At 47.0% G+C, this 54,124-nt stretch carries 52 protein-coding genes, 1 rRNA gene and 1 pseudogene (1 of these 54 running past the window's edge); 27 read left to right on the top strand and 27 right to left on the bottom strand.

Annotated features, from left to right (window positions below):
• Positions 1-92, bottom strand: a 16S ribosomal RNA gene (locus tag KNQ15_RS07335); the annotation flags it as partial.
• A 347-nt stretch (positions 93-439) separates the two neighbouring features.
• A complete protein-coding gene (locus KNQ15_RS07330) occupies positions 440-1,309 on the bottom strand; it encodes a nucleotidyltransferase-like protein (RefSeq protein ID WP_214728560.1) in 870 nt (289 codons plus the stop codon).
• Between the two features lie 114 nt (positions 1,310-1,423).
• Between KNQ15_RS07330 and KNQ15_RS07325 the strand changes: the two genes are divergently transcribed.
• Positions 1,424-1,786 (top strand): DUF2614 family zinc ribbon-containing protein, encoded by a 363-nt coding sequence (locus KNQ15_RS07325; RefSeq protein WP_029340912.1) that lies wholly within the window; start codon positions 1,424-1,426, stop codon positions 1,784-1,786.
• 13 nt (positions 1,787-1,799) lie between these two features.
• Here the strand turns inward: KNQ15_RS07325 and perR are convergent, their stop codons facing one another.
• Positions 1,800-2,222 (bottom strand): peroxide-responsive transcriptional repressor PerR, encoded by a 423-nt coding sequence (gene perR / locus KNQ15_RS07320; RefSeq protein WP_369792039.1) that lies wholly within the window; start codon positions 2,220-2,222, stop codon positions 1,800-1,802.
• 175 nt (positions 2,223-2,397) lie between these two features.
• On the opposite strand from perR, the gene KNQ15_RS07315 reads away from it, so the two are divergent.
• The gene (locus KNQ15_RS07315; protein WP_214728558.1) at positions 2,398-3,696 is read left to right on the top strand and encodes a glutamate-1-semialdehyde 2,1-aminomutase; all 1,299 of its coding nucleotides are present in this window, start codon (positions 2,398-2,400) and stop codon (positions 3,694-3,696) included.
• A 50-nt stretch (positions 3,697-3,746) separates the two neighbouring features.
• Here the strand turns inward: KNQ15_RS07315 and KNQ15_RS07310 are convergent, their stop codons facing one another.
• From KNQ15_RS07310 to mutY, 4 genes are all read right to left on the bottom strand, one after another.
• A complete protein-coding gene (locus tag KNQ15_RS07310; protein ID WP_214728566.1) occupies positions 3,747-5,480 on the bottom strand; it encodes an ABC transporter ATP-binding protein in 1,734 nt (577 codons plus the stop codon).
• A gap of 91 nt (positions 5,481-5,571) precedes the next feature.
• Complete coding sequence (gene ntdP, locus KNQ15_RS07305) at positions 5,572-6,114, bottom strand: nucleoside tri-diphosphate phosphatase (protein ID WP_023467311.1); 543 nt, start codon at positions 6,112-6,114, stop codon at positions 5,572-5,574.
• Between the two features lie 116 nt (positions 6,115-6,230).
• Complete coding sequence (locus KNQ15_RS07300; protein WP_214728556.1) at positions 6,231-6,656, bottom strand: SRPBCC family protein; 426 nt, start codon at positions 6,654-6,656, stop codon at positions 6,231-6,233.
• A complete protein-coding gene (gene mutY, locus KNQ15_RS07295; protein WP_029340907.1) occupies positions 6,656-7,672 on the bottom strand; it encodes an A/G-specific adenine glycosylase in 1,017 nt (338 codons plus the stop codon). The genes KNQ15_RS07300 and mutY overlap by 1 nt, the downstream gene beginning before the upstream one ends.
• A 103-nt stretch (positions 7,673-7,775) precedes the next feature.
• Here mutY and KNQ15_RS07290 point away from each other — a divergent pair, with 103 nt between their 5' ends.
• On the top strand, positions 7,776-8,759 hold the full coding sequence (locus KNQ15_RS07290) for a metal-dependent hydrolase (protein WP_047395183.1): 984 nt from the start codon (positions 7,776-7,778) through the stop codon (positions 8,757-8,759).
• 45 nt (positions 8,760-8,804) lie between these two features.
• On the opposite strand, the gene KNQ15_RS07285 is transcribed toward KNQ15_RS07290, so the two are convergent.
• The 5 genes from KNQ15_RS07285 to KNQ15_RS07265 all read right to left on the bottom strand — a co-directional run bounded on the left by KNQ15_RS07285 (position 8,805) and on the right by KNQ15_RS07265 (position 14,394).
• Positions 8,805-9,077, bottom strand: coding sequence for a YfhJ family protein (locus KNQ15_RS07285; protein WP_029340905.1), 273 nt, complete (start codon positions 9,075-9,077; stop codon positions 8,805-8,807).
• On the bottom strand, positions 9,074-9,394 hold the full coding sequence (locus KNQ15_RS07280) for a DUF1811 family protein (RefSeq protein WP_023467306.1): 321 nt from the start codon (positions 9,392-9,394) through the stop codon (positions 9,074-9,076). The genes KNQ15_RS07285 and KNQ15_RS07280 overlap by 4 nt, the downstream gene beginning before the upstream one ends.
• A gap of 60 nt (positions 9,395-9,454) precedes the next feature.
• The gene (locus KNQ15_RS07275; RefSeq protein ID WP_214728554.1) at positions 9,455-11,515 is read right to left on the bottom strand and encodes an ABC transporter ATP-binding protein; all 2,061 of its coding nucleotides are present in this window, start codon (positions 11,513-11,515) and stop codon (positions 9,455-9,457) included.
• A gap of 14 nt (positions 11,516-11,529) precedes the next feature.
• The gene (locus tag KNQ15_RS07270; RefSeq protein ID WP_029340903.1) at positions 11,530-13,257 is read right to left on the bottom strand and encodes an ABC transporter ATP-binding protein; all 1,728 of its coding nucleotides are present in this window, start codon (positions 13,255-13,257) and stop codon (positions 11,530-11,532) included.
• 321 nt (positions 13,258-13,578) lie between these two features.
• A complete protein-coding gene (locus KNQ15_RS07265) occupies positions 13,579-14,394 on the bottom strand; it encodes a RecX family transcriptional regulator (RefSeq protein ID WP_069940348.1) in 816 nt (271 codons plus the stop codon).
• Between the two features lie 133 nt (positions 14,395-14,527).
• On the opposite strand from KNQ15_RS07265, the gene KNQ15_RS07260 reads away from it, so the two are divergent.
• From KNQ15_RS07260 to KNQ15_RS07230, 7 genes are all read left to right on the top strand, one after another.
• Positions 14,528-15,436: a TIGR01777 family oxidoreductase gene (locus KNQ15_RS07260; RefSeq protein WP_214728552.1), complete on the top strand. Its 909-nt coding sequence runs from the start codon at positions 14,528-14,530 to the stop codon at positions 15,434-15,436.
• Between the two features lie 18 nt (positions 15,437-15,454).
• Positions 15,455-16,594: an amidohydrolase gene (locus KNQ15_RS07255; protein WP_029340900.1), complete on the top strand. Its 1,140-nt coding sequence runs from the start codon at positions 15,455-15,457 to the stop codon at positions 16,592-16,594.
• Positions 16,595-16,824: 230 nt separating this feature from the next.
• Complete coding sequence (locus tag KNQ15_RS07250; protein WP_023467300.1) at positions 16,825-17,385, top strand: GNAT family N-acetyltransferase; 561 nt, start codon at positions 16,825-16,827, stop codon at positions 17,383-17,385.
• 127 nt (positions 17,386-17,512) lie between these two features.
• The gene (locus KNQ15_RS07245; RefSeq protein ID WP_023467299.1) at positions 17,513-18,196 is read left to right on the top strand and encodes a response regulator transcription factor; all 684 of its coding nucleotides are present in this window, start codon (positions 17,513-17,515) and stop codon (positions 18,194-18,196) included.
• Positions 18,193-19,587, top strand: coding sequence for a sensor histidine kinase (locus KNQ15_RS07240; protein WP_051656219.1), 1,395 nt, complete (start codon positions 18,193-18,195; stop codon positions 19,585-19,587). The genes KNQ15_RS07245 and KNQ15_RS07240 overlap by 4 nt, the downstream gene beginning before the upstream one ends.
• Positions 19,584-20,150 (top strand): TVP38/TMEM64 family protein, encoded by a 567-nt coding sequence (locus tag KNQ15_RS07235; protein WP_214728550.1) that lies wholly within the window; start codon positions 19,584-19,586, stop codon positions 20,148-20,150. The genes KNQ15_RS07240 and KNQ15_RS07235 overlap by 4 nt, the downstream gene beginning before the upstream one ends.
• Positions 20,151-20,181: 31 nt before the next feature.
• Entirely contained in the window at positions 20,182-21,060 is an 879-nt protein-coding gene (locus KNQ15_RS07230) for an aldo/keto reductase (protein ID WP_214728548.1), read from the top strand.
• A gap of 50 nt (positions 21,061-21,110) precedes the next feature.
• Here KNQ15_RS07230 and rlmD read toward each other — a convergent pair whose 3' ends face one another.
• Together rlmD and KNQ15_RS07220 are read right to left on the bottom strand one after the other, a co-directional pair.
• Positions 21,111-22,496 (bottom strand): 23S rRNA (uracil(1939)-C(5))-methyltransferase RlmD, encoded by a 1,386-nt coding sequence (gene rlmD, locus KNQ15_RS07225; RefSeq protein ID WP_029340896.1) that lies wholly within the window; start codon positions 22,494-22,496, stop codon positions 21,111-21,113.
• A 40-nt stretch (positions 22,497-22,536) separates the two neighbouring features.
• Positions 22,537-22,749: an SE1561 family protein gene (locus KNQ15_RS07220; protein ID WP_023467294.1), complete on the bottom strand. Its 213-nt coding sequence runs from the start codon at positions 22,747-22,749 to the stop codon at positions 22,537-22,539.
• 84 nt (positions 22,750-22,833) lie between these two features.
• On the opposite strand from KNQ15_RS07220, the gene yfkAB reads away from it, so the two are divergent.
• The 3 genes and pseudogenes from yfkAB to KNQ15_RS07205 form a co-directional block, all read left to right on the top strand.
• Positions 22,834-23,946, top strand: a complete 1,113-nt coding sequence (gene yfkAB, locus KNQ15_RS07215; protein WP_029340895.1) for a radical SAM/CxCxxxxC motif protein YfkAB — start codon at positions 22,834-22,836, stop codon at positions 23,944-23,946.
• Between the two features lie 89 nt (positions 23,947-24,035).
• Entirely contained in the window at positions 24,036-24,218 is a 183-nt protein-coding gene (locus tag KNQ15_RS07210) for a hypothetical protein (RefSeq protein ID WP_029340894.1), read from the top strand.
• 68 nt (positions 24,219-24,286) lie between these two features.
• Positions 24,287-25,441: pseudogene (locus KNQ15_RS07205) on the top strand (MFS transporter); the annotation flags it as partial.
• Between the two features lie 41 nt (positions 25,442-25,482).
• Here the strand turns inward: KNQ15_RS07205 and KNQ15_RS07200 are convergent.
• Positions 25,483-25,770: a hypothetical protein gene (locus KNQ15_RS07200; RefSeq protein ID WP_029340892.1), complete on the bottom strand. Its 288-nt coding sequence runs from the start codon at positions 25,768-25,770 to the stop codon at positions 25,483-25,485.
• A gap of 163 nt (positions 25,771-25,933) precedes the next feature.
• Entirely contained in the window at positions 25,934-26,863 is a 930-nt protein-coding gene (locus tag KNQ15_RS07195) for a DMT family transporter (RefSeq protein WP_029340891.1), read from the bottom strand.
• A gap of 185 nt (positions 26,864-27,048) precedes the next feature.
• Between KNQ15_RS07195 and KNQ15_RS07190 the strand changes: the two genes are divergently transcribed.
• Entirely contained in the window at positions 27,049-28,998 is a 1,950-nt protein-coding gene (locus KNQ15_RS07190) for a heavy metal translocating P-type ATPase (RefSeq protein ID WP_052169485.1), read from the top strand.
• Between the two features lie 51 nt (positions 28,999-29,049).
• On the opposite strand, the gene KNQ15_RS07185 is transcribed toward KNQ15_RS07190, so the two are convergent.
• The 4 genes from KNQ15_RS07185 to KNQ15_RS07170 all read right to left on the bottom strand — a co-directional run bounded on the left by KNQ15_RS07185 (position 29,050) and on the right by KNQ15_RS07170 (position 32,485).
• Complete coding sequence (locus KNQ15_RS07185) at positions 29,050-29,958, bottom strand: YihY/virulence factor BrkB family protein (protein WP_029340889.1); 909 nt, start codon at positions 29,956-29,958, stop codon at positions 29,050-29,052.
• 86 nt (positions 29,959-30,044) lie between these two features.
• Positions 30,045-30,473 carry an NUDIX hydrolase gene (locus KNQ15_RS07180; RefSeq protein WP_034785907.1) on the bottom strand — a complete coding sequence of 143 codons (429 nt, stop codon included), beginning with the start codon at positions 30,471-30,473 and terminating at the stop codon, positions 30,045-30,047.
• Positions 30,474-30,501: 28 nt separating this feature from the next.
• Positions 30,502-31,413 carry a guanosine-inosine kinase gene (locus tag KNQ15_RS07175; protein ID WP_029340887.1) on the bottom strand — a complete coding sequence of 304 codons (912 nt, stop codon included), beginning with the start codon at positions 31,411-31,413 and terminating at the stop codon, positions 30,502-30,504.
• Between the two features lie 178 nt (positions 31,414-31,591).
• Positions 31,592-32,485 carry a 1,4-dihydroxy-2-naphthoate polyprenyltransferase gene (locus KNQ15_RS07170; RefSeq protein WP_029340886.1) on the bottom strand — a complete coding sequence of 298 codons (894 nt, stop codon included), beginning with the start codon at positions 32,483-32,485 and terminating at the stop codon, positions 31,592-31,594.
• 159 nt (positions 32,486-32,644) lie between these two features.
• On the opposite strand from KNQ15_RS07170, the gene KNQ15_RS07165 reads away from it, so the two are divergent.
• The 6 genes from KNQ15_RS07165 (at position 32,645) to menC (ending at position 39,792) form a co-directional block, all read left to right on the top strand.
• Positions 32,645-34,030, top strand: coding sequence for an isochorismate synthase (locus KNQ15_RS07165; RefSeq protein ID WP_214728546.1), 1,386 nt, complete (start codon positions 32,645-32,647; stop codon positions 34,028-34,030).
• On the top strand, positions 34,020-35,663 hold the full coding sequence (gene menD / locus KNQ15_RS07160) for a 2-succinyl-5-enolpyruvyl-6-hydroxy-3-cyclohexene-1-carboxylic-acid synthase (RefSeq protein WP_214728544.1): 1,644 nt from the start codon (positions 34,020-34,022) through the stop codon (positions 35,661-35,663). The genes KNQ15_RS07165 and menD overlap by 11 nt, the downstream gene beginning before the upstream one ends.
• The gene (gene menH, locus KNQ15_RS07155; RefSeq protein ID WP_214728542.1) at positions 35,660-36,436 is read left to right on the top strand and encodes a 2-succinyl-6-hydroxy-2,4-cyclohexadiene-1-carboxylate synthase; all 777 of its coding nucleotides are present in this window, start codon (positions 35,660-35,662) and stop codon (positions 36,434-36,436) included. Before menD ends, menH begins: the two co-directional genes overlap by 4 nt.
• An 18-nt stretch (positions 36,437-36,454) precedes the next feature.
• Entirely contained in the window at positions 36,455-37,279 is an 825-nt protein-coding gene (gene menB, locus KNQ15_RS07150; protein WP_023469886.1) for a 1,4-dihydroxy-2-naphthoyl-CoA synthase, read from the top strand.
• Between the two features lie 72 nt (positions 37,280-37,351).
• Complete coding sequence (gene menE / locus KNQ15_RS07145; protein WP_029340881.1) at positions 37,352-38,725, top strand: o-succinylbenzoate--CoA ligase; 1,374 nt, start codon at positions 37,352-37,354, stop codon at positions 38,723-38,725.
• Positions 38,722-39,792: an o-succinylbenzoate synthase gene (gene menC, locus KNQ15_RS07140; RefSeq protein ID WP_214728539.1), complete on the top strand. Its 1,071-nt coding sequence runs from the start codon at positions 38,722-38,724 to the stop codon at positions 39,790-39,792. Before menE ends, menC begins: the two co-directional genes overlap by 4 nt.
• A 77-nt stretch (positions 39,793-39,869) precedes the next feature.
• Here menC and map read toward each other — a convergent pair whose 3' ends face one another.
• From map to KNQ15_RS07115, 5 genes are all read right to left on the bottom strand, one after another.
• Positions 39,870-40,631, bottom strand: a complete 762-nt coding sequence (map, locus tag KNQ15_RS07135; protein WP_353048891.1) for a type I methionyl aminopeptidase — start codon at positions 40,629-40,631, stop codon at positions 39,870-39,872.
• A gap of 13 nt (positions 40,632-40,644) precedes the next feature.
• The gene (locus tag KNQ15_RS07130; protein WP_069940343.1) at positions 40,645-41,835 is read right to left on the bottom strand and encodes an EAL-associated domain-containing protein; all 1,191 of its coding nucleotides are present in this window, start codon (positions 41,833-41,835) and stop codon (positions 40,645-40,647) included.
• A 72-nt stretch (positions 41,836-41,907) separates the two neighbouring features.
• A complete protein-coding gene (locus tag KNQ15_RS07125) occupies positions 41,908-42,174 on the bottom strand; it encodes a hypothetical protein (RefSeq protein ID WP_029340877.1) in 267 nt (88 codons plus the stop codon).
• A gap of 106 nt (positions 42,175-42,280) precedes the next feature.
• Complete coding sequence (gene cshA / locus KNQ15_RS07120) at positions 42,281-43,843, bottom strand: degradosome RNA helicase CshA (RefSeq protein WP_029340876.1); 1,563 nt, start codon at positions 43,841-43,843, stop codon at positions 42,281-42,283.
• 332 nt (positions 43,844-44,175) lie between these two features.
• Positions 44,176-45,030 (bottom strand): CvfB family protein, encoded by an 855-nt coding sequence (locus KNQ15_RS07115; protein WP_047395140.1) that lies wholly within the window; start codon positions 45,028-45,030, stop codon positions 44,176-44,178.
• A gap of 233 nt (positions 45,031-45,263) precedes the next feature.
• Between KNQ15_RS07115 and KNQ15_RS07110 the strand changes: the two genes are divergently transcribed.
• The 7 genes from KNQ15_RS07110 (at position 45,264) to KNQ15_RS07080 (ending at position 52,645) form a co-directional block, all read left to right on the top strand.
• The gene (locus KNQ15_RS07110; protein WP_023467274.1) at positions 45,264-45,431 is read left to right on the top strand and encodes a hypothetical protein; all 168 of its coding nucleotides are present in this window, start codon (positions 45,264-45,266) and stop codon (positions 45,429-45,431) included.
• Positions 45,432-45,556: 125 nt separating this feature from the next.
• Positions 45,557-45,862 carry a hypothetical protein gene (locus KNQ15_RS07105; RefSeq protein ID WP_029340874.1) on the top strand — a complete coding sequence of 102 codons (306 nt, stop codon included), beginning with the start codon at positions 45,557-45,559 and terminating at the stop codon, positions 45,860-45,862.
• A gap of 38 nt (positions 45,863-45,900) precedes the next feature.
• The gene (locus KNQ15_RS07100) at positions 45,901-46,158 is read left to right on the top strand and encodes a hypothetical protein (RefSeq protein WP_023467272.1); all 258 of its coding nucleotides are present in this window, start codon (positions 45,901-45,903) and stop codon (positions 46,156-46,158) included.
• A gap of 78 nt (positions 46,159-46,236) precedes the next feature.
• On the top strand, positions 46,237-46,935 hold the full coding sequence (locus KNQ15_RS07095; protein WP_029340873.1) for a lysophospholipid acyltransferase family protein: 699 nt from the start codon (positions 46,237-46,239) through the stop codon (positions 46,933-46,935).
• Position 46,936: 1 nt separating this feature from the next.
• Positions 46,937-48,835 carry an ABC-F family ATP-binding cassette domain-containing protein gene (locus KNQ15_RS07090; protein ID WP_214728534.1) on the top strand — a complete coding sequence of 633 codons (1,899 nt, stop codon included), beginning with the start codon at positions 46,937-46,939 and terminating at the stop codon, positions 48,833-48,835.
• A 170-nt stretch (positions 48,836-49,005) separates the two neighbouring features.
• Positions 49,006-50,847 carry a GGDEF domain-containing protein gene (locus KNQ15_RS07085; RefSeq protein ID WP_214728532.1) on the top strand — a complete coding sequence of 614 codons (1,842 nt, stop codon included), beginning with the start codon at positions 49,006-49,008 and terminating at the stop codon, positions 50,845-50,847.
• A 10-nt stretch (positions 50,848-50,857) separates the two neighbouring features.
• Positions 50,858-52,645 carry a GGDEF domain-containing protein gene (locus tag KNQ15_RS07080; protein WP_214728530.1) on the top strand — a complete coding sequence of 596 codons (1,788 nt, stop codon included), beginning with the start codon at positions 50,858-50,860 and terminating at the stop codon, positions 52,643-52,645.
• Positions 52,646-52,698: 53 nt separating this feature from the next.
• Here KNQ15_RS07080 and KNQ15_RS07075 read toward each other — a convergent pair whose 3' ends face one another.
• Together KNQ15_RS07075 and KNQ15_RS07070 are read right to left on the bottom strand one after the other, a co-directional pair.
• Positions 52,699-53,343, bottom strand: coding sequence for a hypothetical protein (locus tag KNQ15_RS07075; RefSeq protein ID WP_214728528.1), 645 nt, complete (start codon positions 53,341-53,343; stop codon positions 52,699-52,701).
• Positions 53,340-54,124: the 3' portion of a DEAD/DEAH box helicase gene (locus KNQ15_RS07070; RefSeq protein ID WP_214728526.1), read on the bottom strand. It continues 388 nt past the right edge of the window; the window shows 785 of its 1,173 coding nt (coding positions 389-1,173); its start codon lies off the right edge, out of view; the stop codon is at positions 53,340-53,342. Before KNQ15_RS07070 ends, KNQ15_RS07075 begins: the two co-directional genes overlap by 4 nt.

Below are 54,124 nucleotides of genomic sequence, written 5' to 3'. Positions count from 1 at the left end.
CCGAAGAGTTCCGTCAGTTTCCTGCGCTCGACTTGCATGTATTAGGCACGCCGCCAGCGTTCGTCCTGAGCCAGGATCAAACTCTCCATGAAGTGTTTGACTTGCTCGTTTTTGTGACCGAAGTCACGATTGACGAAGCTTGCGCTTCATTCGTTTTTGTATTCCGTAGAATACGTTTTTTGCCTCATCGTTCAGTTTTCAAAGTTCGTCGTGTCGTTTTCAGCGACTTTAATAAGATATCACGGAATAACTTAAGCGTCAATCCCTTTTTGAAATCTTTTTTCTTTCTTGTCACCGTCAAGTGCGTGTTGCCCTGTCGACATGTATTAATATACTATCTCGGTATAATACCGTCAACAGTTTTTCTAAAAAAACTTTTATAATCTTTTTCCTTCTATATATAGCCAAAACGATCATGAGAAAAAAATAAAGCCGATCGTCATACGACCGGCTCATACGTCACGAGTTCGACCCCTGCTCCTTTAGTCGTTTGATACGAAATACGAATCAAACCTTTTCGCATGAAGAAATCAATCAGACTACTTAAATCCACTTTGACTTCTTGCAATCGCTCTTCTTCCATCAATTCATACATCGTCCAAGGACCGGTCCGCTCACGCATGATTTCGAATAGATAACGCCCTCCCGATAAGACCTTAGACTGCAGAAGATGCTCAAGACCAATCAAGGCGAGATGAATACGTTGATCTAATGTCTCTTCACTCATCAACAATTGTTCATATAATTTATAAACATCCGGATCATCCAGTCGCGCTTGCTCCCAGACGACTGTCTCGGGATGTTTCCCTTTCTCGAGGACGGATAGTCGCGCGAGATGGTGCAATGCATGATGAACATGTGTATAGGCATCATAATGATGTCCGCGACTGAACAAGTTTCTTCCATCTTGGAAACGACGTAACAATTTAGCAAATGAAATCGTCATCTGTAAATGACGTTCCTCATCAGGAAAGTTGAGTAGTTGCCGTTTTAAATCAACTAAGTAATCATTTCGTTCGAACACGATTGTTCCCTCTGCAATCCAGTGGATCGCTCGTCGATTCGCATTTAACAAAATCCAGCGTGATAACACATCCTCGTGTACAAGATGTAAGGATACCTTCAGTGTGTTCAACCGGTAATGTTTGATCGTCCATTCGACTTCCGGATCTCTTGTGATGACAACAAGAAGCGTATCAAATTGATCCGTTAGGGAATCCCGTGGCTGTCGTTTCTCAACAGCAATGATTCCTTGCGTTTCACGATAAGCCGCGTACTCCGAATAAATCGTCCGTGTTGCTTGTTCCATTTACTTCTCACCCTTCTATACGAACTCGTCGTTACCATTTTCGACAAAAAAACAAGCTTTCCTTCTTCAGGCAGTCGCACATCTTATGCTAGACTGACAACAGGGGGAATTCACTTGAAAAAACAACGTAAAAATAAAATAAACCGCGCGCGAAACCTTGCTATGTTTCTTGTATTCGGTGGGATGCTCGTCATGTATGGCGGCCTATTACTCAAACAATTTGAAATCATCATGGTCTTACTCATGCTTCTCGGCTTCGTCATGGTCCTCGCTAGTACGGCACTCTATTTCTTGATTGGTCTAACATCAACAAAAGCAGCTGTCGTCACTTGTCCAAACTGTGGAAAAGAAACAAAAGTCCTTGGTCGCGTCGACTTATGTATGCATTGCGATGAACCACTGACGATGGATCCGTCTCTTGAAGGAAAAGAATTCGATGAAAAATATAATAAACACAATAAACGAGCTCCCCGCTAAGGCAGCTCGTTTTTCATTGGACATTCGATTGACAGTCCGGGCAAGTTCCGTATACTTCTAATCGGTGACGATCGACTTTGAAGCCTGTTAAGTGCGCCGCAACCGTTTCGACATCATCGAGCACAGGATAGTTGAAATCAACAATCTTTCCGCAGTTCTCACAGATCATGTGGTAATGGCGTGTCGTAACGAAATCGAAGCGACTTGAAGCATCTCCGTAATTCATTTCTTCAACGATTCCCTTTTCTCGAAAAACGCGTAAGTTATTATATACAGTCGCCACACTCATATTAGGAAAGCGATGTTCGAGTGCACGATAAATCTCATCCGCTGTCGGATGCGTGTGTCCCGTCGTCAGATATTCCAAAATCGCGTGACGTTGTGGTGTCATTCGAACGCCTGATTCCCGAAGTGATTTCACGGCATCATCTAGCATTTCGTTAGCCACGTCCATCCCCTCATTTCTATCTTTCATTGATTATCAGATTGTAATCTTTATAAATAGTCTACCTACAAATAGGCATTCCGTCAACGGCTCTGCATCGGATTTGACGTCCATGATACAATCATATCGTGATATTTTTCACGAATCATCGATTGGAGGAATCCTCATGTCTACCCACACTACACGTCCTACTTCAGAGGCGTTATATGAAATCGCACAAGAGTGTATCGTTGGTGGCGTCAACAGCCCATCCCGTTCATTCAAAGCCGTCGGTGGCGGCGCACCTGTTTATATGGAACGCGGAGAAGGTGCTTACTTTTATGATGTCGATGGCAATCGTTATATCGATTACTTAGCAGCCTATGGTCCGATCATCACGGGACACGGTCATCCTCACATTACGGAAGCGATCACCCATGCTGCCCAAAACGGTCTTCTTTACGGCACACCACATCGTCTAGAAATCGACTTTGCACATAAACTACAAAAAGCAATCCCATCGCTTGAAAAGGTTCGTTTCACGAACTCTGGAACAGAAGCCGTCATGACGACGATTCGCGTCGCTCGTGCGTATACAGGTCGTGAGCTTGTTGTGAAGTTCAGTGGTTGTTACCACGGTCACTCGGATCTGATGCTGATCGCAGCAGGAAGCGGACCAGCAACACTTGGTTCCCCAGATTCAGCCGGTGTCACGAAAGCGACGGCAAAAGAAGTCATTACGACACCGTTCAATGATATCGAATCGTATCGTCAAATCATGGAGCAATGGGGCGACCAAATCGCTTGTGTACTCGTCGAACCAATCGTCGGAAACTTCGGCATCGTCGAACCGCAACCTGGTTTCCTTGCTGCGGTCAACGAAATCACGCATGCACACGGCGCACTCGTCATCTATGATGAAGTCATCACAGCCTTCCGCTTCACATACGGCAGTGCACAAGAGTTACTCGATATCCGTCCCGATATGACGGCACTCGGCAAAATCATCGGTGGTGGTTTACCGATCGGCGCTTATGGCGGTCGCAAAGAAATCATGGAACACGTCGCGCCACTCGGTCCGGCTTACCAAGCAGGTACGATGGCAGGTAACCCAGCATCCATGGCTGCGGGTATCGCTTGTCTTGAATTACTTGAGCAGCCTGGTGTCTATGAACAACTCGATCACCTTGGCGCCTTACTCGAACAAGGTGTGCTAGAAGCAGCAAAACGTCATGACGTCACGATTACGATCAACCGTCTAAAAGGTGCCATGACGGTCTACTTCACGGATGAAACAGTTATCGATTACGATGGTGCAGAACGTGCAGATAGCGAGATGTTCGGACGTTTCTTCAAATTGATGCTAGAAGAAGGCGTCAACCTTGCCCCTTCGAAATACGAAGCGTGGTTCTTGACGACGGAACATACGGAAGCCGACATCACAGAGACGATCGCAGCAGTCGATCGTGCCTTTGCTCGACTCTAAGTCTTCTTCCTAAAAAAGCAGCGACCCTCACGAGGATCGCTGCTTTTGTGTTATTCGACGAGTTCCAGATTTTGAATGGCATACAGTTCGAAATACGCACCCCGTTTTTGCATGAGGACTTCGTGTGTACCGATTTCCGTAATTTGACCATTTTCGATGACGACAATCTTATCGGCATCGGTGATCGTTGATAAACGGTGCGCGACAGTAAACGTCGTCCGCCCTTTCGCGAGACGCGCTAACGAATCTTGAATCATCGCTTCACTCTCCAAATCAAGCGCACTCGTCGCTTCATCCAAAATCAGAATCGGTGGATTTTTCAAGAAGACCCGTGCAATCGCAAGACGTTGTTTTTGACCACCCGATAACTTGACGCCGCGTTCTCCGACCGGCGTATGATAACCGTTCGGTAATCGTTCGATGAATTCATGGGCATTTGCTGCTTTTGCTGCCGCGATGACTTCCTCGTCCGTCGCCTCCGGATTCCCCATCTTGATGTTCATCTGGACCGACTCACTGAAGAGAATCGACTCCTGCATGACCATCCCGATCTGATCGCGAAGACCTCGCAACTTCAAGTCACGAATGTCAACGCCGTCAAGCGTGATCCGACCGGCAGACACATCATAGAAACGCGGAATCAAACTGACGAGCGTTGATTTCCCGCCACCTGACATCCCGACGAAAGCAATCCGTTCGCCTGCCTGAACGTCAAGCGTCAACCGATCGATCGCTAGCTCGCCGCCTTCTTCATAAGCGAAACTGATGTTTTCGAATTGAACGTTTCCGCGGACATCTTTTGGATCGCGTGCATTTGGTTTTTCTGTGATATCATACGGCTCATCTAAAAACTCGAACATCCGGTCCATCGAAGCAATCGACTGTGTCAACGTCGTTGAGGAGTTGACGAGACGACCGAGCGGCGCATACAGACGGTCGATATACCCAATGAATGCGACCATCGTTCCAAGCGATACTTGATCGTTCAAGACGAAAAAGGCTGCCGTTCCGAAGATCAGGATCGGTGCGAAGTCCGTAATCGTCGAGACGACGACATACGTCCGTGCATTCCAGTTCGTTTGACGAAGCGCGGCTTTTAAGAATCCATCATTTTGATGTTTGAACGCTTTGTTCTCGTGTGGTTCGAGGGCAAAACTACGAATGACCGCCATCCCGTTGACCCGTTCTGTCAAATGACCTTGTAATTCTGCAAGTGCTGCCGAGCGTTCCCGTGTCAATCCACGTAAGCGACCGTAAAAGAACTTAACGGCAAGGGCATAGAATGGTAATGGGATGATCGCGACGAGCGTCAACTTCGGATCAATCGTCCACATGATCGCGATCGCAATGAAAATCGTGATCATATCAAGCCATAAATTCATTAATCCCGTGACGACGAAATCTTTCGTCTGCTCGACATCATTGATGATCCGCGAAATGACTTCTCCGGTTTTCGTATTCGAATAAAATCGAAGTGATAATTTCTGAACATGATCAAACAATCGATTCCGTACGTCAAATAAAATCTTCGCCGCGGACCATTGCGCGAGGTACTGACGAACATATTCGAGCGGCGGTTTGACGATCAAGAAGATGAAGACACCCGCTCCGATTAAGTATGCCAATTGTTTACTTTTTTCCGCCATCGGCATCGTGTTTCCGGTTAGGATATTATCGATGATGTACTTATACAACAACGGAAGTCCGAGTGGGATCGAGAACTTGATGATCCCGACGAAAACCGTCAGGAGAATCTGTTTTTGATACGGCTTGACGAACGCCATATAGCGGCGGATCGAGCCTTGTTTCTTACGTTTTGCTTGTGTTGCCACGTGTTTCACTTCCTTCAATTAAAAAAAAGACGATGGCGAACCATCATCTCCGATATCTTGTTTCATATTCACGATACCACATATCCACGAAAGCCGGGTTAAATGGGCCCTTCCGACTGCGGATCCATTGAATCAGGATTTGGACATTGTCTTTCAAAATACGATCGATCGCCTTCGGATAGTTCATCTCGCGGCGATGCTTCTCATACTCGTCCTCATCGAGGATCATGTAGGACATGTCCGGATATACTTTGATATCTAAATCGTAATCAATGTACTTGACTGCTCGATCTTTCTCATCGAACGTAGAAGGTGATCCAAGATTGCAGTAATAATAAATGCCGTCCTCCCGAATCATACAAATGACATTGAACCAGAGTTCTGTTGAAAAGTAACAGATTGCAGGCTCTCGTGTTCGCCACTGACGACCATCCGATTCACTGACCATAATGCGGTCATTGAACCCAATCAATTCTTCTTCCGTCGATTTCAGCACGAGCGTTTCTTCCCAAACTCTGTGTAAGCTCCCGTTATGTTTGAAACTTTGAATCTCAATCTTGCTACTTTCTTTTGGGAATCGACTCATGTGCTACTCCTTTCTAAAGCGTTTTTCTTCCATTCTGTTATACTCTCGTGCTTATTATACCCATTTTCAGAACGCATGAAAAACGAAAGGGTATTTTTTCAGAAAAATGACGGAATTCAGGCTTGAAAGTGATTCAAAATCGCATTTTTTCGTTGTTTGAACATCGGTTTCAAGATGAATGCTTCAATGATGAAAGCTGGCAAGAAGGATGCATACGTCACTTCATCCACGAAATAGACGCCAGATTCACGTTCTTCGACCCGATGCACATGGCACCATGCCCGGAATGGATACGGAACTTTTGTACCGACATCAACGAAGACATATTCTTCTACGAAAGGAATCCAAGACATCCACGAGACAAATAGTGGAGGAACACCAACGCGCAGACGAATCGTATTTCCCGCTCGTGTCCGCGTATCGCCTGACGTCTTCACTTGCGGAAATACCGTCAATCGACTTAAGGCCTTGGCGTCACTTAAAAAATCCCACGCTTGCTCCTTTGATGTATCGACACGTGTCTCAAAACGAAAAGTATGCATTAGATCTCCCCCTTTAATAGTCGATCAATCTTCATTTGCGCGACAGATACCGGATGCTTCGCATACGTTTCCTGATCAACCAGTACCGTCTGGTCCGGCTGTTCCGTCACGCGATAAACGGCAATTTCCCAGATCCGGTGTGAAAAGATATGTCGGACGTGCCCGACAAGCGTTCCATTACGATCTTCTTCTGCTTCTCGAAGTGGGTATTGCCACATACCAGCAAGCAAACCGGTCTCCGCCCGTTGTTCAATTGCGATTTTTCCGTCTGCTTCATAAACAAGAGCATCATAAGGAATAATTTGCGTCTTCCCTTTCTTCGTCTTCACAGGTAGTTCTTCCTGTGCATTTCGATCATATGCAAAACAAACGTCTTGAACAGGACAGAGTCCACACATCGGAGACTTCGGCGTACAGACCATCGCACCAAGTTCCATCAAGCCTTGATTGAAGCTTGACGGATCAGCCGGATCAATCAACTGATAAACCGCAGCTTCAAACAACTTTCTCGTCTTCGGTGCAGCAATATCTTCATAGATTCCAAGTACACGCGAGAGAACCCGCATCACGTTTCCGTCTACTGCTGGTTCTGCCTGTCCATAAGCAATCGACAGTACCGCTCCCGTCGTGTACGGACCGACACCCTTCAGCTGACTGAATAATTCCTTCTCATCCGGAACGATTCCGTCATATTTTTCAACAACTTCCTGAACCGCGATTTGAAGATTCTTGACACGGGAATAGTACCCTAAGCCTTCCCAGTGTTTCAGGACTTCACTCTGATCCGCTTCTGCTAAATCATGTGGAGTCGGAAAACGTTTCGTGAAGCGTTCATAATATGGAATGACCGTATCGACACGTGTTTGTTGGAGCATGATCTCACTAATCCAGATATGATACGGGTTTTTGGTTCTTCGCCACGGGAGATCCCGCTGTTCACGAAGGAACCAGGCAATCAGTTCTGTGGTAAATTGTGTTTTATTAAAGTTTGTGAAATATTCTTGAACGACAGTCAAAAGGTTACCTCTTTTCTCTTGGATACGATATATTTATTAAAAATTACTCGGCAGAACCTCGATGGATTCACCATCACGATTTTATAGAAGGAGCGAATTCGCATTGGATACTGGTACGCATATCGGCATGGGACTTTGTCTCGCCGCCATCTCGACGCTACACCCTGACGTCGCAGCGAGCACGACGATGTTTGCTGCCGTGACGACGACGGCGCTCGTCGGCTCACACGCACCGGACTTCGATACTGTTTTTAAATTTAAAGGAAACAGCGCCTACTTGCGTCAACACCGCGGAAAATCGCACGGGTTGATTGCCTTGCTCGCCTGGCCGTTATTACTTTCAATCGTCATCGGCACGTTGTTCGGTATACCTCCGACTTCATTATGGCTGATGGCGCAGATCGCTGTCGCTCTTCATGTCTTTGTCGATCTGTTTAATGCTTACGGTACACAAGCCTTACACCCGTTCAAACAATCCTGGATCGGTTGGGGTGTCATCAATACGTTTGATCCATATCTGTTCACGATGTATTATGCCGCGTTCGGGATTTGGCTACTAACGAGAGCGACGATCGTCATCTTCCCGATTTTGATCGCTATCGTCATCATCTATTACGCTGTGCAGTTCAAGTTGCGAAACGATGCACTCGCGACCGCTGCACGCTATTATCGCGGCGCCCATAAACTGTTCATCTCACCTGGCATGAAATGGGATGAGTGGCATGTCGCGGCACGATTACGCGATGAGTATTCCGTCGTTAAGATCAACAGTGGAACCGTCGTCGAATGTGGAAACTTCCGCATCAAGGACGAACCACACGGTGACGCCTTGTACGAAATCGTCAAACAAAATGCTGACTTGCAAGCGTTTCTTGAGTTCTCGAAGATTCATACGTATACGGTCTCACGAAAGGATGGCATTGTCGAATACCGCTTCACCAACTTGCGTTACTTCACGAAGGAAGTCTATCCATTCGTTGCCGTCGTCAGAATCGACGCCGCCACACAAGAAATCGTCAGCTCCTATACCGGCTGGGTCTTCAGCGAACGGACCTTGCAGAAAAAACTGTTCATCCCTGCATTATAAAGACAAAGCTCCGCGCAACGGAAATCCCGATGTGCGGAGCTTTTTTCATTCGACGTTTCGACCTGTCATCAAATGCTTGAATTTTTCGTTCGTCGTATTAAACCGGTGCAACATTGCCCCGTGCTGTTTGATCTGCTGCTCGACGAAATGAACCGCGACGGCTTCACCTTGATATTTCTCACCTGCGCGTGCGAGTGTCGCTTCGAAATCTTCCCAAAGCACTTCGACCCACGTCAGTGCTTCTTCCGGGATTAATACTTCATTTACTTGCAATAATTCTTCAGCCAGTTGCTGAAGGGCTTGTTCTCGATTCGTCATGTCTGTTCTCCCTCTCCTGTGAATAACGCGAGCGGAATCGCGACTTCCTGAGCGGTTCCTTCAAAATGTCCCCAGCCCATGACGCCATTGACGAAGTGTAACTCAAATCGTGCCTCTTCTCCTTCGATTCGGTAAAAGGCCCCCCGTTCGAATCGTGCCGGATCAATCAAATAACTTTTCGCAATAGCGATTTTCCGCGTCACGACCTCCACTTCACTGACGTTCCCGTGTTGCTCCGCTTTTCGTTTTTGTTCACTTAATTTCGTGATCAACATCTCAAGCTCGTATTTCGATAATTGACTCATCCGTGTCTCCATTACAAAAACTCCCCCTCTTCGTTTTTCAGTATAAACGAAAAGGAGGAGAAACTGGATGGATTAGCTTGATTTCAATTCAAGATTCCGCTTACTTTGTAACGCATACATTTTCGCATAAATACCGGACGTTGCAAGGAGCACATCATGGGACCCTCGCTCGACGATTTGACCACGATCGAGAACAAGAATCTCATCCGCATCTTTGATCGTCGACAAGCGGTGGGCGATGATGAACGTCGTTCGTCCTTTCGTCAACGTCAGTAAAGCATCTTGAATGACCGCTTCCGTTTCCGAATCAACGCTCGCTGTCGCTTCGTCAAGAACTAGGATCGCAGGATCGAACGCTAACGCACGGGCAAAACTGATCAACTGTCGTTCACCCGCTGATAATGTGGCACCTTTTTCGATGACTGGTTCATCGAGCCCGTTCGGTAAACGATCAATGAACCGATCCGCGCCGACGGCTTCGATTGCTTGTCGTACCCGTTCTTCTGAAATATCAGGATTGCCGAGTGTGATGTTCGAGCGAATCGTTCCTGTGAAGAGGAACGGATCCTGTAAGACGATGCCCATATGCTCACGAACCGCTTGTTTCGGTAAAGTCGTCACGTCCTGTCCGTCAATCAACAACTGTCCTTTTGACGGATCATAGAAACGCATTAATAAATTCATGATTGAACTTTTCCCGCTACCCGTGTGACCGACGAGAGCAATCGTCGCGCCAGGACGAGCATCGATTTGAATCTCACGTAATACGGGATTCCCCGCTTCATAACTGAATTCAACGTCTTTGAAGGTCACCGCTCCTTTAAACCGAGCAACGCGACCTTGTTCGACCGGCTCTCCCTTTTCGTCAAGCAATTGGAACATCCGGTCCGCTGAAACGAGTGCTTGTTGTAGCGGTGACAGCTGATTCATGATTTGGGTGACGGGTTCGAATAAACGGGACACGTAATCGATATACGCATATAAAATCCCGAGCGATAAAAACGATCCGTTCGTCAGACTTTTTCCGCCGACGACCCAAATCAACAAGGCGAGCGTCAAGTTTTTCAAAAAGTAGGATAGGTTATGAGACATCAGGGCATCGAGTCGTAACAACTTTGCCCGGGTCTGATAGTTCTCTTCGTTCTTTTGTTCGAATTCAGCAAGGACTTCCTTCTCGCGTGCATAAGCCTGAATGATCGGCATCGTCTGGATGTTCTCATTCAGTTGACCATTCATGTCGGCAACGAGCGAGCGGACCTTGAAGTTGTTCTTCGTCGCGAGTTTCTGGAACAGCTGAATCCAGAAATAGACGATCGGAATGATGATCAGCGAGACTAATCCTAAGCGATAATCGAGGAAGAACATCGCGACCAGAATCCCCGCCATCGTGATAATCCCCGAGAAGACCCGGGCGAGCACACCGAGATATAGATCGCGAATCGTTTCCGTATCATTCGTGACTCGACTGACGATTTTCCCGATCGGTGTCTGGTCGAAATAACGAACCGGTAACCGTTGCAGATGCGTAAAGACATCAAGACGCATTCGTTTAATGATTTTATGAGCAGATCGCTGGAGCAAGATTTGCTGAATCCAGTTCAAACCAGCTGCTACCAGCAGCAAAAGGACGTAGATCAAGGACAACCAGCCGATTGCTTTTAAGTCTTTTGAATAAAAATCATAGACCTGTCCTTGTGTCAGTTTTTGAATATTATCATACGTGTAGACGTCGTCTCCACGCGTGACCGTCATCGTATTTCCACTGATTTTCCGCTCTCCTCCACTGACGACTTGTTTCGGTACGAAAAAGTAGCCGTTGGTCGTTTGGACGATCGAGACGGATTGAACGATCTGACTTTTCGAGACGTCTTGTGCTTTGGCGAACTGACGGCCGTCATACGTGACCGCACCGTCCGATTTAACTTCGACCCAGTCCTTCTCAATTGCCACGATATGTTCATCAATGATGACTTTGGCGATATACGGACCTGTCAATTCCGCTCCGACTGCCAGTATGAGTAAAAATAATCCTAAAAAGATCGCTTGTTTCTCATGCATCGCATAGCGGATCAACGAACGGATCGTCGTCTTCCGACGTGCCGGATCGAGTTGGTATAATTCTAATTCATTCATGCAGAGGCACCTCCTTACATCTCTTCACTTTGTCGCTCGAATTGTTGAGCGTACCAGCCATTTTGTGCCATCAGGCTGTCATGTGTTCCTCGTTCAGAAATCATTCCATCTTGCAAGACGATGATTTCGTCCGCATGTGCCACTGCCGACAAACGATGGGCAACAATTAATGTCGTGGATTGGTGACGATTCGATCGAATCGAATCAATGATATGTGATTCCGTTTTCGCGTCTACCGCTGATAGTGAATCATCCAGCAACAGCAACTCTGGTTTTTTTAACATCGCCCGCGCGATCGAGAGACGTTGCTTTTGTCCTCCTGATAACGTGACGCCACGTTCACCGACCATCGTCTCAAGTCCTTGTTCCAGCGTTTCGATATCTTTTTCAAACGATGCGAGACGAATCGCTTCCTGCAATTCTTCTTCTGTCGCTTCACCTGCACCGAACAAGATATTGTCCCGGACGGATTTCGAGAATAGTAAATGTTCTTGTGACACATAACCCGTCCAACCGCGAACCGTCTCTAGCGCAACATCTTCATACGGTATGCCATTGACCGTCAGCATGTCCCGTCCAATCGGATACTCACGTAGGAATTGACGCAAGAACGTCGTTTTACCGGATCCGGTTGGTCCGACGATCCCGATCGTTGTTCCTTGTTCGATCGTCATATTCAAATCTCGTAAGACCGGATGGGCTGTCTCTGGATACGTAAACGTCAAATCGTTCATCTCGATCCGTTCAGGGCGATCGACGTGTTCCCGCGGTGTCGAAGCAATCAACGGTTTGACTCGCATCGTTGCTTCTAAGCGGTCAAGACTTGCTGTTCCACGCTGGATGACGTTGATCAATTCGCCAAAGGCGTACATCGGCCAAATCAGCATCCCGAGATAGATGTTAAAGGCGACCAATTGTCCGAGCGTGATGTCGTTCGTAAAGACGAGATATGTCCCGAACGATAAGCCGATCAAATAACTGAAGCCGACGAGCAGCTTGATGATCGGTTCAAATAAGACATCGATTTTTGCGACGTGCATGTTTTTCTCAAAGACATCCGTCGTGACATCGTCGAAGCGTTTGACATCGACCGGTTCTTGGACGAACGAGCGAATGACACGCAGTCCGGAAATCGACTCGACAACTTGGTCATTCATCGTTCCGAATGAATCCTGGGCAGTGATGAAACGTCCGTGAATTTGACTTCCGAGCTTATTCATCGCGTAGGCGAGAAGTGGCATCGGTAACAAGGCAGCAAGTGTCAGCTTCCAATCGATCGCCACCCCCATGACGACGAGGGTGATTGCCGTCATGTTCAACGAGTCGACGAGCGTCAAGACACCAAATCCGGCTGTCCGCTCGACCGCCTTCAAGTCGTTCGTCGCGAGCGCCATCAAGTCTCCCGTCCGATTCTTTTGGTAGAACGTCGGCGTCAGTTTCAATAAGTGCGTAAAGAAGCGACTCCGAAGTGTCCGTTCTAATAAAAATGCCGTTCCGAATAATTTCGCTAACCACAGATACGTCAAGATGAAGGAAACGATGGAAATGACCGTTAATCCACCGACATACTGTAAGAGTGTCGTTCGGTCCATCGAACCTGAGCGTAAACCGTCGATCACTTTTCCGATCAACCACGGCGGCGTTAAATCGATGAAGCCCGTGATAATCAGTAAGACGACTGCTACGAGGTAAGATGATTTGTGTTCTTTTAGAAACCAACTCAATTGCCGAAATAAACGCATGAGGGTCCCCCCTTTACTGTGAAATGAAGTGTTTTTTCCGAGCACGCAAAAAGGCATACGGATTTCCGGATGCAGTCCGAGAATCAGTATGCCTTGAAATGGGCATGATGCATTCTTGTTCGTCTGCGCGCTCGGGAGACGAATCCCCTTGCTCGCACATGAAATGAATTACTTATACGTGCTCAAGAGTCTCCGTCATATTCAGCTGTTGGATGTGTGTGAAACCAATTGGCTTTTTCATAGGACGGTTCCTCCTTTTCTTAGTCTGTGCGTAGAATAGCACAATTGTCGGATAATTGTCAATTTTTCATCTTGCTTTTATTATTCCGCCTCTTCTTCTTTGATTTGTTCGAGGACTTGAGCTGCCAGACCGTACGGAAATCCCTTTCGGACGAGCGCTTGCTTCACCTTCTGTTCGCGTTCAAACGGTTCGAGTTGCCGGTACTTCGGATAATACTTGCGTGCTTGATAAAGTGCCGCCTGTTCTTCTTCGTCACCTTCTTCAGCTAAAAATACCTCTTCAATGCCCGCTTTAATCAAATCGGACGAGAACCCGCGCTGCATGAGTGTCATCTGTAGCTTTTGCGTCAATTCGCGTACAGAACGCCGTTGAAGCTCTTTTTGCTTTTGCCGCAAAAACTTCAGGACTTTTTCATATTCCTCTTCATCCGTAAACGTCGCGATTGCTTCATCAATTGCTGTCTTTGGGATCTTCAATACTTCTAGATCACGGCGAATCTTTCCTGGTCCTTGTGGTGTCGTTGCTTTTTTCGTCGCCGTATAAGCAAGCGCGAACTGTTGATCATCCAGATAGCGTTGCTCCGTCAATCGATCGATCGCATGTTTAATCGCATGCTCCGGTGTCTCTTTTTCCGTCAAATACGTGACGACCTCACTTGTTGCCCGCATCCGGTATGATAAATGATTCAATGAGAGACGATATGCCTTCTGCTGTTCCTCAGCCGTCAGTACTTCCTTGACGAAGTCGTCATCGAGCTCCTTATCGCGTTGCAGATTGTATTTGATTAAGATATCCACATCTACGGCAAAGGCGTATTCCTCTTTGCCCTCACGCTCGACATAGATGTTGAATCGTTCGCTGTTCTTCTTCTGTGTCGAGATCCGTTTGATCTTCATGTCGTTCCCTCCCCTAACCTGATTCGGTAGTTCTACGATATCATGAACAGGCAGGTCTATGTTTGAGTGAAACCATGGAACGGGAACAAATGGAAAGAAGCCACTTTTACTTATTTCAGGGGGGATGGATTACATGAACATTGCGATTACCGGCGGAACTGGTATGATTGGTCAAGCCTTGACGAAGCGTTTACTAGATCAAGGACATCACATCTTTATCTTAACGCGTCATCCGAAAGCGAATGACGCGCAGGTCACATATATCAAGTGGATGACAGAAGACGCAAAACCGGAACAGCACTTAGAGGGCGTCGATGCATTCATTCATCTGGCTGGCGCTTCGATCAACGACGGACGTTGGACGGATGAACGAAAACGTGTCATTATCGACAGTCGCGTCAGCACGACGAAGGAGCTCGTTCGAATCGTTGAAGCACTCGATCAAAAGCCGAATGTCGTATTGTCTGCATCTGCGGTTGGCATTTACGGACAAGATCGGCATCAAACATTTTCCGAAGATCAACCCCTTCCACCGACCGCTGACTTCCTAAGTCATGTCTGTGTCGCCTGGGAAGACCTTGCCCGCCCGATTGCTGACGCTGGCATTCGACTTGTCCATCCACGAATCGGTGTCGTCCTAACGAAAGCCGGTGGCGCTTATCCGTTAATGCGCCTGCCCTATGTCTTGTTTGGCGGTGGAACGATGGGCGACGGAAAACAGTGGGTCTCCTGGGTCCACATCGACGATTTAGTCGATTTATTCATATTCGCACTTGAGACCCCGACAGTCGAAGGACCAATGAACATCACTGCTCCGCATCCGGAGACGATGCGGCGTTTCGGACAGACGATCGGAAAAGTCTTACATCGCCCACACTGGCTCCCGGCGCCACGCTTCGCGTTAGAACTCGCACTCGGTGAAAAGAGTACGATTGTACTAGAAGGAGCTCGTGTCGTTCCGAAAAAAGCGCTCGAAAACGGATACAAGTTTCGGTATGCTGAACTAAAGGATGCATTGCGAGCAATCGAGCATTCAAACTAGTACAGGGGTGGACGATACTTGGATATCTTAATTCGAAATGCACATATCTATCCGATTACTTCGGACAGTTTTTATGGGGACATCCGCATTCGTGATGGGAAAATCATTGAAATCGGTGAATTACTGGATCATTTAGAAAACGATCAAGTCATTGAAGCAGAAGGTCACTTTTTATTGCCCGGTTTCATCGATGCCCATACACATCTCGGATTATATGACGAAGGTACCGGAACCGTCGGAAATGATGCGAATGAGACGATTTTCGCGATGACTCCTCATCTACGTGCCATTGATGGCGTTTATCCGCTGGATGAAGGCTTTAAGGAAGCCGTCGAACACGGGATCACGACCGTTCAAGTCATGCCTGGTAGCATGAACATCATCGGTGGCGTCACGAGTGTCATCAAGACGCACGGACGGTTCATCGATGATATGATTCTTCGAAAGTATGCGGGTCTGAAGGTGGCACTCGGTGAAAACCCGAAGCGTGTCCATAGTGCTGGCCGTGCCGGTGAACTCACACGGATGGGCATCATGGGGATGTTGCGCGAAGCCTTTCTTGAAGTTCGGACACAACGAGTTTCCGAAACGTTCGCTCATCAGATGATCAAACGGGTCCTTGATCATAAGATGCCGCTTCGTGTACATGCGCACCGAGCAGATGATATCCTTTCCGCTATTCGCTTCGCGGAAGAGTTTGATCTTGATTTACGTATCGAACATTGTACGGAAGGTCATCTCGTCGCAAAAGAAATGGAGCAATTGCCGATCGAAAAAGTGACAGTTGGACCGACATTCACGCGGAAGTCTAAAATCGAACTGAAGAATAAAACATGGGAAACGTACCGGGTTCTCCATGAACACGGTCTCGAAATCTCCATCACGACCGATCATCCGTACACACCTGTCCAATACTTGAACCTCTGCGCTGGTCTTGCCGCACGAGAAGGTCTACCGGTCGATATCGCCTTACGCGCGATCACGATTCATCCCGCCCGCTCGCTCGGTGTGGACGATCGTGTCGGATCGATCGAGACCGGAAAAGACGCGGATCTCGTCCTGTGGAGTCACTTTCCACTCGACTATTTAGCGAAGCCTCTCATGACGATGATTGACGGAAAAATCATTTTTGAACACGCTCAACTGAACTTGACTTAACTCCACCCCCGCCAGGTGTTTTTTGCACCTTTCGGGGGTTTTAGACGCTTACGGAAAACATCTTGTTTTTGTATCTTTTTTCACAAAAATTATTTTCTTGCAATTTTAAAAAAAGAAGGTAATATTATCTTATCCGACAACTGAAGAAGGCATACCATGCGCGGTTCAAACGAGTCAGACAGGTAGCTTTCGACAATCATTCTTGCGGTCCTAAAAGGAGGAATGGAAGTATGCTCAAGCAACGGGAGCTGAGCGACTGCGCTGATTTGTTCGAACTGATGCAGCATCAAGACGTATATCCGTACGTCCGCCAAAAAACACGGTACTTTGATGAATTTCTGTTTACTACAAAGCAGGCAATCGAAGAGGAAGAACGTGGTGAAATCGTATCACGTACCATCCTAGATGAATTCGATCAACCGATTGGTACGATTAGTTTACTCGATATCGAAGGACAATATGGGTTTCTCGGTACATGGTTAGGTAAACCGTATCATGGTAAAGGATACAATCATTTAGCGAAAGAAGCCTTCTTCTCTGAGCTGTTCTTCGAGCTTGGATATGAAAGTGTCTTCATGAAAATTCGCAAAAGCAATATTCGGTCACAAAAAGCAGCTGAAAAATTGCCGTATGCGTTCTGCGCGGATGAGTTGCGCCCTGCGCTTCTTGAGCAATTGAATGCCGGCGAGACACAGTTCACGCTATATGAAGTCTCAAAATCTAGTTTCCACATGTACATTCATGGTCGGGAGCTCGAAACACTATACGATCACCAACAACTCGAAGCATGAGAGCCTTGTCTCTCATGCTTTTTTGTGTCCACACATGCGCTTCTAAAGTTTGAAATGGTATGATAAATAAGAAAACTCATCTTTATGGAAGAAACACTTTCTTCTACAGGAAATGGAGCGAAGACTAATGCCAGAATCGTTTAACATTCTCGTAGTAGATGATGAAGCACAAATGCGTGACCTTCTCGTCTCGAATCTTGAAAAAGAACACTACACGACGATGACAGCTTCTAACGGACAAGAAGCGATCCATCTCATTCAACAAAATACATTCCATCTCGTTCTACTCGATGTCATGATGCCGGAAATGGACGGCTTGACAGCATGTATGCGCATCCGTGAATTCTCAAACGTTCCGATCATCATGCTGACGGCACGTTCGGACGAGCTCGATCGTATTCACGGTCTGAAAATCGGAGCTGATGACTATATCACAAAACCATTCAGCCCTCGAGAATTGCTTGCTCGCATCGAAGCGACTCTTCGTCGTTCTCATCGCTTTACAGTTGATCAATCGGCTACCCTGACGCTCGGCATGCTTGAACTCGACACTGAAAGTCGGAGTGTCCACGTCAATGGCAAACCGGTCAGTCTGACGCGTAAGGAATTTGATTTGCTGCATCTGTTCGCTCAAAACAATGATAAGGTCTTTTCTCGCGAACAGTTACTCGATCAAATCTGGGGTGCGGACTATATCGGGAACTTACGGACGGTCGATACACACATCAAAACACTTCGCTTAAAGCTCGGGGAAGCTGGTGGCTCGATTCAAACGGTCTGGGGCATCGGTTATAAATTCGAGGAAGTATGATTAAGCGCTATACGATCCGGCGCCGGATTTGGATCACGATTTGGTTCACAAGCGTTTTTTCCGCCATTTTATTCGTCTTGTTGACGTTCTACCTCTACGATCGATTCTATCTTCAAACGCAGGAAGATATCTTATTGAACCGAGGCGAAAAGCTGATCAACATTTATGAATCTGAAGGATTATCTGGTGCTTTTTACGATGGAATGACTTATACGAATGAGTTGACGGAATCGAAAGTCTTCTTTATCGATTTCCTGAAGAAAAATCCAGCTGGACTGCGCTTTTTGACGAATGCGGATATCGAAGAACTTCGAAACGGTGAAACCATCGTCTCCAGTCGGACCCATCCGATTGAAGGAACGGATATTTTGATGACCGGGTTTCCGATCATCGAAAACAATCGACTGGTTGGTACGCTGATCTTGTACCTGGAACTTGGGCAAATCAGTGAACCATTCCGCCCACTCCGCTTGATGATCTTCTTCATGATCGGACTGATTGTCTTGAATCTCGTCATCTTCGGACGACAAATCATCGATACGATCATCCGTCCGTTGATCGACATGAAGCGCGCCTCGACTGTTTATGCACAAGGTGACTTTGATTACCGGATTCCGATTCAATCGGACGATGAGATCGGAGAACTCGCAGAAACGTTAAACAAGATGGCGGAATCGCTCGGGGAAGTCGACGAGCAGCGGAAAGAGTTCCTCGCGAACGTCAGTCATGAATTGCGAACACCTCTCTCCTACATCCGTGGTTACACAGAGATGATGCAGGATGATTCGCTTGAGGAAGAAAAGCGTGCGCAGTATTACCAAATCATTGAGCGGGAAACGGAACGTCTGCAACGTCTCGTCAATGATCTGCTCGATCTCGCTCAACTCGAGCGCGATTCCTATCCGATGTCGAAGCAACCGCTTGTCTTCAGTCAAGTACTTGAAGATGTCATCTACCGGATGGAACCCATCGCCCAGTCAAAAGGAGTCACGTTCGTGATGAACCTCGATCCAGATCAAATTGTCTTAGGCGATACGGACCGCCTTGAGCAAGTCTTCGGCAATTTACTCGATAACGCCTTACGGTACACACCGCCTGGCAAACAGATTTTCTTATCGACTGAAACGATCGGCGACCGGACGCATTGTCTTATCCAGGACGAAGGGGAAGGCATTCCGGAAGAACATCTTGATCGACTGACAAAACGTTTTTACCGTGTCGATAAATCACGGACGCGGAAAGATGGTGGCACTGGTCTCGGTCTTGCGATCACGAAACACATCATCGATCGTCATGATGGGACGATCCGGTTCGACTCCGTTCTTGGAGAAGGAACGACTGTCCACATCGAGTTACCGCTTCTTCCGGATGAAGAGGATGGATTCGAATGATGGAACAACATGTCATCCAAACCTTTGAACTCTTTGGACCGTTCGCTCCATTCGTTAGTGTCTTGGTCGGCGTCGTCGTCAGTGTACTTGGTGTCCTACCGAGTACGTTCGTCACCGCTGCGAATCTCGTCTATTTCGGATTATGGATGGGCACATTGCTCTCTTTCATCGGTGAAGTCTTAGGTGCGGTTTGTGCGTTTCTACTTTACCGAAAAGGACTGCGGTATGCCCTTCGTCGTCCGCTTCCCGATCGATTCGCTCCTTTGCAACAAAAACTGCAAGCACAACAAGGACGTGAAGCGTTTTGGACGATCATCTTGCTACGGCTGTTACCGTTCGTTCCGTCTGGCATCGTCAACATTGTCAGTGCCGCTAGTGGTATTTCGATTCTACTTTTCCTGACTGCGAGTACGATCGGAAAAATTCCAGCCATGTTAGTCGAAGTGCTCGCCGTCCATCAGTTCATGCAATCCTCATTCATCGTTCAATGGTCGATTGCAGGCGTGGCACTCGTTGGTTATCTGCTATACCGTATTCATCAAAAACGAACACCATCGATTTAAAACTACAGGTACCTGAAAGGAAGTATTGTTCGTGGAGTTAAGACGTTTTGGAACATCTGATTTATTCGTGTCCCCGCTTGGGTTCGGAGCCGGTCACATTGGTGCAAAACAGATGACGGACCGGGAAGCAGTTTATTTACTCGAACGAGCACGTGATCTTGGCATCAACCTGATCGATACGGCACGCGGCTACGGCTTATCGGAGCAACGCGTCGGACAATTTCTAAAGCATCGTCGGCACGACGTCATTCTGTCGACGAAAGTCGGCTATGATGTTCCTGGTGCGCAGGACTGGACCTTTGAAGCCGTCCATGGTGGCATCGATCAAGCCTTACAGACGATGCAAACGGATTATCTCGACATCGTACACCTCCACTCTTGTAGTCGAGAAGTTCTTGCAAAAGGAGATGTCATCGAAGCGCTTGAACAAGCAAAACAAGCTGGAAAAGTTCGCGTCATCGCTTATTCCGGTGATCGGGAAGACTTGACATATGCTATCGAAACGAATCGCTTCGACAGTTTCCAAACATCATTTAATCTGTTTGACCAACGTGTCGATGATGTCCTACCTACGCTTTCGAATCACGGAGTCATCGCAAAGCGTCCGATCGGTAATGCCCCGTGGCGCTTCACGGAGCGTCCGGTCGGACAGTATGTCGAACCTTACTGGGAACGTGCGCAACAACTCGCTTATCCCCTCGAAGAATCCAGTTGGCTTGAGACAGCGCTTCGTTTCACGGTTTTTGAGCCAGGAATCACGACGGCTATCATCGGCACGTCTCGACCAGAACACCTCGCATTGAATCAGCAACTGATCGAACGTGGTCCATTACCCGCTGACCGTGTTGCTCAATTAAAGGAACGCTTTGCTGAGTGTGACGCGACGTTCGGTTATCCCTCGCAAACATGATAACAAGCCCGTATGTCCACTCGTTCAAGGAGTGCATACGGGCTTGTTATTTAGAACTTTTTCTTTTTCTTTTTTTCGAGCACGACGATTGCTTCAACGTGCGCTGTTTGTGGGAACATATCGTACGGCTGAATGTACGATACCTTGTATCCCGCTTTCATCAAGTGATCACAATCGCGGGCAAGCGTCTGCGGGTTACACGAAACATAGATGATTTTTTTCGCTTTAGACGAGATCATCGCGTTCAACAATTGTGTATCGCAACCTGAGCGTGGTGGATCGACGATGAAGACATCTGGAATCCAGCCTTCCTTGACCCAACGTGGAATCCATGCTTCTGCCTTACCGACGACGTAGTGGGCATGGTCGAATCCGTATTGCTTCATGTGCGCATTGGCATCTTCAACGGCTTCTTCAATGATCTCCATACCGCGGACTTCTTTTGCTCCTTTAGCAATCCAGAGTCCAATTGAACCGACACCTGCGTATGCATCCACGACACGCTCTTCGCCTGTCAAAGCAGCGGCACGCGCAATCTCTTCATACATCCGCTCTGCTTGTTCTGGGTTCAACTGGAAGAAAGCACGAGGAGACAATTGATACGTGAACTCGCCCATCTCTTCTTCGATCCGTTCAACGCCACGCAAGACTTCTGTCTCTTCTCCGAAGACACGTGACGTTAACTTATCATTAATGTTCAGCGCGACCGAAACGACCCCCGGGATATCCATGATATCGCGTGACAAACCTTCTAAATCACGGAAGCCGTCTTTAAAGGCAACCAGTACGACTTGAATTTCGCCCGTTTTGATTCCTGTCCGGACGACGATGTGTCGCATGACACCGTCTTGTTTTGCTGCATGGTAAACGGGTACTTTATAATCGTTGAGCAGTTTCGTGACAGCTTGGTTGACACGAAGCGTTTCTTTGTTTTGAACGACACAATCATCGATCGCGACAAGACGATTCGAATTGGCCGAATAGAGACCGCTGACGATTTCATTCCCTTGTTTACCGACGACGAATTGTGACTTGTTGCGGTATTCCCATTCTTTCGAACCGATCGTCGGACGAATATCGGCTTTCTCGATATTCAATTTCGTTGATTTTAAGAAAGCATTGCGTAGCATCTCTTCCTTATAACGTAATTGTCCGTCGTAACTCATGTGTTGTAATTGGCAGCCGCCACAGACACTATAGACCGGGCAAAGCGGTGTCACGCGGTCCGGTGAACGATCGTCACGCTTCAAGATTTTCGCATTCGCATAGTTTGCATGAATTTCCGTGATCTCGATCTGTGCCGTTTCCCCGACGAGTAATCCTGGGATGAAGACGATTTGTCGCTCGAGCGTCGCAATCCCTTCACCGTTGATTCCCATCCGTAAACACGTGACCGAACGGATCTCACCTGTCTTTAATTTGATTTTTGTTGCCATTGATTTCATCCTTTCCGTTTGTGCAAATGAAAAAGCGGTCTCAATCTACCGCTTTTTTCGTTTCTTCTTGTTCTTTCATATCCTTCGCATATCGAACGACCTTCGCCTTGAGTTGATCTAGTGATACGATCAGTCGTTCCAAATCTTCGATATCTGATGATTCATCAAGTGAATCGATTGTATGACAGAGAAGCTGCATCCTTGATTTTAGCACATTCATTTGACCAAGTTTATCAGTTCTTGCTTTTCCCATTATTCAGACTTCCTTTCTTCCGCTGGATTCCGACGTTATTTTAGCATACGATACGAAGTGGAGCACTAAAAAGGAGGAGTACCTATGCCACAATCATCACCCATCACGATCGCAAACGATCCGTGGGAAGCTTATCGTGACATTGAACAATACGGCACCGTCCGTTTGACGAACATCGAAGTCACGACGACAAAACTGTGTAACATGCGCTGTGAACATTGCGCCGTCGGTTACATGTTATCCAGTAGCGAGTCACCTGAAATCCCAGTCGAACTACTCATTCAACGTCTGGATGAAATCGAACACCTGCGTGCCTTTTCCATCACAGGCGGAGAACCGATGCTTTCGATGAAATCCGTCAAGGAATATGTCGTCCCTTTACTTAAGTATGCCCACGAACGTGGCGCTAAAACCCAAATCAACTCAAATTTAACACTTCCGTTATCTCGTTATGAATTAATCATTCCTTATCTAGATGTCTTGCACATCTCACATAACTGGGGAACAGCCGATGACTTCATCGATGGTGGCTTTGCGATGATGGAACGAAAACCATCACGTGAAGCACGGACGAAGCTTTTCGAGACGATGAAAGAGAATGCTCGTGTTCTGAATGCACGAGGTGTCATCGTGTCTGCTGAGACGATGATCAATAAGCGGACGTTGCCACATCTTGAAGCAATCCATAAGGAAATCGTCGATATGGGCTGTGTCCGTCATGAAGTGCATCCCATGTACCCCGCTGACTTCGCGTCAATGATCGAAGCAGCTAGCTTGTCTGAAATCCGCGACGGGATCCACCGTTTGCTCGACGTCCGGGATAAAGACGTCTGGATGTTATTCGGAACACTTCCTTTCTATGCATGTTCGATGGAAGAGGCAGATTTGGAATTGCACCGTCGCTTGCGTCAGGAGAAAAACGTATCGGTCCGCAATGACCCAGATGGTCGTTCTCGTCTTAACGTCAACATCTTTGACGGTGAGATCATCGTGACCGATTTCGGCGACGAACTTGCTTCGCTCGGTACGATTCACGAAACGTCCTTCAACGATGCATATGCCCAGTGGCAAGAGACAGAACTGAATAAAAGCTTGTCGTGTCACTGTCCTGCTGTGCAATGCCTTGGACCAAATGCGCTTGTGAAAAACGCATATTACCCTGAGATTGATTTCACAAAACAATCCAGCCGGCTTTAAGAATGAAAAATAGGTTTTGAACGATGGCGTCCCGGGAAAAATGTCACAAAGTAGACACATTCTGTTTTCTAAAAAAAGGGGTGACCGGGATGGAATGGCTCGTAGGTATTGTCGCAATCATCGGTACGTTCAGCATGGTCTTATTCGTCATGATGGTTGGGATTCGTACTTCACACAGCATCGAACATGATGAAGTGTTCGATCAGACAGATTGGGATGAACATCTTCTGCATATGCCGCGTCCGACACGTTTTGAACAAGAAAATAAATGAAGCACGCCCCGGTCTTTCGTTTCAGAGACCGGGGCGTGTTATGCTAAAAGAAAAAAGAAAGGTCGTCGTTACTCGTGTCACGTCGTTTTGCTCTCATTTTATCAATCGTCTTCATTTCCGGATTCACGCAAGGATTGCTGATTCCATTGCTCTCTATTTTACTTGAACGTCAAGGGACTCCAGCCTTCATCAATGGTCTCAGCGCTGCCGTTCTATACATTGGTGTCATCGTCGCTGCCCCTCTCATGGAAGGTCCACTGCGACGACGTGGTTATATTCCGGTCATCTCGTTCGGACTCGCTCTTGTTGCAGTGGCCGTTTTCTTATTTCCACTCCTTCCGAGCGTCATTGCTTGGATGATTTTACGGTTCCTCGTCGGATTTGGTGATCAGACGTTACACTATGGATCACAGGTTTGGGTGACGTCCATTACTCCAAATGAACGGTTAGGACGAACGATGTCACTATACGGGATGGCATTCGGTCTTGGTTTTGCTCTTGGTCCTCTTGCAGCACCTCTCGTCGATGTCATCAACTGGCTACCGTTCGTGTTGACTGGTACATTAACGGTCATCGTCCTGATCTTGTTATCGCGTATGCCGAACGAAAAACCATCGTCTGTCATGCCGGAGGAATTGCAAAGCGCTGCCTCACGGTATAAACTTGTCCTATCGACCGCGTGGTTCACATTACTCCCTGGCTTTACATATGGTTTTCTCGAAGCCACACTGAATGCCAGTTTTCCCGTTTTTGCGACACGTAACGGGTACGGTCTATCTGAGACGAGTACCTTGATCACGACATTCGTCGTCAGCTCGTTGATCATGCAACTTCCACTTGGACGACTTGCTGATCACTTCGGAAAACGTCGGACGTTAGTAACCGTTCTTTCAATTGGCTCTGTCGCTTTCCTGATTGCTTGCTTCGTCTTCGAACGTTACGGCTGGTTGTTTGCGATTTTTGCTGTCAGCGGGATGGCACTTGGCTCGACGTACTCGCTTGGTGTCGCCTATATGACGGAACAGTTACCGCGACACCTTCTTCCGACGGGCAACTTGCTTGCAGGGATTGCCTTTAGTCTTGGTTCGATCCTTGGACCGATTGCTGGCAGCTTGTTCGTTCTGCTTCCAGCTATGCTTTATTTCAGTCTATTCGTTCTGGTCCTAGCGACACTTGCGTTTCTCTTACGATACGCGAAACGTCACGAATCATCCCGGATATAAAACAAAGGATCTTGCGCTAATCATGCGCAAGATCCTTTGTTTTATTTCACGATTCCTTCTTGCCGAAAACTCCGCCAGAGCTTATCGTCGATCGCATACGGCTGTTCTTTTGCACGCTTCAGCTCTTCTGTCTCGAGCAGCACGACGACCTCTCGACCGTTGATTGACCACACTGAATCGTAACCTCTCTCCGCCTCGATGATTTCCACATCCACATCTCCATGGGTTTCCTTCAACTGCTGACTGACGCACGTTACGACGAACCGGGCAAACTCATCACGTGGACGACGAGCGGCAATGATCTTTCGAACGATCTCATTCCGTTCCATTCGTTTTCATCTCCTTCCGTTTTATAGTCGCACTAGCCTTTCAGACAAGGCCGAATCGGTCTTCACTTGACCGTACAGAAAAAAGCCGAACAGGTCGGCTTAAGCAACGAACGATTGGGAGTTACTTTGATTGAAACTATTTTTGCACGATTCTGAATCTTCGTCAACCTCGCTTTTGAAACCAAACAGGAAGGTACGTCGATACTAAAATACCACTGACGACGAAGAGTAATCCAAGCAACGCTTGCGGTGGAATCGTCTCGCCCAAAATCAAGGCAGATAAACTGACACCATAAATCGGTACGAAGAACATGAACAATGACACTTTACTGACCGGATTATATTTCATCAGTAAGTTCCAAAGCGTAAATCCAGTTGCTGATAAGAAGGCAAGATACATGAGCATCCAAGCACTTGTCGTTGAAAAAGTGAACGGTGCGACGTGACCATCGAGAATGACTCCTGCGATGAAGAGACCGATTGATCCAATGACCATCGCCCATCCAGTCATCGGTGCCACAGGATAATGTGCCGAGTATTCTTTCGCGATTAAATTACCGAACGCTCCGGAAACCATTGCTGCAATCAACAATCCTTCCCCTACTCCAAACGAGACACCTTGCCCCCCTTGCGGCCAGTTGGCCAAGATAACACCTGTGAATCCAAGGAATAAGGCGAGTCCTTTAAACCGATTCAGTCGATCGTCTTCATATCGAAAATGAGCCAGCAACATCTGGAAGAACGAAGTCGATCCCGCAATGATTGATCCTTGTACGCCGGTTGATAACGACAAACCGATATAAAAGAAGACATACTGCAAGAACGTCAAAAAGAAGCCAAGACGACTATAGGCATAGGTCCGCTCCTTCAGCGTAATCGTCTGTTTGAAGACGAGGACACTGACGACAAGTAACAGCACACCTGCCAAAAAGAAACGATAGCTTGCGAACAGCAGTTGCTCTCCGTATTCCGAAGACGTGATCTGTAATAAGTCATAACTTTTTTTAATGAAGGGAAACGCACTTCCCCACAAAAAAGTCGTCAATAACGCAAAGACGACGAGTCCAATCCGATGGGTTAAAATTTTTTGCATCTTTCTAGTTCCTTTCCTGTTCCTTTTCACTGAAGCATGGTATAGTAATTCTACAGATAATAATAATTATAATCTAGAGACAATGAAACTCATTATCAATCAGTTAAACTCATTGATATATCACATTCTCATTCTCTTTCTATAATGATTTCATTTCTCATTTACATTTCGAAAGGAGTTTTAATATGACGACTTCCACTACTACCGATGTTCAACAGCGTTCCGTATTCCGTCATGCTTGGGATGAGCATCACGAATTGATTCTAGCATTGTTTAGCGGAATATTGATTTTAGTTGCTTACGGACTTGAAAAATTCAATGCGGCGTCTGCCGTTTATGTCACATTGTACTTATCCGCATATGTGATCGGAGGATATGCAAAAGCGAAGGAAGGATTGACGGAGACGTATCAAGAAAAAACGTTGAATGTCGAACTGCTGATGATTTTAGCAGCGATCGGTGCTGCTGCCATCGGCTACTGGATGGAAGGTGCGATCCTCATTTTCATCTTCGCGTTATCCGGTGCCCTTGAAACATATACGATGAATAAGAACGAACGTGCCTTACAAAGTTTAATGTCTTTACAACCTGAGGAAGCAACACGTCTGAATGCAAACGGACAACTCGAAGTCGTTGGAATCGAACAATTAGCGATTGGTAACCTTGTCTATGTTCGTCCGGGGGAACGAATTCCGGTCGATGGTGTCATCGTTCGTGGTCAAGCAGCGATCGAAGAAGCATCGATTACAGGTGAATCGATTCCGGTTGAAAAACAAACGGGCGATACCGTCTACAACTCAACTGTCAACATGAATGGGGTCTTGACGATTGAGATGACGAAAGCTGCTGACGAATCGTTGTTCCAAAAGATCATTCATATGGTCCAAAATGCACAAAGTGAGCAATCACCATCTGCTCAGTTCATCGAACGCTTTGAAAGCCGTTATGTCAAAATCGTCCTCCTCGTTGTCGCACTCATGATGGTCCTCCCTCATTACGTCGTCGGTTGGACGTTTGAGACAAGTATTTACCGCGCGATGATTCTTCTCGTCGTCGCCTCACCTTGTGCTCTTGTTGCATCGATTACGCCTGCTGCCTTATCTGCAATTGCCGCATCTGCGAAAAATGGCGTTCTCTTTAAAGGAGGCGCACACATCGAGACACTCGGACAAGTCGACACGATCGTCTTCGATAAAACGGGTACACTGACAACAGGGAAACCCGTCGTCACTGAAAGTCGTTATGCGGAAGGCATGGACGTTCGAACAGTTCAGCAAGCAGTTGCTTCCATCGAAGCACAGTCGAACCATCCGCTCGCACAAGCGATCGTCAATCACTTAAAAACCGATGTCCGCGAACCATCAACGTTTAAAGATGTAACAGGATACGGAATTGAAGCAACCGTCGATGGCATCACTTATCGTATCGGTAAACGGGCATTCCACGATGGTTTAGACGATCCATTCGTCGCGATGGAACAGTCACTGAAAGAACAAGGGCATACGATCGTTTATGTCAGTAATGGAGCACAGATTGTAGCGCTTTATGCGTTACGTGATACGATTCGCCCAGAGGCTAAAACAGCGATTGCTGCCTTAAATGATCTCGGCATCGCAACGATCATGTTAACAGGTGATAATCCAGTCACGGCAGCTGCCATCTCACGTGAAGCAGGATTAACGGATTTCGTTGCTGAATGTCTACCGGAAGATAAGGTCCGCTATATCAAGCAATACCAAACAGAAGGTCGGACCGTCGCGATGGTGGGTGACGGCATTAACGATGCCCCTGCCCTTGCACTAGCACATGTCGGTATCGCAATGGGTGAAGGAACAGATGCCGCGCTCGAGACCGCTGACGTCGTCTTGATGAAAAATGATTTAGGTCGCCTTGCCTATGCCGTGCATAAAGCGCGGAAGATGAACCGGATCGTCAAACAAAACATCACGCTAGCGATCGGTGTCATTCTCCTATTGATCGCATCGAATTTGTCCCAGTTCCTAATCATGCCATTCGCTGTCGTCGGACATGAAGGATCAACGATTCTTGTCATCCTGAACGGTTTACGCCTTCTTCAACAGGATGCTTTACCAAGTCTTCCACAGCGTTCATCTGAGAAACGATTAGCTGCTTAACACGAAAAAACGTCTGATTGCCGCAAGGCAGTCAGACGTTTTTTCGTATCTTCATCCGAACGTATTCGTCGGAATCGCATCAAGTTCCGCTTGTTCCTTCAAGCGCTTTTCTTCCATCTTTTTTGGATCCGCTTTTTTCATGAACCGTTCCCATGATGCGTTCAATTCAGAACCGAGCAAGATGATCAGCCCTGTGAAGTAGAGCCATAATAACAAGATGACGACACTACCGAGCGAACCGTAGGTCTGATTGTAGTTCGAGAAGTTCGAGACGTAAAATCCGAATCCAACCGATAATAATTGCCAGACGATGACACCAAAGACGGCTCCTGGAATTGCCTCTTTAAATGTAATCGGGCGCTTTGGTGCGACGCGGTAAAAAATCGACAGGATACCAATCAATAGAATCGTCGATACGACATATCGTAAGACCGTCAGTAGGATTTTTTGCCCCATATCGATCGGCAACACGAAGTTGGCAAGATACGTAATGATCGGACCACCGAGCACATTCAAGACGATCAGCAACAACATCCCGACTCCGAGCACGATCGTGAGTAACAAGGCAATCCCACGCGCTGCGACAAAACCACGGGGAGAGAAGTCACCATAGGCATGGTTTGCTGTCGTGATCAAACGATCGACTCCTTTGGAAGCGGACCAGACAGCAAGAATCGCACCGATCGATAACAGACCACCCTGCGGTTCTTTGATGGCTTGGAAAATTGTATCCGTGAACGTATTAACGGCTCCGCCTGGCGCTAGGTCCCGAATTTGTGACTCGAGTGTCTGACGATCGATATCAAAGAATGATAAGACCGAAATGACGAAAATGATTCCTGGGAAAATGGATAAAAACCAGTAATAGGCGAGTGTCCCTGCATAATCCGTGATATTATGATCGGACATTCGCTGCTTTAAGTTCAGGGCAAGCCCTTTTGGATCGCGTGAATGCGCCATCGTCATCTCTCCTTCATGAAAAAGAGGCAGTCGAAGACCACCTCATTGTTTTAATATACTTTTCCCATTTTATTTCAACTAAAACCTCATTCGTTTTCAGAAAGGATTAATTCATAGAATGGTTCTGTCATTTCTGCCAGTTGTTTGGCAAGTGACGGTGGACGAATTGGCAACGAAGGTAGCTCCGAACGCTTGATCCAGACCGGTGTATAACCCGATCCTTCCTCTTCGAATTCTTCACCCGTACCCGTGCCAAACTGACCACCAATTGTTTTCGCCCAAAAATAAGGATTATCGAATCCATTAAAACGGACGATGGCGGCAATACCGGTCAACTCCACGTCGATGCCAAGTTCTTCATGTGCTTCGCGAATCGCTGTTTCTTCTAACGATTCTCCGTCATCTTTCCCACCGCCTGGAAAGACATAATACGTTTCGTTCGGTTTATCCCGTCGGATCAACGCAATTTCATCCTGTTCGTTTCGTAAAATGATTGCACTTCGTTGAATCGGCATGACGCCACCTCCCTTTTATCATTTCTACTTATTGAAGAGCATCTAGCATTTCAGGAACGAGTCCATTCTCTGTTGAAGCGATGACTTCTGCTGCGACCTTCATACCAAGCTTCAAAGCCTCTTCTGCTGACTTTTCCTGTGTCAATTCGGACAAGACTGCGGAGAAGAAGGAATCGCCTGCTCCCGTTGAGTCGACAACCTTCACTTTTTTCGTTCCGACGTGACCTGATGTCGCCGTACGACGATCAACGTAGACCGCCCCCAGTTCACTCATCGTCACGACCGTAAACGGAGCGCCCTTTTTCGCTAGCTCATTTGCTACATGAATCGCATCTTCGACCGTCACGATCGATAGATCAGACAGAATTTCAGCCTCTTCTCGGCTACAAATGAATCCAGTGAACCCTTGTAGCAGATGACGATTTCGTTCGATGACGCTCAAGTGACCACAAACACCAAACAATGGCAACTCCATCTTACGACATAAATGAATCAAACGTTCTAAGACCGTGACGGACAAATCCAAATCGATTGCAACGGCATCGACTCCATCGAGTGCATAGATCGATTGACGTAAAATCGCCTCTTCGAGCAACTTGGCATCCGGTTGTTTCGAGATCGATGTTTGCAAGTCACCCTCGTTATCCATGACAGCTAGCCACATACCCATTCCATGATCTTCTAACATTTCGACGTGATCCACATTCGCACCGTAGGATTTCAGCTCATCGAGCACTCCCACGCCAATCTGATCATTCGTAACCGTCGAGATAAAGCGAACTTCATTCCCGAGGACGGCTAGATTTTGTGCTACGTTGCGTCCTGTTCCTCCATTTGAAAACGTGATGTCTCCTACGTTTTTCGCATCCTTATGCAAAGGAGCGAACGAAGTTCCTTTTATGTCGACGAATACTTTTCCGATTACCGCGATTTTATTCATTTCAGTTCCACCTCTAACCATATTTCCTGATTTCCGACCTTGTTTGATCTTTCAGGCACATTGCTTCAATTATAGTAAAATTTTAAATCAGTGACAACCGAAGTACTTTTTTTCTAACTGTTCCCTATCTTCACGTAAAAAAAGCAGCAAGCGAATCGCCTGCTACTTTAAATTAAGATTAGATATTCGCGATCACGAGACTGATTGCGAGTAAAAGTCCGAAAATCGTATTCACTTTACCAGTCTGTGCCATACCAGGCATCAGTTTTTCCGGTGGCAAGTCTTCCCAGAAGAGACGGACTGCTTTGATCATGAGTGGAATACTTAACAACGCGAGTAACGCAAACCATGAGACTTCGAATGCGAGTACAGCAATAATGAGAGACAGGACAGCTGCCGCAAAAAATCCGATCAAGACGTAAACAGCACGGCGATGTCCGACGAGACAGGCAATCGTTTTTCGTCCGTTGACCTTATCATTATCCAAGTCCCGAATGTTATTCGCAAGCAGGATCGAGCCGATCAAGATGGCGACTGGTACCGAAATCGCAACGGCTTCTGTCGGAACATAACCAATTTGCAAGTACGCAGAAATCGCGATGATGATATACCCCATGAAAAAGCCTGCAACGACCTCTCCAAACGGTGTATAGGCGATTGGCAGCGGTCCCCCTGTATAGATATATCCGACGAACATCGAGATGAGTCCGACGACAAGCAACCACCACGACGTCTCGATACACAGATACACACCAAGTAATGCCGAGATGCCATACAACGTAAGTGCGAACGCTAGGATCGTTCCCGGCTTGAATCCATCACGCACGATCGATCCACCGATTCCGACCGATTCCTCCGTATCTAAACCCCGTTTGTAATCGTAGTATTCATTGAACAGATTCGTTGCGATTTGAATCAGCATCGACGCGATCAACATCGCCACGAACAAATCCAAGCGTATCGATTCCACGCGTGGTGCGACAACTGCCGTACCGACGACGACCGGAACAAAACTTGCTGTTAACGTATGCGGTCGTGTCATTCGCCAATAGACAGCGATTGATTTATTCATATAATAACCCCTTTCCTGTCTAAGTGTATCGGGTTTCGTTTTTTGCTGTCAATGTTCAATCAGAGATAGCTTATTCCTTCTTTTTTGTCCGCAAAAAGTTTACACTTAGATTAAGTGAAACATATCACAGTATCTATAGACTAGGGGGCAATGAGCGGTATGGCTTACGCTCAACAAGAGCTAAAACAGTGTATCGAACAGGCCGTCAGTCAGGCGAACGCCTCACAACGACCTATACTCGCTTCGTATTCATGGGAAATCGAAGCAACTGACATGAGTTCCCTCGAACAGGGTATCGAGGAACGATTTTATTTCGCGACACCTGATCGCTCGATGCGGGCCATCGGGTTTGGCATCGTACAACAACTTCAGGCTTCAGGAACGGATCGTTTTTTACGGATTCAATCGCAATGGGCAAACTTGAATCGCGATCATGTCGGTCATGATTTATTTGCGTTCAGCGGATTTTCGTTTACCGAGCTCAAACAACCGGATTATCGTTGGTCTTCCTTCGGAGACGCTTCGATGACGATTCCGAAGTTTTTATTTCTAGAACAAGATGGCAAGACACGTGTGACGATTTTTGCTCGCGTCGAGCCTATGGATCAAGTCGATTCGATTTTAAATGAACTCGCACTCGATTTCGCCAAAGTCAATCAACCGCATGCATCGACTTCGACAGGCGTCACACGCTTACGACTATCGCGGGACGGAAATGAAGCCTTTGAAGCTTCGTTCCATCAAGCGATGCACTACTTGGAGACGACACTTGAAAAAATCGTCCTGGCGCGCGAAGTCGTCTATGAGCTGGATCGTCCGCTCGACGTAGCCGCTGTCGTCGCTGAACTCGAAGATACGCAACCCGGCAGCTACGTCTTCTGTTTCCAACCGAATCCGGAAGAAGCCTTCATCGGCGCTACACCGGAACGACTCGTCTTAAAACGTGGACGTCATCTTGAAACGGCAGCCGTCGCTGGTTCTGCACCACGCCACGCGATGGATGAGATGGACGAAGCACTCGGTCAATCGTTATTACAAGATCAAAAGAACCGGGTGGAGCACGGAATCGTCGCGGATTCGATCGAACGAACATTATCTGTCTTTTCAGAGGAACTGGATTGTCCGGATACACCGATTCTCTTGAAGAATCGCCATATCCAACATCTTTATACACCGATCACAGCTCATTTAAAAGAAGATGTGACGTTATTCCAATTAATCGAAAAACTGCATCCGACACCTGCGCTTGGGGGCGAACCAAAGCAGTTAGCAGTCGATGCCATCCAAGAAATCGAGACGTTCGAACGAGGATGGTACGGTTCACCTGTTGGTTGGATGAACGGACAGGATGACGGGGAATTCATCGTTGCTATTCGATCTGGATTATTTACAGAACGGGCGGTCATTCTTTATGCCGGTTGTGGTCTCGTCGAAGGCTCTCATCTCGATAGTGAACTGGCAGAGACGGAAACTAAACTATCACCGATGGTCCAAGCACTTGGACACGTCGGTTCGATTGAAAAGGATGATATTTATGTTGACTAAGTGGATGCATACGTTAATTGATACGCTCGTCGCTTCTGGTGTCCGGGACTTCGTCATCAGTCCCGGTTCCCGTTCGACACCACTTGCCATTGCTGCTTTTCTGCATCCTTCTAGCCGTACCCACGTCCTTGTTGACGAACGGTCGGCTAGTTTTTTTGCTTTAGGTCTAACACGGACGGAAGAACGCGTTCGTCCCGTTGCATTGATTTGTACGAGCGGTACCGCTGCGACGAACTATTATTCAGCAGTGACCGAAGCGAACATCTTTGAACTTCCGTTGATCGTCTTGACCGCCGATCGACCACACGAATTACGGAATGTCGGTGCGCCACAAGCCATTGATCAGGTCGGCCTGTACGGAAAGCAGGTTCGGCATGCGTTTGATCTTCCTTTAGCAGAAGAGGCAAGCCTTCCTTACGTCGCTCATGTCGCACAACGTGCAACCCTACTCTCCCTGACGGAACCAGCAGGACCGGTTCAAATCAATGTTCCGTTACGTGAACCCCTCGTACCGGAAGTAGATCTCTTACGGACAGGGCGCCCGGTCGGTGTTTTACCTGAACCAACACCGGGAGTAAACAGCGCTTTAGCGACCGTGCTTCAAGAAGAACGTCTTCTGTTTGTACTTGGGCCACAACTCACTGCGGCGGACAGTCAGATTGTCATTTCGTATGCGAAACAAGCAGGGATTCCGGTGTTAGCGGATCCACTCAGTCAAGGAAGACAATCGCATGATGCTCACGTTTTTGCCTATTACGATACATGGCTCAAACATCCAGCTACCGCTCAGCACGTCAGACCAGATCGAATCATTCGTTTTGGTGCCATGCCGACGTCAAAACCTTATCTGCTTTGGTCTCGGGATATTCCGACGACGGTCGTCGGTCATCCAGGAAACTGGCGCGACCCGCAACTTCATTCTGATTTCATAATTGGTCACGCGCGACAACTCGCGCATCATGAATCTGTTCCGCACGACCCTGCATATCTGACACTGTTGCAACAGGCGGAGCGATGCGTCGTCGGTGCTTTTGCGACGATCGATCAAGAAAAGATGACGGAATATAACGTCGTCCGTGCATTGGCGGCGTTACAGGACGGAAGTCTCTTCGTTTCGAACAGCATGCCAATCCGGGATGTCGATACGTTCCTACCGACAGGAACACCGCTTCGTCTACTCGCGAACCGAGGAGCAAACGGGATTGACGGGATTCTCTCCAGTGCGCTAGGAGCAACGTTTGATGCCAAGCATCGCTACTTACTCGTCGGTGACTTGGCGTTCATTCATGATATCAACGGTCTGATGACAGCACGGACGCTTCCGCTAACGATCATTCTCGTCAACAATGCGGGTGGCGGCATCTTTAGCTTTTTACCGCAACAACAACTTGAGCAAGAAGTCTTCGAACCACTCTTCGGCACACCGCAGCATCTCGACTTCGCTTCTCTCGCCTCCGGCTACGGCGTAACTTATCAGGCTATCGATTCGATCGCCGCGTTACGTCAAGCACTTGCGGAAGAGACGAACGTCACTCGGATTCTTGAAGTCAAGACAACACGAACAGAGAACGTACAGATGCACCGTTCGATCTGGGACGTAACGAATCAAGCGCTAGCCGAGGTGTTCCAATGATTTTGCGTGGGCATACGTATCATGTGCAAATCGAGGGATCGGGTCCACCGCTCCTATTGCTTCATGGTTTTACAGGCTCCCTCACGACGTGGAACCTGCTAAGTGAGCATTTATCGACCCACTTCACCGTCTACCGTCTGGATTTGATGGGACATGGAAAAACGACACCGGCATCTGAGCAACGAATGCGTTTGACGCAACAGGTCAAGGATCTCGAGGCACTGCTCGCTACGCGATCCGAGCCATGGATCGTCCTTGGATATTCGATGGGTGGACGAATTGCTTTAATGCTGAGCGTCGTCTCTGAGCAAATCGCTCGGACGATTGCTGTTAGTACGACACCAGGGATTGAGGCCGCAACTGATCGAAGAGCGCGTCGTGCATCCGACCGATTGCTGGCGGAGCGCCTTGAAAAAGACGGACTAGAAGCTTTCATTGATTACTGGGAGACACTTGGACTATTTAAACCACAAGCCCTTCTCAAAGAACAGCAACGTACGCGACTGCGTCAGGAGCGCATGTCCCAAACGGTTGAAGGTCTGAGTGCTTCTTTACGTGCACAAGGTACAGGGAGCATGCCATCCCTTTGGTCATGCCTTCCGAAAGAGATTGATTGGATCGTCGGGGCAGAGGATGAAAAATTCCGTGCCATCGCTTCGCGCGCGGCATCACCTGAAAAAATTCACGTGATTTTGCACGCTTCGCACGCCCCACATATCGACCAACCGCAAAAGTTTGTTACAATGGTAAAGAATCTACTTATTCATCACTAACATATTGGGGGAATTCAAATGAAATATGCTCCGGAATGGGTATCAGCCCGCAGCTATGAAGACATCAAATATGAACAATGGAACGGGATCGCAAAAATCACGATCAACCGTCCTGAAGTTCGCAATGCGTTCCGACCACACACGGTCCACGAACTCATCGACGCATTTTCACGTGCACGTGACGATCAAAATGTCGGCGTCATCATCTTAACAGGTGAAGGCGATCTCGCATTCTGTTCTGGTGGAGACCAAAAGGTACGCGGACATGGTGGATATGTCGGTGACGACGAAATTCCACGCTTGAACGTCCTTGATCTTCAACGTTTGATTCGTGTCATCCCAAAACCAGTCATCGCTATGGTCGCAGGTTATGCGATTGGCGGCGGACACGTCCTTCACCTCGTATGTGACTTGACGATTGCTGCAGACAACGCCCGCTTCGGACAAACTGGTCCAAAAGTTGGTTCATTCGATGCTGGATATGGCTCTGGTTACCTCGCACGCGTCGTTGGACACAAGAAAGCGCGCGAAATCTGGTACCTCTGCCGTCAATATGACGCACAGCAAGCACTTGATATGGGACTCGTCAACACGGTCGTTCCACTCGCAGATCTCGAGCAAGAAACGATTCAATGGTGTGCTGAAATCCTTCAACATTCACCAACGGCTCTTCGTTTCCTCAAAGCGGCATTCAACGCCGACTCAGATGGTCTTGCAGGGATTCAGCAACTCGCTGGAGACGCTACGTTGCTTTACTACACAACAGACGAAGCAAAAGAAGGACGCGATGCGTTCAAAGAAAAACGCAATCCGGACTTCGGACAGTTCCCGCGTTTCCCATAATGAAAAAAAGGTTCAATCGTCTTCTGACATTGAACCTTTTTCGTATATTCATCTCAAAAGGAAGTGACTATTTTGTATCCTTGGATCTATACACGGGCAAAAGAACAACCAGATGACGTCGCGCTCATTACGGAAACCGAGCGATGGTCGTGGTCTGAACTGTATACACGTGCTCACCGCTTAGCAAGTACATGGGCGACGATCGTGACACGCGGAGACCGGATTGCGCTTTATGGTCCATCGAGTGCGCGCTACATCGTCGCACTTCACGCGGCTCAGTTGCTCGAATTGACCGTCGTTCCGATTAACACACGTTTGACACAGACAGAAGTGTTACGTCAATTCAAACAAGCAGATGTACGGCTCATCGTGACGGACCGAACACTCGATACAAGGATCCCGTGTGTGGCTTTCTCTTATGAAAAAGAAGCCCCTGACCTGTTGATCCGTCATATGCCCAAGCAATACGTCCAATCGATGCTCTTTACGAGTGGTACGACCGGACATCCGAAAGCCGTCGAACAAACAATGTTGAATCATTTCTCGAGTGCGACGAACGCCGCGCGTCATATCGGATCACTGCCAGAGGATCGTTTTTTGATCGTCACACCGCTATTTCATATGAGTGGGTTAGCCGTCGTCTACCGGGCGGTCATCTACGGAGTGCCGATCATCCTCGAGCCACATTTTTCCCCAGAACGCGCCTTGCACTGGATCACGACGGAAAAGATTACCCATGTCTCACTCGTCTCGGTCATGCTCGACCGGTTGCTCGAAGCCGGGCTACGTCGTCACGCGCTTCGCGTCGTACTGACAGGAGGCGGTCCTGTTCCATTACCGATTCTGACGCGAGCCCTTGATCGCAACATCCCTGTCATGCAGACATACGGCATGACGGAAACGGCTTCCCAAATCGCAACTCTCTTGCCCGAGGATGCTTTACGAAAAATCGGCTCGGCCGGACAAGCGATTCATCCGACACAAATCCGCATCACGCGTCATCAAGAAATCGAAGTCAAAGGGCCAACAATCATGAAAGGCTATTTTCATGAGGAAGAGAAAACGGCAGACGCTTTTACAGCAGATGGTTTTTTTAAGACTGGGGACTTAGGACGACTGGACGACGATGGATACCTCTATGTTCTCGATCGTCGAAGTGATCTTATCATCTCAGGTGGAGAAAATATTTATCCGGCTGAAGTCGAATCAGCGCTTCTCTCGATCAATGGGATTCAAGAAGCAGGTGTCGTTGGACGATTTGATCCTACATGGGGACAAGTTCCGGTCGCCTTCATCGTCAGTAGCCTTGAAGAGACAACCATCCGAACCGAGATCAGTCAATTGCTCGCTAAATATAAATGTCCGGTTGATTACGTCTATCACAGCACTTTACCGCGTAATGCGAATGGTAAATTGTTACGCAAGCAACTGAAGGAGTCATTATGAGTATTGCACTACGCTCTGCCGAACTGTTCGATGTTCCACTCGTCTTTCGGCGTCCGATGCAAACCGCCCTCTCAACTTTGACGGTGCGCCGGACGACGATTTTACGTCTGACCGATTCGGAAGGGCGAATCGGTTATGGAGAAGGCGTCGCGTTCGATACACCATGGTATACGTCCGAAACACAACACTCTCTCCAAGGAGTCGCCCCGCTGCTGTATCAGTTACTTGAACAGCCACTCCATCATCCAGCAGACGTCACGGATCGTTTCCGCATCATCCAAGGTAATCCGATGGCAAAGGCGATGTTCGAAGGAGCAATCTATGAATTATTCGCAGCAGCTTCCAGGCAATCGCTCGCCACGTATCTCGGAGGTGATGAATCATCCATCGTACCTTGCGGGAAAGCACTCGGACGAGCTTCTGCCGCACAAACCGTCGAAGCCGTAGGACAAGCCCTCACTTCCGGGTATGGACGGATCAAACTGAAGCTCGCTCCGACAGATACGGGCGTTCTCGAGCAGGTTCGCGCCGCTTTTCCTGATGCGCCTTTGATGTTTGACGCCAACGGTAGTTTTACTGAAGCGGACTTTCCCCTGTTACAACAGTGGGATTCATTTGGTCTCGTTATGATGGAACAACCGCTCGCAGCATCGGATTGGTCCGGGCATCAACGTCTCGCTAGCCTTTTACAGACACCGATTTGTCTCGATGAATCCATCGTCACTCCAGCAGATGCCGATTTGATGCAGGCGCTCCACGCCGGTCAGATACTGAATATTAAGCCGGCACGCGTCGGTGGACTGACGAATGCCTTATCCCTTCGAACAAAAGCGCCTTACTGGCTCGGTGGGATGTTCGAGAGCGGTATCGGTCGTCGTCAGACCCTTGCTTTTGCAACACTTCCTGGACTCGCTTATCCGATCGATATGGCAAGTACTGCCGATTATTTCGAAGAAGATTTGCTTGAGACCCCGTATCATGTCGAACACGGACACATTCGTTATTCCGCTCCAGCCGTATCCGAATCACAGTTAAACAAATTGGCAACGTCTCGAATCTCCTTGTAACAAGAACACTACGACAAAAAAGAGGCAATGGATTAATTTCCTTTGCCTCTTCTCGTGTTTTACTATATGAGCTTTTCTTAGAACGATTCTTTGCCATCGACTTTCGTCAAAATCTCATACCCGTCTTTTAAGACGACGACAGTGTGCTCGAATTGTGAGACGAGACTCCGGTTCGGTGTGTATAACGTCCAACCATCCCGCTCATCTTCGATACAGAACTCATCTCCCGTTGAAATGAACGTCTCGACAGCAATGACTTGCCCTTCCTTCAACAAATCGTTTTCTTCACGATTGAAATAGTTCGAGATAGATTCTGGCTCACCATGAAGTGTCTTCCCAAGACCATGTCCTGCTAAGTTACGGATGACCGTGAAACCATTTTTACGTGTCTCAGCGTAGATCGCTTTTCCAATCTGGTTGACCTTCGTTCCGGCTTTGACCTTCTCGAGTCCTTTCTCAAGCGCCGTCAATGATACTTCAACGAGTCGGACATCTTCCGGACGTTTTGCTTCTCCTGCGATAACCGTCTTCCCTGTATCCGAGTAATAGCCATTTTTCACAGCTGAGACATCGACATTGACGATATCGCCTTCTTGAATGACATACTTCCCTGGGATACCGTGTGCTGCGATATCGTTGACACTGATACATGTCGCTCCTGGGAAATCGTACATGACGATTGGAGCAGACTCTGCCCCCTGTTCCTTCAGGATACGTGCTCCGATGTCATCGAGTTCCTTCGTCGTGATTCCGGGTTTGACGGCATCCGCCATCTCATCGCGTGCCATGGCGACGATTCGTCCAATTTCTCGTAATGCCTCGTAATCATAATCTAACACTTTCATTTCCTCCTCATTCACTCAATCGTTCTTGATATAGATAATCTGCAGAAATATCCGCAAATAAGAACATCCCATTACCGAGCGGCATACTAAATGTCCGCGTTTGTTCGCTCGAGCTGAAGTCGACATATCGTTCGGACAAATATCCGCTATGTCGTCGTTCCATCGCTACCGTCGTCCGGATGAAGTAAGGACGAAAACTCCAGTTGTATCCTTTGTAGAAAGAATACAGTTTCCACTCCCCACTTTTTTTACTGACGTTTGAAGATTGTTGGAATCCATTCGCATCCGTGATATAAAACCGGATGAATTCCGGCTCCATCTTCCGGGCGAGCGTCAGCAACCATTGGTCGAGATCTTGCTCCGGCTTCAAGGACTGACAATCTTCCTTAAATCGGACTGTCCAGTCTTGCTCCAGTTGGAACAAGCGATTCATCTGTTCGCGATCATATTTGTAGAACATCGGAACTTCATGGATCAACACTTCCATACCAGGACAGGTCATGACCCATTCAGGTGATGCTTCTCCAAGTAAATTCCCCATGTAGTAACGCCCTCCGTGCTGCCACGCATACCGAAGTTGACCGAGATGACTGATATTCTTATACAAAAGTGGCGCTCCGAGCTGATCACAGAGGTGCTCCATCGTCTGTAAGAGATGCGGATATGACGCTGAGACAGTCTTTTTCTCAATCATGGAGGATAAATCGACGATCAACATATCCGGTGACATCGAAAAGACACGTTCGAGACTCGTTGCTTCCGCACGGTCCAGCGCTACCTTCAGTCCAGAGTTCTGGTAATATGCGACGATCCGACCTAGACGGTCAAAATCATCGACTTGGACGTCCGTCAATGTGACATACATCCGCTCTTTTGGAAACGATGAGTCGACCGTCCGTAAGACATGCAAGAAGTCCTCGCCACCGTTTTCAAACAGCCAAGCTGGACGGCAACGGATTAAGATGAACGCTTGTGCATCGGAGGGTACTTTTTGGAATGCTTGACGGACGACATGCCCCATGACTTCGAGTTGATACTCGATTGGAACATCATCTTCCTGAAAAAATGGTTTTAACGGTTCTCCACGAAAATGGGACTGGATTTCATACCCTTCCACCTTAAAAGGGGCAGCGCCTACGATCGGTTGAAACCACGCCTCTATCTCTTCGGGATGAACGATGACATCTAATGCATCCATTCTATTCCCCCCTTGTACTCTTGTTCTATCTTAACAAAAAAAGAGCCTCTCTGTAACGAGAGAGCCCCTGTTTTACGATAACGTCGTATCTTTCCGCAAAGCGATATACAAGTACACACCGAATGTCGCCGTCAAGTAGATGATACTCAGGACGCCGTATTGAATTCCGACGGCTCCTCCCTTACCGATGGCTAGCACAAGAAAGATGATGCCACCGAATAATAAGGTCGCCAACGGAATATAACGAAAATGTCCTTTTGTCGTCCGCTCACAAATCTTTTTCGTCGCGATAATCAGTGCAACGAGACAGACGGATGCTGCTACATAAATGGTATACACGAATGATTCAGCCCTCTCCCTATCGTTCATGGCTCATTTTATCATGACCGCTTAGATAAATCATAAAAAAGAACCGACTTGTCTGTGACAAATCGGTTCGAATCGTTTACTTTTCAAAACGTGGTTTACGTCCACCACGGTTACGATCGCTTTCGCTACGGTTGCTACGTCCAGCATAACCGCCTTCACGACGATCTGATGAAGAAGATGAACGACCACCTTCACGACGATCACTACCGCTACGTGGGTTGTTTCCACGGTATCCGCCACTGCGGTTGCCGCTTCCACTTCCACCTTTGTTTCCGTAAGGACGACGGTTTCCACCACCGTTGCTACCGAAACGTTTCACGCGGATTGGTTCGATTGAAGAGATTTGGACTGGTGTTGCATCCGGCTCTTTCGTCAATCCTTTAAGTGCTGCTGAAAGAAGTTCCACTGCTTCGTACTCTTCTAAGAGTTCTTGTGCAAGTGTCGTATATTCTTTTGAGTCTTTTGCTTCAACACGTTTGATGAGTTCTTGTGCAGCAAGCTTCAAGTTGCCTTCTAAGATTTCATCAAGTGTTGGTGCATGACGACGTGACATTTTTTTGTTCGTAACACGTTCGATTGTTTTGATTTGACCGAATTCACGCGGTGTAACGAATGTGACAGCCGATCCTGTTTTACCAGCACGACCCGTACGACCGATCCGGTGAACATAGCTCTCTGGATCTTGTGGGACATCGAAGTTGTAGACGTGTGTGACACCAGAGATGTCAAGACCACGTGCTGCAACGTCTGTCGCGACGAGGATATCAATCGTTCCTTTTTTGAAACGACGGATGACTTGGTCACGTTTTGCTTGCGTTAAGTCACCGTGTAAACCGTCAGCTGTGTATCCGCGTTGGATCAAGCCTTCAGTCATTTCGTCAACACGTTTTTTCGTACGACCGAAGATGATTGAGAGTTCCGGAGAATCCGTGTCGATCAAACGACAAAGAACGTCGAATTTTTGGCTTTCTTTCAATTCGATGAATGACTGGTCGATGTTTTCAACTGTCATTTCTTTTGCTTTGACTTTGATGTGTGTCGGAGTCGTCATGAAACGATCTGCGATTTTACGAATTTGCGGTGGCATCGTTGCTGAGAATAAGAGTGTTTGACGTGTTTCAGGAAGTGCACCGAGGATTTTTTCGATGTCTTCGACGAATCCCATGTTCAACATCTCATCTGCTTCGTCAAGGATGACCGTTTGAACGTGATCGAGGTTCAACGTCTTACGGTTCATGTGGTCCATCAAACGTCCTGGTGTCGCAACGACGATTTGTGGATTTTTGCGAAGTGCGCGGATTTGACGATCGATTTGCTGACCGCCGTAAACAGGAAGTGCATGAACGCGTTTTACTTCACCGATCCGGTTCAATTCTTCTGCTACTTGGATTGCGAGTTCACGTGTTGGAGCAAGAATCAACGCTTGGATGTGGCGTGATTTTGCGTCAAGACGCTCAATTGTTGGGATACCGAATGCTGCAGTTTTACCAGTACCTGTTTGTGCTTGACCAATTAAGTCAACGCCGCTGAGTCCGACTGGAATTGTTTCTGCTTGGATTGGTGTTGCTTCTTCGAAGCCCATTTTTAGGACACCTTTGATAAGTGCCTCACTAAGATTTAATTCACGAAATGTTGTCAATGCTAAATACTCTCCTTTGTCATATGAAAAGCGTCTGCCACTAAACAGACGCTACCGTAACGAATACAATCGACTACCTATTATAACAGAATCTATCACATAAAGATAGAGTGGTTTCTCTTATAATAATGTTTAGGGAAGTCACCATCATAATCGTTGCCATAAGGGCGAGGGAAAGGCGTAATGCCCGGACCGTGCGATGAACGTCATCGCGTGCCCCCACTAGTGATGGGGTATATTCAGTAAATGGTCGCCGGTAATCAAACCAGCCGCAACCACCAAAATGATGAATTCCTTACTATCTATTCGAAACGCAGGCTTACTCGGTCCGATTATTTCGTCAACCGAATACCCGTTTCATTTTTTTCTATTTTTTTGTCTTTCAACAGGCGACCGAGCGCTCGTTTGAATGCTGCCTTACTGAGACCGAATACTTCATCGATCGTCTCGGGAGCTGTCTTATCACCATACGGCATCTGACCATCATGTTCAAGTAGATGGTTCAGAATCAACTCCGCGTCTGTATCAATGGCTTCAAAGGCACGTGGTCGTGCTGAAAGTAATACTGTACCATCTGGTTTTACATTTGTCACTCGTAATTTCAAGACTTCTCCAAGACGCGGCCAGCGTTCCATCTCACGTTCATGTAAGAATCCGATCGATTGATCGTTGACCCAGACGTTAACGCCTGGTTCGCGTTGTGAGAAGACGAGACCTTCAACGTCCATGTTGTTCCACTCTTCTGGAGCTGGCTTCGCACGTAAGTTGAAGTATGCATAAGGTGCAGGGTCTCCGAGTAACCGAAGCTTCTGATCATGTTTCAGACGAATGAAGAGTTGATCGCCTTCTTCTGGCCAGAACATCCGGCGCTGCGGCAAATCGTCGAGTGAGACGAGAACGTCTTTTTGAATGCCGATATTCGCGAACACTCCTGTGTTATAGCGTGTTCCATTAACCGTCGTCTTGACATAGTCTTCAAATGAAGCTTCTGGAATCGTCATTGATGATGCTAGACGCCCTTCATTATCTTGATACAAGAAGACTTCTACCTCTTCATCGAGGGCTACTTTCCGTGTTTGTTCATTGTTATGCAACAACACGTCTTCATTTCCATCTGTCAGAAACACTCCAAACTCTGCTTCGCGTTCTACTTTTAATGTGACAACCTGTCCTGCGCGTAATCCCATTTCGGGTCATCTCCTCTCTGTATTTGAATCGATTCCAGTCCTTGTGAATCGTTCTGCTGTTCTTTCCCTACCATACTATACTCTTTTTTCATTCATCTCTGATATCGACACAACGATGACATTTGTGACATATTTGTGAACGGAACACATTTGCGTGATTTTTTTGAAAAAAAGATATATGATTAAATAACAGGAAAAAGAAGGTTTAGTTTAGGTAAATATGGGGGATAAAAATGTTTCATAACATTCAATCGCGTTCGTTCGCACGACGCTTCACGAAAACATTGGTTTTTGCATTTTTTGCGTTCCTTGCTACGATTGGAATCGTCTTCGCAGAAGGATCGAACAGTACGGATATGACACCGAAGACACCAGCGCTTCAGCAAATCGATCGCCCTTAAAATCTACACCTTCCGTGTGGATTTTTTATTTTTTCCGGACATTTACAGGACGATAAAGGAAAATCACGACTTACCTCGAATTGTAATGGACATACCATTATTTTAATTTCGAGGAGGAAACGGACGTGCTCTTCTACTTATTCACGACGATTGCGGGTCTCATCACTACATATTTAAGTTTTGTTACCGGTTATTATACGAGTTCGATCGGTGTGTTCGTCTTTACGCTAGCGATTTGTCTGTCACTATCATCAATCCGCCAGCTGATACGTACGTCCTATCTGACTTATATTGAATACGTCCAACACCGTCGTGTCAAAAAACAATACGAACGGATGAAAAAGCGTGAACTTTCTTATCAAGTCTCCTATCCTCAACAAGATTCCAGCACACCACTTGCATTCTCCGCGACAGACCAGCATGATAAGTAAAGAACACGATTTCATCATCTAGGAGGAACAGATTCATTATGAACGAAATCCCTTTATCAAACGGTTGGACACTTCGCTACTCCCCTGTCATCGATTTATGGTTGAAGGAAGATGGCGTACTGCTCGTAGATCACGAAGATAAGGTCCGCTTGACTCTCATTTTGGATGAGGAAACGATGGAAATCAAACAGATCGACAATACGAACGCTACGTTCTCTGTTGATCCAACGACACGTCGCCTCACCTTTGAACTAGGAGAAAGCGAAGAGGAATCTGAACCTCGTTACTGGGAATAATCACGCAGACCGGGTGCGACGCCCGGTCTTTTTTTGTACAATAACATCAGTAATGAAAAAAGGAGCTGTCACTTCACCATGATACGTACTGTCATATGGTTCATTTATTTTGGACTTGTCTTACCCTGTACCTTACCGTTTTTACCTAGTGCAAAACGTCGAACGCACCTCGCGCGCTATGCATTCGTCCAGCGTGTAGCAAGTGCCTGGGCAAACTCTCTTCTCCGACTCGCTGGTGTTCGTGTCAACGTGACGGGTCGTGAACACATCCCGGCAAACGAACCCGTCGTTTTCATCTCGAATCACCAAGGGAACTTCGATGTCCCGATTCTACTTGGAACAATCGATAAACCGAAAGCATTCATCTCAAAAATCGAAGTGAATAAAATTCCAATCGTCAATGTTTGGATGAATCTGATGGGATGTGTCATGATTGATCGAAAAGATCGACGCCAATCGCTGAAAGCGATTCGTTCTGGTGTCGAGACGATCAAGGACGGACAATCGATGATCATCTTCCCGGAAGGAACACGCTCCAAAGGCGGTCCAATGGCGGAGTTCAAAGCGGGAAGCTTCACACTCGCGACCTCAAGTGGCGCTCGCGTCGTACCCGTCGCAATTTCAGGGAGTTATCGTGTCATGGAGGAGACGGGTAAGATTCGTCCCGCCACGGTCGACGTCACGATCTTACCGTCGATTGATCCGAGTACGATGACACAGAAAGAACTTGTCCAGACGGTCGAACAGCAAATCAAACAGATTGTAGAAGGTGTCTAATATGTTAATGAAAGCAGAAAATCTCAAAAAAGAATTCGCCGATAAAATCGTCTTCGAAGACGTCACGTTCTCTGTCTCTCCAGGCGACCGGATTGGCATCATCGGCGTCAATGGTACCGGTAAATCGACTCTCCTGCATATCCTGGCAGGTAAAGAGACGGCAGACGCTGGTACGATGCATCACCCGAACGATTATCGGATCCGCTTGTTATCGCAAACGACCGATTATCCGGAAGACCAAACTGTCATGGAAGTCCTCCTGTCTGGTGATACACCAACGATTAACGCCTTGCGTCACTATGAAACGGCGCGTCTAGCACTCGAACAGGATCCGACGAGTGAAACGTTACTCAACCGCTTCATCACAGCTCAAACAGGAGTCGATGCTGCGCAAGCTTGGGACACGGAATCACGCTTAAAGATGATTTTAAACAAACTCGGCATCCTCGATTTGAACGCGTTGATTGGCTCTCTTTCCGGAGGGCAACGCAAGCGTGTCGGACTCGCTGAAGCTTTACTCGATGAAGCCGATCTTCTCCTGCTCGATGAGCCGACGAACGAACTCGATGCCGAGACAATTAGCTGGCTTGAGACACAGATTAAGGAATACCGTGGTGCGATTCTACTGATCACTCACGATCGCTATTTCTTGAATCGTGTGACGAATCATATGATGGAGATCGCAAACGGAACGGCTTATTTCTATGTCGGAAACTATGAATCGTTTCTTGAGAAACGTGCCGAACGTCGTGAACGGACGGCTTCTATGGAAGAAAAACGTCAAAACATCCTACGTCGTGAACTCGCCTGGTTGCGTCGCGGAGCAAAGGCGCGGACGACGAAACAAAAAGCCCGGATTCAGCGCGTAGATGCTTTACAAGATCTCTCGTACGAAGAAGAAGAGTCGACACTCGAAGTACAAGTCGGTTCGACCCGTCTCGGTAAGAAAGTCATTGAAGCGCACGATGTATCGCATCGATTTGGCGAACGGACACTTTTTGAATCATTCAACGCTCTGATTGGACGAAAAGAACGGTACGGCATCGTAGGCCGAAACGGTAGCGGAAAATCTACCCTCCTTTCAATCCTTGCGCAACGCTTAGAGCCGACAACAGGCGAAATCATTCACGGAGAAACAGTCAAAATCGGCTTTTATGGTCAATTTGCTGAGTTCACGCATCCCGAACGCCGTGTCATCGATGAAGTCGAACGGATCGCAAAAGTCATCACGACACTCGCTGGTGAGGAAATCACGGCAAGTCAGATGCTCGAACAGTTTCTCTTTAAGCCAGAAGCCCAATATAAACAAATCGGTAAACTATCTGGTGGCGAAAAACGCCGTCTGAAATTGTTGACGATTTTGATGGAGGAACCGAACGTCCTCTTCCTCGATGAGCCGACGAACGACTTGGATACTGAGACATTATCGGTACTCGAAGACTATTTAGAATCATTCCCAGGTACCGTCATTACGGTCAGCCATGATCGCTACTTTCTCGATCGGGTCGTTAATCGTCTGATTGCATTTGAAGATGCGAACATCGTCTTTTATTACGGACAATATACAGACTATCTCGAGCAAATGACGACACCTGTTTCTCCAGTCGTCGTTGAAAAGACGGTTGAGGTTGTTACACCTAAAGTAGAGGTACCGAAGAAGTTGAGTTATCAGGAACAACAAGATTGGGCGATCATTGAACAACAAATCGCAGAGAGTGAAGCTGAACTGGAACAATTAGAAGCCGAACTTGCTTCGGCAGGAAGCGACCTCGGTAAGGTCAATGAACTGTATCAATCCATCGAGAAGACTAAAGCAACACTGGACGAACGAATGGAATATTGGACCTATCTTTCCGAAAAAATCGAGGCATTTGAAACGTATCGTCAATCTAATCAGTAATTTCGATAAGCGGAGTTCTTCACTAAGAAGAGCTCCGCTTTTTTCATGAAATGGAAAACATCTCTTGTTTTCATTTTTATATGAAAATATATGTGAATTCATACTAGATATCGGGTAATGTTATAGCATATTTCTTTTTTGAAGGAAGGCTTGCGAAAGGAGGAGTTCCGATGAAACGGATCGTTCAAAACATCTACCCTACCGTCGCATTCTACTTAGTCGTTACGTATATTCTGCTCTGGCTATTGCCAGAAGACCGCTCGTTACAACTCTCGTCAGTCATTAGTTTGACCGGTTCTTTCATGATTTTCTTACTTAGCCGATCTAGTGTCCTTAAACAAACTTCCTTCCCTTATAAATGGCTATCCATTGCCTTCTTTTCGTATTTTTTAGGTGATTTACTGAATATGATCGGACGTCTCTTACAATGGAACTCTATTAATCTGAACGTCTTGCTCGATCTACCTTACACGATTCACTTGACGATGATGGTCCTTTTCTTTTTTCGACAATTGGATTTGTCTTTATTTAAAAAACAAAAGTTGTTGATTCTCGATTCTTTGACCTTATTCACCGTGTCGATGATTGCTGGATACATCGCTATTTTCCGTTTTGTTCCTTCTTATACACGAACAGTGCTCGAACAGATCAGTTGGACATTTTATGCTTTCTTAACGATTTTATTGACACTGTTCTTTTTCTTGCTTTATGCTTCTGGACTAAAACGAAACGTATCGCGAACAGGATTCATCTTTCTTATACTCGGAACGTTTTTTCTCGGAATGACGAACTTTGTATTTTATACGTTGTTATTGAACGGCGAACCACAAATAGCGGGTCTATTGCTCCCGCTATATCCACTTAGCGGTTTATTCATCCTCGCCTTCATGAATACGCGTGCCCTTCCCATCAGTCGTGAGCAACAAGCGACTCTCATTCGGGTCGAGACGCTTACGCGTTCACTGATGGTTTATATCTTGTTATCTGTGCTGATTCTTTATATTACATTCTTCCCTGTCTCTCGAACTTTCTTCTTATTGTCTGTTGGTATTACGTTTTTATTATTTTTAACACGTCAGCTTTTCTCTTATCGGGAAAATCTTCGGTTGTTACAGGAAACAACGGCACTGCAAACGAATCTAGAAGACATCGTCCATCAAAAAACAGCACTCTTACAGTTACGGGAAAAAGAACTGACGTCGCTTTTTCTGTCTTATCCAGAAGTTGTGCTTGAAATCGATGCAACGTATCAGATCCGATCCGTCAACCCGGCTGCTACAGTGGCGGGATGGAATGATCTGCCGCTCGGACCGAGTCACCGCTTACAACTCGATCGACTCATTCCATTGCTTCAGCAAGAGCAGTTGACCTATCCCGCTCACCTTCTGCATGTACCGGCTACGGAGGAACATCCAGAAACCTTTTTGAATACGACTGTCATCGATATTCCACATCAGCAACGCTATTTCGTCATCTTAGCGGATGTCACGGAAGATTATCAGCAGGAAGTATGGCTAGAACGTATGGGATACCATGATTCGCTCACTCGTTTGCCAAACCGACGTTACTTCGAAGAACAACTTTATTTAACTCTTCAGTCGCTAGATCACGGTTCCTTATTATTTATCGATTTGGACGGTTTCAAACAAATCAATGATACCTACGGACATGATGTCGGTGATTTATTGTTACAAGAAACGGCAATGCGTCTTCAATCAATGACGACGACAACTGATCTCGTCGCACGTTTGGGAGGAGATGAATTCTTGATCTTCATTCAGGCATCTGCTTCAGAAACACGACAGTTTGCCGAACACGTTCTCGAAGTCCTGAATCATCCATTTTATATTCAAACGTACACGCTTCGTGTCACACCATCCATTGGAATATCCTTATATCCTGAAGATGGTAAGAGTTCGGAACAATTATTGATTCGAGCAGACGAAGCCATGTACCATATTAAGAAGACCGAAAAAAATAACTATATATTCGCTTCCCACATCAAACGTTAGGAGGGATCCCTTGCTTAAATCGACCTATTTCATCCGTTGGTTTCCTGCCATGCTTGTCATCTCATTTGCCTTAATGATCCTTGCTACATGGACCCCTTCCATTTCTAATCGCATCGTCGAACAAGTACTTCAGTATATATCACTTGGATTGATTGCTTACTTCATCCTTACGGCTTATCGTAAGGAGCAAACATTAATAGTGCCAAGACGGAAGTTCTGGCTGATTGCTTTAGGCTCATTAGTTCTATCCTGTATCGGTTCCGTTCTTGAAACATTACGTTTCTTTGATTCGGACTTTCCAGTTCCATCATTTTATAGCCTAATTTTATTTTCGATATCACATTATGTATTCTTATACGCAATCTTTTACCGGATCATCACAAAACGAACGCTCGGACAACATGTGCTCGCTTTCGTCGATGCTGCAATCATCGTCGTTTTCATTGGACTTGTCGCGTTTCATGTTCTCAATGAATTGACGAATCCGGGTCTTCAAACTGTTCCTTATGCCATCATCGTCATTACGAACACATCACTTGGCTTGTTTGTCTTCTTCTATTTTACATTCATCCAAGAAACACATTGGGTATCACGAATGGCATTGTTTTTATTATTCTTATCCATTTTCATTCGTGGTATCTATGAAGTCTCCAGTGTCTACTTCCCGGATTTTTCGGCGCATTATCTGCTGTTCTTTCCGATATTGATCCGTTTGGCGCAAAGCGCAGCTATTTTATGGCATGTTGATCATATTGAAGAAGGGACCGCACGAACGACGATCATTCCCCGTTCGTGGCTTCCTTTACTGGCCGTTCCTTTATTCATCCATTACATGGTGGAACAAGAAGGTGGAAAGCTCGACATCTTCGTCATCTTATTCTTGCTGATTGTTCGACAAATCTTGATCGCCCGTCAGCATAGACTAATCGTCGCACAATTACACGAACGAAATGAGCAACTTGCTTCACGAATCGAACATCGAAAACAACAAATCCAAGAGAGCGAACAACAAGTCATTCCACTGTTTCTCGGTCATCCCGATCCGATGATTCGACTTAATCAGTCCGGCACTGCGATGTACGCGAATTTAGCTGCTCAACGTCTTTTTCATTTGCCCGACATGACGATTGAACATGTTCCTCGTACGATGCGTCATTTGTTGGAGACGCTTGAAACAGATGTCGATGAGTATGAAGATGAACAACATAGACAATATGAAATCATTGATATTCCGATTCAGATTGCTGCTACCTCGATGGGGCGATTCACGATTTTGCATGATGTCACGGAACGCAAAATCCGTCAAAAACGAATTGAATACCATGCCTACCATGATGCTTTGACGAGTATCGGAAATCGTCGTTCTTTAGAGCGTGATTTTTCAAATCGACTCCCTGAAAAGAACTATCTCGCCTTAGTCGACTTAGATGGATTCAAGCAAGTCAATGATACGTATGGTCACGAAGCCGGCGATTATGTCTTGATTGAGGTCGCAAAGCGATTGAGCGAACATATGAATTCTTCAGAATCCGTGTATCGCCTTGGTGGAGATGAATTCGCAATCCTCTTACAAGCCGATGATGAGCTGTCCTTACGACGAAAATGTAAATCCTTCTTACAATTTTTAAGACGTCCCTATGTCTATAAAGGACAATCCTTATTTGTTTCCGCAAGCATCGGTGTGACAGCATGTCACACAGCTGATCTTGAAACATGCTTAAAGCAAGCCGATCTTGCCATGTATCGTGTGAAGCACCGGGATAAGAACGATGTCGCTTTATATCGAGCGGATTCATGAAAAAACCTAGGACACGTTGACCGTAATCAGTCATGTGTCCTAGGTTTTTTAGATCATTCTTCTGGTCTCGGGGCAATGTTGCCTTCTTCGATATCGAGGAGCAAGTCGATTAATTCCGCACAAAACTCAGGATACTGACGGAGTAACGCGTCTTCTCCCACTTCATCGACGAAGTCCGTCAACAAAGCAAGGACTTCTGGTACTAATGCGCGCGCTACCTTCATGTAGGCAATCGCAAAGCGCCACTTTCCAGAAATATAAAGTAGTTTTCCAACCAACAGATCACCCGGTTCAACTTCGATCTCAGAGAGATCGGTTTGATACGTCTGTTTCGACATTAAATCAACGACACCATCTGCCTCGACTTGAAACAGCGAAGGCATCGGGTCCGCCAATCCACGTAAGGCGCGATAAAGACTAGGTGATAGCTCTTCTTTCACCTGCTCGAGAAAACGACCGTGTGGTGTTTTTCCTTGATCATCCGTTTCATAGAAGATTGCCCAGTCAACGAACAAGTCCCGGAACAATTCAGCATCTTTTAAATACCAACGTCCTTCCGTCGCAATCTCTTCAATAAAAGCGACCCAATCCGTACTACGCGCTGTCGCTGCTTCTTGATACATTTTCTTCAAGGCTGCATTCATTTCCGCTTCAGAAACCGTCGTCGGAAACGGAATTACTTTTCGATCGTTCTTCATTTCGATCGCCCTTTCCGGTGAGGAGTAGCCGGTCGCTTAATCGTCTGAGGAGCTGTGAATTCACGTTTCGGAATGACTTCTCCGCGGTAAATTTCCATCGGCTCCATCTCGACACCCATTTGCTTCGCAAGTGTTTTTAAGTGTTTTAAGTCTTGATCCGTTACAAGAGCGAGTACCATACCGTTTGCATTACCACGTCCCGTCCGACCTGAACGGTGTACAAAGTCGTCAAGCGACTCCGGTAAATCGTAATGGACGACGTGTGTGACCGCTTCGATATCTAAACCACGCGCCGCAAGACCTGTCGTGACGAGTAATGGGAATTCTCCTTTTTTGTAAGAACGTAACGTCTCCATCCGCTCTCGCTTTCCTTTTTCAGCGTCTAAAATCCGGTATTTCAATGAGAATTTACTCAACTCTCCATTCAATGGACCAAGGAAAGAGCGGTTGTTGATGAATGTCAGCACTTTCGAACCTTGCATGTTTGCAAGACGGCGTAACAATTCCGGTTTCTGACGACGTGAGGTTTCCAAGTACCCGAATGTCACTTGTGTGCTAACGGCACGCTCAACACGAATCGTCTCAGGAGCATTCGCAAGAGTCCGTCCCCATTCCGCTGTCCGTTCCGGCAATGTCGCTGATACGAATGCTAGCTGTCGATCGCGTAATGCACTGTTTGCGATTCGCGTCGCCGAGTCATTCATGCCACTCTCATAGATTTGATCCGCTTCATCTAAGACGATCAATTTCACCTTATGCATTTTCAACTTCTTCGAATCAA

The sequence above is a fragment of the Exiguobacterium sp. s168 genome, from assembly GCF_018619035.1.
Classification (GTDB): Bacteria; Bacillota; Bacilli; order Exiguobacteriales; family Exiguobacteriaceae; genus Exiguobacterium_A; species Exiguobacterium_A acetylicum.
Note: the sequence above shows the minus strand (reverse complement) of the source record. Positions and strands in the feature narration are given on the sequence as shown.

Bases quoted from the DNA above. Each gene is read 5' to 3' on its own strand.
- KNQ15_RS07330 (WP_214728560.1), bottom strand. From the start codon at position 1,309: ATGGAACAAGCAACACGGACGATTTATTCGGAGTACGCGGCTTATCGT.
- perR (WP_369792039.1), bottom strand. From the start codon at position 2,222: ATGCTAGATGATGCCGTGAAATCACTTCGGGAATCAGGCGTTCGAATG.
- KNQ15_RS07315 (WP_214728558.1), top strand. From the start codon at position 2,398: ATGTCTACCCACACTACACGTCCTACTTCAGAGGCGTTATATGAAATC.
- KNQ15_RS07310 (WP_214728566.1), bottom strand. From the start codon at position 5,480: ATGGCGTTCGTCAAGCCGTATCAAAAACAGATTCTCCTGACGGTTTTC.
- ntdP (WP_023467311.1), bottom strand. From the start codon at position 6,114: ATGAGTCGATTCCCAAAAGAAAGTAGCAAGATTGAGATTCAAAGTTTC.
- KNQ15_RS07300 (WP_214728556.1), bottom strand. From the start codon at position 6,656: ATGCATACTTTTCGTTTTGAGACACGTGTCGATACATCAAAGGAGCAA.
- KNQ15_RS07285 (WP_029340905.1), bottom strand. From the start codon at position 9,077: ATGACGAATCGAGAACAAGCCCTTCAGCAACTGGCTGAAGAATTATTG.
- KNQ15_RS07280 (WP_023467306.1), bottom strand. From the start codon at position 9,394: ATGGAGACACGGATGAGTCAATTATCGAAATACGAGCTTGAGATGTTG.
- KNQ15_RS07275 (WP_214728554.1), bottom strand. From the start codon at position 11,515: ATGAATGAATTAGAATTATACCAACTCGATCCGGCACGTCGGAAGACG.
- KNQ15_RS07270 (WP_029340903.1), bottom strand. From the start codon at position 13,257: ATGCGTTTATTTCGGCAATTGAGTTGGTTTCTAAAAGAACACAAATCA.
- KNQ15_RS07265 (WP_069940348.1), bottom strand. From the start codon at position 14,394: ATGAAGATCAAACGGATCTCGACACAGAAGAAGAACAGCGAACGATTC.
- KNQ15_RS07260 (WP_214728552.1), top strand. From the start codon at position 14,528: ATGAACATTGCGATTACCGGCGGAACTGGTATGATTGGTCAAGCCTTG.
- KNQ15_RS07250 (WP_023467300.1), top strand. From the start codon at position 16,825: ATGCTCAAGCAACGGGAGCTGAGCGACTGCGCTGATTTGTTCGAACTG.
- KNQ15_RS07245 (WP_023467299.1), top strand. From the start codon at position 17,513: ATGCCAGAATCGTTTAACATTCTCGTAGTAGATGATGAAGCACAAATG.
- KNQ15_RS07240 (WP_051656219.1), top strand. From the start codon at position 18,193: ATGATTAAGCGCTATACGATCCGGCGCCGGATTTGGATCACGATTTGG.
- KNQ15_RS07235 (WP_214728550.1), top strand. From the start codon at position 19,584: ATGATGGAACAACATGTCATCCAAACCTTTGAACTCTTTGGACCGTTC.
- rlmD (WP_029340896.1), bottom strand. From the start codon at position 22,496: ATGGCAACAAAAATCAAATTAAAGACAGGTGAGATCCGTTCGGTCACG.
- KNQ15_RS07220 (WP_023467294.1), bottom strand. From the start codon at position 22,749: ATGGGAAAAGCAAGAACTGATAAACTTGGTCAAATGAATGTGCTAAAA.
- yfkAB (WP_029340895.1), top strand. From the start codon at position 22,834: ATGCCACAATCATCACCCATCACGATCGCAAACGATCCGTGGGAAGCT.
- KNQ15_RS07210 (WP_029340894.1), top strand. From the start codon at position 24,036: ATGGAATGGCTCGTAGGTATTGTCGCAATCATCGGTACGTTCAGCATG.
- KNQ15_RS07200 (WP_029340892.1), bottom strand. From the start codon at position 25,770: ATGGAACGGAATGAGATCGTTCGAAAGATCATTGCCGCTCGTCGTCCA.
- KNQ15_RS07195 (WP_029340891.1), bottom strand. From the start codon at position 26,863: ATGCAAAAAATTTTAACCCATCGGATTGGACTCGTCGTCTTTGCGTTA.
- KNQ15_RS07190 (WP_052169485.1), top strand. From the start codon at position 27,049: ATGACGACTTCCACTACTACCGATGTTCAACAGCGTTCCGTATTCCGT.
- KNQ15_RS07185 (WP_029340889.1), bottom strand. From the start codon at position 29,958: ATGGCGCATTCACGCGATCCAAAAGGGCTTGCCCTGAACTTAAAGCAG.
- KNQ15_RS07180 (WP_034785907.1), bottom strand. From the start codon at position 30,473: ATGCCGATTCAACGAAGTGCAATCATTTTACGAAACGAACAGGATGAA.
- KNQ15_RS07175 (WP_029340887.1), bottom strand. From the start codon at position 31,413: ATGAATAAAATCGCGGTAATCGGAAAAGTATTCGTCGACATAAAAGGA.
- KNQ15_RS07170 (WP_029340886.1), bottom strand. From the start codon at position 32,485: ATGAATAAATCAATCGCTGTCTATTGGCGAATGACACGACCGCATACG.
- KNQ15_RS07165 (WP_214728546.1), top strand. From the start codon at position 32,645: ATGGCTTACGCTCAACAAGAGCTAAAACAGTGTATCGAACAGGCCGTC.
- menD (WP_214728544.1), top strand. From the start codon at position 34,020: ATGTTGACTAAGTGGATGCATACGTTAATTGATACGCTCGTCGCTTCT.
- menH (WP_214728542.1), top strand. From the start codon at position 35,660: ATGATTTTGCGTGGGCATACGTATCATGTGCAAATCGAGGGATCGGGT.
- menB (WP_023469886.1), top strand. From the start codon at position 36,455: ATGAAATATGCTCCGGAATGGGTATCAGCCCGCAGCTATGAAGACATC.
- menC (WP_214728539.1), top strand. From the start codon at position 38,722: ATGAGTATTGCACTACGCTCTGCCGAACTGTTCGATGTTCCACTCGTC.
- KNQ15_RS07130 (WP_069940343.1), bottom strand. From the start codon at position 41,835: ATGGATGCATTAGATGTCATCGTTCATCCCGAAGAGATAGAGGCGTGG.
- KNQ15_RS07115 (WP_047395140.1), bottom strand. From the start codon at position 45,030: ATGGGATTACGCGCAGGACAGGTTGTCACATTAAAAGTAGAACGCGAA.
- KNQ15_RS07110 (WP_023467274.1), top strand. From the start codon at position 45,264: ATGTTTCATAACATTCAATCGCGTTCGTTCGCACGACGCTTCACGAAA.
- KNQ15_RS07100 (WP_023467272.1), top strand. From the start codon at position 45,901: ATGAACGAAATCCCTTTATCAAACGGTTGGACACTTCGCTACTCCCCT.
- KNQ15_RS07095 (WP_029340873.1), top strand. From the start codon at position 46,237: ATGATACGTACTGTCATATGGTTCATTTATTTTGGACTTGTCTTACCC.
- KNQ15_RS07090 (WP_214728534.1), top strand. From the start codon at position 46,937: ATGTTAATGAAAGCAGAAAATCTCAAAAAAGAATTCGCCGATAAAATC.
- KNQ15_RS07085 (WP_214728532.1), top strand. From the start codon at position 49,006: ATGAAACGGATCGTTCAAAACATCTACCCTACCGTCGCATTCTACTTA.
- KNQ15_RS07075 (WP_214728528.1), bottom strand. From the start codon at position 53,343: ATGAAGAACGATCGAAAAGTAATTCCGTTTCCGACGACGGTTTCTGAA.